General features: G+C 71.0%; 53 protein-coding genes. 51 read left to right on the top strand and 2 right to left on the bottom strand.

The features are described from left to right. The first annotated feature begins 147 nt into the window (after positions 1-147). On the top strand, positions 148-1,167 hold the full coding sequence (locus ACZ52R_RS39580) for a DNA-binding protein (protein WP_465755219.1): 1,020 nt from the start codon (positions 148-150) through the stop codon (positions 1,165-1,167). A gap of 54 nt (positions 1,168-1,221) precedes the next feature. Here ACZ52R_RS39580 and ACZ52R_RS39575 read toward each other — a convergent pair whose 3' ends face one another. Next, positions 1,222-2,265, bottom strand: coding sequence for an NAD-dependent epimerase/dehydratase family protein (locus ACZ52R_RS39575; RefSeq protein ID WP_465755218.1), 1,044 nt, complete (start codon positions 2,263-2,265; stop codon positions 1,222-1,224). Positions 2,266-2,546: 281 nt separating this feature from the next. Between ACZ52R_RS39575 and ACZ52R_RS39570 the strand changes: the two genes are divergently transcribed. The 45 genes from ACZ52R_RS39570 (at position 2,547) to ACZ52R_RS39350 (ending at position 39,581) form a co-directional block, all read left to right on the top strand. Then, positions 2,547-2,675 carry a hypothetical protein gene (locus tag ACZ52R_RS39570; RefSeq protein WP_465755217.1) on the top strand — a complete coding sequence of 43 codons (129 nt, stop codon included), beginning with the start codon at positions 2,547-2,549 and terminating at the stop codon, positions 2,673-2,675. A gap of 14 nt (positions 2,676-2,689) precedes the next feature. Further along, positions 2,690-3,880, top strand: coding sequence for a cupin domain-containing protein (locus ACZ52R_RS39565; protein ID WP_465755216.1), 1,191 nt, complete (start codon positions 2,690-2,692; stop codon positions 3,878-3,880). Continuing rightward, the gene (locus ACZ52R_RS39560; protein WP_465755215.1) at positions 3,877-4,722 is read left to right on the top strand and encodes an aldo/keto reductase; all 846 of its coding nucleotides are present in this window, start codon (positions 3,877-3,879) and stop codon (positions 4,720-4,722) included. Before ACZ52R_RS39565 ends, ACZ52R_RS39560 begins: the two co-directional genes overlap by 4 nt. Beyond that, complete coding sequence (locus ACZ52R_RS39555) at positions 4,703-5,551, top strand: hypothetical protein (RefSeq protein ID WP_465755214.1); 849 nt, start codon at positions 4,703-4,705, stop codon at positions 5,549-5,551. The genes ACZ52R_RS39560 and ACZ52R_RS39555 overlap by 20 nt, the downstream gene beginning before the upstream one ends. A gap of 3 nt (positions 5,552-5,554) precedes the next feature. Beyond that, the gene (locus ACZ52R_RS39550) at positions 5,555-6,382 is read left to right on the top strand and encodes a hypothetical protein (RefSeq protein ID WP_465755213.1); all 828 of its coding nucleotides are present in this window, start codon (positions 5,555-5,557) and stop codon (positions 6,380-6,382) included. A 563-nt stretch (positions 6,383-6,945) separates the two neighbouring features. After that, on the top strand, positions 6,946-7,710 hold the full coding sequence (locus ACZ52R_RS39545) for a class I SAM-dependent methyltransferase (protein ID WP_465755212.1): 765 nt from the start codon (positions 6,946-6,948) through the stop codon (positions 7,708-7,710). Between the two features lie 238 nt (positions 7,711-7,948). Then, positions 7,949-8,557, top strand: a complete 609-nt coding sequence (locus ACZ52R_RS39540; protein ID WP_465755211.1) for a hypothetical protein — start codon at positions 7,949-7,951, stop codon at positions 8,555-8,557. Then, positions 8,557-8,898 (top strand): hypothetical protein, encoded by a 342-nt coding sequence (locus ACZ52R_RS39535; RefSeq protein ID WP_465755210.1) that lies wholly within the window; start codon positions 8,557-8,559, stop codon positions 8,896-8,898. The genes ACZ52R_RS39540 and ACZ52R_RS39535 overlap by 1 nt, the downstream gene beginning before the upstream one ends. Continuing rightward, on the top strand, positions 8,898-9,368 hold the full coding sequence (locus ACZ52R_RS39530) for a hypothetical protein (protein WP_465755209.1): 471 nt from the start codon (positions 8,898-8,900) through the stop codon (positions 9,366-9,368). The genes ACZ52R_RS39535 and ACZ52R_RS39530 overlap by 1 nt, the downstream gene beginning before the upstream one ends. Positions 9,369-9,479: 111 nt before the next feature. Continuing rightward, positions 9,480-9,728 carry a DUF7210 family protein gene (locus ACZ52R_RS39525; RefSeq protein WP_465755208.1) on the top strand — a complete coding sequence of 83 codons (249 nt, stop codon included), beginning with the start codon at positions 9,480-9,482 and terminating at the stop codon, positions 9,726-9,728. Next, complete coding sequence (locus ACZ52R_RS39520; RefSeq protein WP_465755207.1) at positions 9,721-10,149, top strand: hypothetical protein; 429 nt, start codon at positions 9,721-9,723, stop codon at positions 10,147-10,149. Before ACZ52R_RS39525 ends, ACZ52R_RS39520 begins: the two co-directional genes overlap by 8 nt. Before the next feature lie 147 nt (positions 10,150-10,296). Then, positions 10,297-10,863, top strand: a complete 567-nt coding sequence (locus ACZ52R_RS39515; RefSeq protein WP_371500304.1) for a phage tail tube protein — start codon at positions 10,297-10,299, stop codon at positions 10,861-10,863. A gap of 220 nt (positions 10,864-11,083) precedes the next feature. Then, on the top strand, positions 11,084-11,458 hold the full coding sequence (locus ACZ52R_RS39510; RefSeq protein WP_465755206.1) for a hypothetical protein: 375 nt from the start codon (positions 11,084-11,086) through the stop codon (positions 11,456-11,458). A 175-nt stretch (positions 11,459-11,633) separates the two neighbouring features. Next, entirely contained in the window at positions 11,634-12,227 is a 594-nt protein-coding gene (locus ACZ52R_RS39505; protein WP_465755205.1) for a hypothetical protein, read from the top strand. Positions 12,228-12,232: 5 nt separating this feature from the next. Then, positions 12,233-12,502, top strand: a complete 270-nt coding sequence (locus tag ACZ52R_RS39500; protein ID WP_465755204.1) for a hypothetical protein — start codon at positions 12,233-12,235, stop codon at positions 12,500-12,502. Continuing rightward, positions 12,492-16,205, top strand: a complete 3,714-nt coding sequence (locus tag ACZ52R_RS39495) for a hypothetical protein (RefSeq protein WP_465755203.1) — start codon at positions 12,492-12,494, stop codon at positions 16,203-16,205. The genes ACZ52R_RS39500 and ACZ52R_RS39495 overlap by 11 nt, the downstream gene beginning before the upstream one ends. Then, the gene (locus tag ACZ52R_RS39490; RefSeq protein WP_465755202.1) at positions 16,205-17,038 is read left to right on the top strand and encodes a hypothetical protein; all 834 of its coding nucleotides are present in this window, start codon (positions 16,205-16,207) and stop codon (positions 17,036-17,038) included. The genes ACZ52R_RS39495 and ACZ52R_RS39490 overlap by 1 nt, the downstream gene beginning before the upstream one ends. A 16-nt stretch (positions 17,039-17,054) precedes the next feature. Next, positions 17,055-20,492, top strand: coding sequence for a phage tail protein (locus ACZ52R_RS39485; RefSeq protein WP_465755201.1), 3,438 nt, complete (start codon positions 17,055-17,057; stop codon positions 20,490-20,492). Positions 20,493-20,506: 14 nt separating this feature from the next. Next, positions 20,507-21,217, top strand: coding sequence for a hypothetical protein (locus ACZ52R_RS39480; protein ID WP_465755200.1), 711 nt, complete (start codon positions 20,507-20,509; stop codon positions 21,215-21,217). Continuing rightward, complete coding sequence (locus tag ACZ52R_RS39475; protein ID WP_465755199.1) at positions 21,214-21,483, top strand: hypothetical protein; 270 nt, start codon at positions 21,214-21,216, stop codon at positions 21,481-21,483. The genes ACZ52R_RS39480 and ACZ52R_RS39475 overlap by 4 nt, the downstream gene beginning before the upstream one ends. A gap of 14 nt (positions 21,484-21,497) precedes the next feature. After that, on the top strand, positions 21,498-21,716 hold the full coding sequence (locus ACZ52R_RS39470; protein ID WP_465755198.1) for a hypothetical protein: 219 nt from the start codon (positions 21,498-21,500) through the stop codon (positions 21,714-21,716). A gap of 28 nt (positions 21,717-21,744) precedes the next feature. Beyond that, positions 21,745-21,987: a hypothetical protein gene (locus ACZ52R_RS39465; protein ID WP_465755197.1), complete on the top strand. Its 243-nt coding sequence runs from the start codon at positions 21,745-21,747 to the stop codon at positions 21,985-21,987. 138 nt (positions 21,988-22,125) lie between these two features. Next, positions 22,126-22,434 (top strand): hypothetical protein, encoded by a 309-nt coding sequence (locus ACZ52R_RS39460; protein ID WP_465755196.1) that lies wholly within the window; start codon positions 22,126-22,128, stop codon positions 22,432-22,434. Between the two features lie 303 nt (positions 22,435-22,737). Further along, positions 22,738-24,003: a recombinase RecT gene (locus tag ACZ52R_RS39455; RefSeq protein WP_465755195.1), complete on the top strand. Its 1,266-nt coding sequence runs from the start codon at positions 22,738-22,740 to the stop codon at positions 24,001-24,003. 83 nt (positions 24,004-24,086) lie between these two features. Beyond that, positions 24,087-25,343, top strand: coding sequence for a hypothetical protein (locus ACZ52R_RS39450; protein ID WP_465755194.1), 1,257 nt, complete (start codon positions 24,087-24,089; stop codon positions 25,341-25,343). A 474-nt stretch (positions 25,344-25,817) separates the two neighbouring features. Next, positions 25,818-26,663 (top strand): ParB N-terminal domain-containing protein, encoded by an 846-nt coding sequence (locus tag ACZ52R_RS39445; RefSeq protein ID WP_465755193.1) that lies wholly within the window; start codon positions 25,818-25,820, stop codon positions 26,661-26,663. Then, positions 26,660-27,562 (top strand): hypothetical protein, encoded by a 903-nt coding sequence (locus ACZ52R_RS39440; RefSeq protein WP_465755192.1) that lies wholly within the window; start codon positions 26,660-26,662, stop codon positions 27,560-27,562. Before ACZ52R_RS39445 ends, ACZ52R_RS39440 begins: the two co-directional genes overlap by 4 nt. Further along, entirely contained in the window at positions 27,559-28,494 is a 936-nt protein-coding gene (locus ACZ52R_RS39435) for a hypothetical protein (RefSeq protein ID WP_465755191.1), read from the top strand. The genes ACZ52R_RS39440 and ACZ52R_RS39435 overlap by 4 nt, the downstream gene beginning before the upstream one ends. Beyond that, a complete protein-coding gene (locus tag ACZ52R_RS39430; protein WP_465755190.1) occupies positions 28,491-28,862 on the top strand; it encodes a hypothetical protein in 372 nt (123 codons plus the stop codon). Before ACZ52R_RS39435 ends, ACZ52R_RS39430 begins: the two co-directional genes overlap by 4 nt. Further along, entirely contained in the window at positions 28,859-29,359 is a 501-nt protein-coding gene (locus ACZ52R_RS39425) for a 6-pyruvoyl trahydropterin synthase family protein (protein ID WP_465755189.1), read from the top strand. Before ACZ52R_RS39430 ends, ACZ52R_RS39425 begins: the two co-directional genes overlap by 4 nt. Then, positions 29,356-30,087: a 7-carboxy-7-deazaguanine synthase QueE gene (locus tag ACZ52R_RS39420; RefSeq protein WP_465755188.1), complete on the top strand. Its 732-nt coding sequence runs from the start codon at positions 29,356-29,358 to the stop codon at positions 30,085-30,087. The genes ACZ52R_RS39425 and ACZ52R_RS39420 overlap by 4 nt, the downstream gene beginning before the upstream one ends. Beyond that, complete coding sequence (gene folE, locus ACZ52R_RS39415) at positions 30,084-30,686, top strand: GTP cyclohydrolase I (protein WP_401001275.1); 603 nt, start codon at positions 30,084-30,086, stop codon at positions 30,684-30,686. The genes ACZ52R_RS39420 and folE overlap by 4 nt, the downstream gene beginning before the upstream one ends. Before the next feature lie 105 nt (positions 30,687-30,791). Next, the gene (locus tag ACZ52R_RS39410; protein ID WP_465755187.1) at positions 30,792-31,265 is read left to right on the top strand and encodes a hypothetical protein; all 474 of its coding nucleotides are present in this window, start codon (positions 30,792-30,794) and stop codon (positions 31,263-31,265) included. Between the two features lie 424 nt (positions 31,266-31,689). Then, positions 31,690-32,274, top strand: a complete 585-nt coding sequence (locus tag ACZ52R_RS39405; RefSeq protein ID WP_465755186.1) for a hypothetical protein — start codon at positions 31,690-31,692, stop codon at positions 32,272-32,274. 102 nt (positions 32,275-32,376) lie between these two features. Continuing rightward, positions 32,377-33,453 carry an AcrVA2 family anti-CRISPR protein gene (locus tag ACZ52R_RS39400; protein WP_401001272.1) on the top strand — a complete coding sequence of 359 codons (1,077 nt, stop codon included), beginning with the start codon at positions 32,377-32,379 and terminating at the stop codon, positions 33,451-33,453. 206 nt (positions 33,454-33,659) lie between these two features. Next, entirely contained in the window at positions 33,660-34,202 is a 543-nt protein-coding gene (locus tag ACZ52R_RS39395) for a hypothetical protein (RefSeq protein ID WP_465755185.1), read from the top strand. 125 nt (positions 34,203-34,327) lie between these two features. After that, positions 34,328-35,290: a LysM peptidoglycan-binding domain-containing protein gene (locus ACZ52R_RS39390; RefSeq protein ID WP_465755184.1), complete on the top strand. Its 963-nt coding sequence runs from the start codon at positions 34,328-34,330 to the stop codon at positions 35,288-35,290. A 160-nt stretch (positions 35,291-35,450) separates the two neighbouring features. After that, complete coding sequence (locus ACZ52R_RS39385) at positions 35,451-36,056, top strand: hypothetical protein (protein WP_465755183.1); 606 nt, start codon at positions 35,451-35,453, stop codon at positions 36,054-36,056. Between the two features lie 66 nt (positions 36,057-36,122). After that, a complete protein-coding gene (locus ACZ52R_RS39380; protein ID WP_465755182.1) occupies positions 36,123-36,359 on the top strand; it encodes a hypothetical protein in 237 nt (78 codons plus the stop codon). A 96-nt stretch (positions 36,360-36,455) separates the two neighbouring features. Further along, complete coding sequence (locus ACZ52R_RS39375) at positions 36,456-36,824, top strand: HU family DNA-binding protein (protein ID WP_465755181.1); 369 nt, start codon at positions 36,456-36,458, stop codon at positions 36,822-36,824. After that, a complete protein-coding gene (locus tag ACZ52R_RS39370; RefSeq protein ID WP_401001263.1) occupies positions 36,821-37,270 on the top strand; it encodes a hypothetical protein in 450 nt (149 codons plus the stop codon). The genes ACZ52R_RS39375 and ACZ52R_RS39370 overlap by 4 nt, the downstream gene beginning before the upstream one ends. 94 nt (positions 37,271-37,364) lie before the next feature. Continuing rightward, a complete protein-coding gene (locus ACZ52R_RS39365) occupies positions 37,365-38,096 on the top strand; it encodes a PP2C family protein-serine/threonine phosphatase (RefSeq protein ID WP_465755180.1) in 732 nt (243 codons plus the stop codon). Between the two features lie 137 nt (positions 38,097-38,233). Beyond that, on the top strand, positions 38,234-38,791 hold the full coding sequence (locus ACZ52R_RS39360; protein ID WP_465755179.1) for a 3'-5' exonuclease family protein: 558 nt from the start codon (positions 38,234-38,236) through the stop codon (positions 38,789-38,791). Then, positions 38,788-39,168: a single-stranded DNA-binding protein gene (locus ACZ52R_RS39355; protein WP_401001257.1), complete on the top strand. Its 381-nt coding sequence runs from the start codon at positions 38,788-38,790 to the stop codon at positions 39,166-39,168. The genes ACZ52R_RS39360 and ACZ52R_RS39355 overlap by 4 nt, the downstream gene beginning before the upstream one ends. 104 nt (positions 39,169-39,272) lie before the next feature. Further along, on the top strand, positions 39,273-39,581 hold the full coding sequence (locus ACZ52R_RS39350) for a hypothetical protein (protein WP_401001255.1): 309 nt from the start codon (positions 39,273-39,275) through the stop codon (positions 39,579-39,581). Positions 39,582-39,609: 28 nt separating this feature from the next. Here the strand turns inward: ACZ52R_RS39350 and ACZ52R_RS39345 are convergent, their stop codons facing one another. Further along, positions 39,610-39,903, bottom strand: coding sequence for a DUF6087 family protein (locus tag ACZ52R_RS39345; RefSeq protein WP_465755178.1), 294 nt, complete (start codon positions 39,901-39,903; stop codon positions 39,610-39,612). Positions 39,904-40,244: 341 nt separating this feature from the next. Here ACZ52R_RS39345 and ACZ52R_RS39340 point away from each other — a divergent pair, with 341 nt between their 5' ends. The 5 genes from ACZ52R_RS39340 (at position 40,245) to ACZ52R_RS39320 (ending at position 44,424) form a co-directional block, all read left to right on the top strand. Next, positions 40,245-41,282, top strand: coding sequence for a DUF932 domain-containing protein (locus ACZ52R_RS39340; protein ID WP_465755177.1), 1,038 nt, complete (start codon positions 40,245-40,247; stop codon positions 41,280-41,282). A 104-nt stretch (positions 41,283-41,386) separates the two neighbouring features. Next, positions 41,387-41,965: a DUF4192 family protein gene (locus tag ACZ52R_RS39335; RefSeq protein WP_465755176.1), complete on the top strand. Its 579-nt coding sequence runs from the start codon at positions 41,387-41,389 to the stop codon at positions 41,963-41,965. 204 nt (positions 41,966-42,169) lie between these two features. Next, the gene (locus tag ACZ52R_RS39330) at positions 42,170-43,270 is read left to right on the top strand and encodes a DUF4192 domain-containing protein (protein ID WP_465755175.1); all 1,101 of its coding nucleotides are present in this window, start codon (positions 42,170-42,172) and stop codon (positions 43,268-43,270) included. Between the two features lie 80 nt (positions 43,271-43,350). Beyond that, complete coding sequence (locus ACZ52R_RS39325; protein WP_465755174.1) at positions 43,351-43,728, top strand: hypothetical protein; 378 nt, start codon at positions 43,351-43,353, stop codon at positions 43,726-43,728. Positions 43,729-44,007: 279 nt separating this feature from the next. Next, the gene (locus tag ACZ52R_RS39320) at positions 44,008-44,424 is read left to right on the top strand and encodes an NUDIX domain-containing protein (protein WP_465755173.1); all 417 of its coding nucleotides are present in this window, start codon (positions 44,008-44,010) and stop codon (positions 44,422-44,424) included. The last annotated feature ends 225 nt before the right edge of the window (positions 44,425-44,649 follow it).

Below are 44,649 nucleotides of genomic sequence, written 5' to 3'. Positions count from 1 at the left end.
GGTGATCATGAAGCGTAGAGAACTCCATGATCGGGCGAACCGTGCCTGCCCTGCTACTACCGATTAGCTCGGCACCTACTGGCGGACGCCCTTAGTGAGGGTGAGGCCCCCGCACCTACCCAGCACGACCTCGAAAGAGAGCTCGCGATGACCGCACGCGACGCATCCGACCACGCTGCCTCCGTGGCATCCGCCTTCGTATCTGACCTGTCGTTGGACCAGATCCGCGAGGATCTCGTCCAGCTCGCCCGGACGTACAACAACAGGCCGCCCTACGACGTCTTCGGCGACACCAAGGTCATCCGAGCCAACGCCCAATCCCTGCTCGACCGAACCCACATACCGGAGCAGAAGCAGGAGCTGCTGATCATCCTTGGCCAGGCCACGGCTTTGCTGAGCATGACCGCGTTCGACCTCGGATCCCTGGGTTCGGCGACCCGACTCGCCCGGTCGGCCGCCATGTATGGGGAGGTCACCCGGTTCGACCCGCTCCGGGTCTTCGCCGGCGGCACTCTGGCCATGCTCGCCTACTGGGACGGGCGGCCCACCGAAGCGCTCCAGTTCATCAAGCAGGCCCAGATGTTCACCGGGGTCGGCACCGCTGGCCGGGCCCGCATCGCCGCGATCGAGGGCCGCGCGTACGGTCACCTCGGAGACGCGGTCCGTGCCACGCGGGCCGTCCAGCGCTACGCCGACACGGACTCCGATGACCGAGACGACCTCCACGATGGGATCGGCGGGGAGTTCCAGCACAGCGCCGCCCGGATCGCGCGCTCGCATGGCACGACGTTCCTCCTCCTCCGGGACGGCGCCGCCGCGCAGGCGCACGCTCGCCGCGTCCTGGAGCTGCAGGCCGAGCTTTCCCAGAGGGAGCAGATCCTCCGTTTCGAGGCCGAAGCTCGAGCTGACCTCGCTGCGGCGTTGATCATCGGCGGCGACCTGGACGCGGCCGTGGAGGCACTGGCACCGATCGCCAACCTGGCTCCCGATCGTCGGGCGGCAGGCCTCGTCGAGCGGGTCCTCAACGTGCGCAAGCTCCTCACCCACGGACCGGTCCGGACGGCGGCTGCAGCCGTGGTGCTCAGCGAGGCTCTGGAGGCATACGTGAGGGACTCGGCTCCCAAGCAGGTCGGTCCCGGCGCGGCGCGGCTCGCCCTTGGAGGATGAGAAGGCGGTGATCAACGACGCGCGCTAGGCAACGCCGGGCGCGCGTCGTTGTGTTCAGCCCGCAGAACCGGTGGCGGCCGACAGGATCGCCGCCTCCCGGTCAGCGGCGATGCCGTGCGCGGCAGCCCGGGGGTGCGGCACCGGCTCGTTGCCTGACGTTAGCCACTGCCAGGTGTCGCGGACGGTGTCCTCCAGCGGGCGGCATACGAGGCCGGCCGCGTAGGCAGTCGAGGAGTCGATCTGCCACACGCCTTCGTGCGTGCGCCACAAGGGAAGCTCGGTCCACTGCCGCACACCCTGCTCCAACAGCACCCCGTCCGGCACCCAGCGGAGCCGGCCGGAACTGTCGGTGGCACGGAGGCAAGCCTTCAGGAAACTGCCCATGGTGTCGCGACCCGTCGGCGCGGTGACGTTGTGGATCCCGCCGCCCGGACGCCCGGCGACATCAACGGCGAAGTCCGCCACGTCCCGTACATCGACCGGCTGGATGCTCTTGCCCGGGGCTCCCGGCGCGAGGATCTCGCCTCCGCGCGCGGCCCGCCGCAGCCACCACGGCAGCCTGCCGACGTACTCCCCGGGGCCCAGGATGACGCCAGGCCGCAGAATCCACGAGCGTTCCGTGCCGAACGTCTCAAGGACGGCCCGCTCGGCGCCGGCCTTCTGGCGGCCGTAGTAGAGATCGGGGCCCAGCCAGCCGGGCGGATTGCGGCCGTAGTCCTCGTCCGCGTCCGCCGGGCCGTCCATCAGCTCATCGCCCACGCGAAGAGGGTGATCCGGCCAGCCGGCGTACACGGACACTGTGGAGATGTAGACGTACCGCTCCGCGACCGCTTCGAGTGCACGGACCCCGGCTAGCACCACCCGAGGAGGCTGCTCGCTCGCCGACGTGTCGATCACCGCGTCCCAAGGGCCCGCAGCGGCCAGGCGGCCCAGGTCCTCGGCAGAAGTGCGGTCGCCGAAGACTGTCTCGGCGCCGGGGACTGCCGCGCCGGATCTCCCGCGGTTGAACGTCGTGACCGCCCATCCGCGCGCCAGCGCCTCCTCGACGACTGCCCTGCCCAAGAACCACGTGCCACCGATGACCAGAACTCTCCTCATGCCGGGCATCCTGCCCAACACCACTGACCTGCCGCCACCCTTGTCGGGGAGCACTGACGAGAACCGCAGGTGAGAGCCGCACCTGTGGCCGAGATGACAGTGCGGTGAGAGGTCGGTGATCGGGGCTCCTCAAGGCGATCGGCTGGTGATATGGCGGCGGCATCACGGGGTTGCCAGGGTTGAGCGATCGGCCGGAACCACGGGTCGAGCCACAAGATCGGTGCCTGCCCGATCAGGCACCGGTGGGAGATGTCCGAGAGGAGAATCCGATGGAGAGCACCATGCCCGCTGTCTCAGAGGAGGACGGGGGCGGCCTCCTGGTCGCCGTCCGCAACATCCGCGCCGCTCGTTCCCGCGCCGAGATGCCGTCCGACAACACGGGCGGCAAGTCGGACCAGAACGACACCTGAGCCGGACGCCCGCGATGCATGATTCCGCTTCGTGGGCGGTGCGCCTGGGTGGGAACCTGTTCCTCACCCAGGCGTTCCACCGCTCCTATGCCGTCTTCCCGGCGGACGGGACCAACAGGGTTCCCCTCCTGTCCTGGGACGACCTGAACACCATCCTCGCCACGCACCGCATCGAGCCGCCCAGGCTGCGGTTGTCGCAGGACGGAGTGACCGTCCCCCTTGACCGGTACTCGGCGCCGATCACCAACCGCCGCGGGGTGACGTGGAATCGCATCCACCCCGCTGAGCTGCACGCCCGGCTCGCCGAAGGCGCCTCCCTCGTCGTGGATGCGATCGACGCGATTCATCCGCCGATCGGTGCCGCCGCCGAAGCACTGGAAGGCTTCTTCGGTACGCCGGTGCAGACGAATGCCTATGCATCCTGGACGGAGCGGGAAGGCTTCGGCAGGCACCGGGACGACCACGACGTGGTCGTGGTCCAGCAGCACGGCGCGAAGCGCTGGCGACTGTGGGAGCCGACCCGGACAGCGCCCACTTTCCGCGACGTGGAATCCCCGGAGGAGCCCGATAGCGAACCGGTCGCGGACATCGTCCTCAACCCGGGTGATGTCCTCTACCTACCGCGCGGATGGTGGCACACCGTCACCGCTGACCAGGGCACCGAATCCCTTCACCTCACGTTCGGTCTCGTCACCCACACCGGAGCCAGCCTCATCAACTGGCTGGCCGACCAGATGCACACCGACACCATCATGCGACTGGACATCCCCCGCCACGCGGAGCCGGCGGAAAGGTCCGTGTATTTGGACGCCCTGCGGGCCGCGATGACCACCGCCCTGTCCGACCCCGAGTTGATCGACCGGTGGGCGGACTCCGTCGACACCACCCACCACGGACGCCCGGCCCCTTCCCTGCCGTACGTGGGAACGCTTCCCCATCGACCGGAGATCACTGTGAGGATTACGGCGGCCCGTGCCAAGCTCGCCACCAACCCCGACGCAGGAACCGTCACCCTGGCGGCGGCCGGCACCGAGTGGGAGTTCGCGGACCAGGCGGCCCCCGCGCTTCGGGCCCTTCTGACCGGAGAATCCGCCACCATCGGAGACCTCGCCGACGCCGCAGGCCTGGAGGTCAAGGACGTTGCCGGTCTCCTGTCCATCCTCATCAGGGGTCAGGCCGCCGCCGTCGTCAAGGCAACGCCGTGAACGCCGTCCTCGGCTTGGGGACCTACCGGGTGCGTGCCGTCAACGAGGCGGCGCGCACCGCCCTTTCGGCCGGAGCAACCTGGATCGACACCGCACCCAACTACGCGCACGGCCACGCACACCGCGACCTCGCCACCGTCCTTGCCGAGTACCCGACCGCCAAGGTGACGACGAAGACCGGCTTCGACCCGCAGGGACACCACAGTCTCGCCCCTGCGTTCGTACGCTCCCAGACCGAACAGTCCCTCGCCGTTCTCGGTCGGGCCGATCTGGTGTTCGTCCACAATCCCGAGCGGTCCGGCCACCACCGCGAGCAGCTGCACCGGAACCTTCTGGCCGCGTTCGCCGTGTTGGAGGAGTTCGCGCGCGCCGGGCGCATCGGCGGGTACGGCGTCGCCACCTGGTCCGGCTTCACGTCCCAGGCGTTCACCGTCGCCGAGCTGATCGACCTGGCCCGAGACGCCGCCGGATCGCAGAACCACCACCTCACCGGAGTGCAGATGCCGGTGAGCCTGGTGATGGCTGAGCCCATCACCCAGGCTCTCGACGGAGGCGGGCCACTTGTCCACGCGCGCGAAGCCGGGATCACCACCTTTGCCTCCGCGCCCCTGCACGGTGGTGAGCTCCCCGCGCTGATGACCCCCGAACTGGTGAATCTCATCCATCCGGGATCGAACCCGCACACCGCCGCGTTCCACATCGTCGGGTCATGCCCGGCTCTCGACATCGTCCTCACCTCGACCAGCAGCCGCGAACACTGGGACGATGCCACGACGGCCCTCGCCCGCCCGATCCCGGAAGACCGACTCAGGAAGGTGCTGGATGTCCTTTCAGCCGGATGACGCGGCCCGCCATCGCATGGAGAGCGCGCACGCCAAGACTGCCGCTTTCCTCGGTCTCATCTGCTCCGGGCCGTCCGTCTTCGGCACCTCCGGTTCGACCGTCGGCCGCCGCGCTGGGCAGCTCTGGCTCCGCGTCTCCAGCAGTCGGCGCCAGCACGCTCCCCGGCCCACCGGCCAAGGACCCCTCGGAGCAGAGCAGCGCATCCCGGAGTCCGTCCCACGCCCACGGCTGCACGACACCATGGACTGGACCAAGGACGAATGGTTCTATCAGGCAGACATCTTCGACTTCACCGGCCCTGCGGTGTCCTCGACACCGGACCTGCGCGAGGACCCTGGGCTGGACGACAACTGGTGGAGCGGCCTGAAGACAGCCCTGCCCGGCATCGCTACGGCACCCGGCGCGAAGATCACACTGCGGCCGGCCTGGATTGATGAGGTGTTCCCGAAGTACCTCGGCATCCCGGCCCCCACGGAGGTTGAACGGGTCACCGGCCACGGAGACCTACAGTGGGCCAATCTGACCGCCCAACCGCTCATGATCTTGGATTGGGAGCGCTGGGGACTCGTCCCGGTCGGCTACGACCCCGCCGTACTGTGGGTCAGCAGCCTCCTCGTGCCTGTCGTCGCGGACCGAATCCGAGAGGAGTTCTCGGACATCCTTGACACCTCGGCGGGACGCATCGGTCAACTGATCGCCCTTGCGGAGATGCTCCAGGCCGTTGATCGCGGGTACTACCCGGAACTGGGGCCCCTCCTCGCCGATCGGGCACGTGAACTGACTGGGATCACCCCGCCGCAGGACGCCAACCCCGGACTCGTCCGGTAGACCATGGACCTCCGGCAGGACCCCATCGATCGCGTGCTGCACCAGGTGGAGCAGCGCCTCGGCACCAGGCTGGACCGGACCAGCCTGGTGCGCAAGCGCCGGACAGTCGGAGCTCGAACCGACCGCGGTAGTTGGGTCCGGACGGAACGACGCCCGTGGGCACGGGCCCGGGAACAGGGCTGGGGCGGAGTCGAAGCCGCAGCGGTGCTGACCAGCGTGGCGATGCCACGCTGGTCCGGGTCGGCAACATGGCAGGACCCGGACGACTGGGCAATCTGGCAGGCGGACGAGACCTCGCTGCTGCCCGGTCGTCCGGTCGGTACGGCGGTAGTGGCAGCCGACCCGGAGATGCCAGATCCGTGGTGGCGCTCGCTGAACGCCTCGCTGGACGCTCTGGCCGCTCAGCGGGCGCCGCGGGTGGCGACCCCGGACACCGAACAGATCACCCAGAAGCTGGTCGACGACACGATCCGGGCGGCCTTCCGGGAGGCGGTGGACACCAGGGTAGAGCGATGGTGCTCGGCACACGCGGACCTGAACTGGGCGAACGTCACAGGCCCAGAGTTCTGCATGTTCGACTGGGAGGACTGGGGGATGGCGCCGAGCGGACTCGACTCCGCCTTGCTGTATGCCGCATCCCTCGCCGTGCCGCTGCTCGCGGACCGGGTACGGCGGGAGCGCCGGGCAGACCTAGAGAGCCGGGACGGAATGGTGATGCGGCTGTTCGTGCTTGCGAAGATCGTCGGACCGCACGTCTACCCGGACGATCCCCGAACAGGGCTGGCTCGTCGGGAGGCCGAGCAGCTGATCCCTGCGCTTCAATCGGGCTGAGGTCGGCCTGGCCGCGAGGAAGCCATCGTTAGCTGCCGAGCAGGCCACTGTCGCTGTCGGAAGCGCTAGGACCGAGCGGCGCCTCAGCGCTCACCCCGATTACCTGACGGATCCGTTGGGATCGTGCGGCCGGCAAGTCCGCCCGGTGGGGACACCTCCGATTGAACTCAGTGGAGTTGACCTCGCCTGCCGTCCTACGCTCGACCGGGCGAACAACCCCTGGAAGGCGCTGTGATCGCCAACGATCCCTCCCCGCGAACCTCCACACGGCCGTCGTGGGAGGAGCTTCCGGCTGCCGCGCGGGAGTCGGCGGCGGCAGCGCTGGGCGCGCCGGGCATGGCCTGCACCACCGGGCTGGCGGATTCCCGGCCTCGCGCTCCGCGCCATCCTCGCCGACGGCCGGGCCGTCTTCCTCAAGGGCATCGTCATCGCACAATCTGGCTACCCGCTGGACGCCAACGAGGCAGCCATCAACCGCAGCCTCCCCACCCAGGCGCCTGTCCCGAGGATGCTCGACTCGTGACAGGCCAGAGGGTGACTGCTCGAGTAGAGACGGAGCACACATGGATTCCACCGCACGGTCTGATGGCGCCCACGGCGCGGAGGGCATCGCGAGCGCGAAGGAGCGAGGGTGGCGCGACCTGGCCCCCATCGACGCCGCATACCAGGCAGGGGAGATCACCGCCGTCGAGTGGCACACCGCCGTCCTGAACGTCATCGAACGGGCCTATCTCAACGGCGACAACCCGCGGGCCCAGTCGGGCCACAGCGGCGATGAGACACGGTGGCGAGAGGCCCGCAGCCTGCTCGTCGATCTCCTCCCGCCCCACGGCGGCACGTTCCTCGATATCGGATGCGCCAACGGATATCTGATGGAGAGTCTGACCGACTGGGCCGCCGAGTCAGGGATCATCATTGAACCCTATGGGGTGGAAATCTCCACCGCTCTCGCCGACCTCGCCCGAACTCGCTACCCGCAGTGGACCGACCGGATCTGGGCCGCGAACGCGCTGGGCTGGAAGCCGCCGCGCCGCTTCGATGTCGTCCGTACCGGCCTGGACTATGTACCGCCGGACCAGCGCGGCACGTACGTGGCTCATCTGCTTGACTACGTCGTCGCCCCCGGGGGACGGCTGATCGTTGGCGTCTACAACGAGGAGCGAGACCAGTCGACGACGCAGGACCTGCTGCGGTCCCGCGGTTACACACCAGCCGGGACCGCCAGCGCAGCCCATCGGCACCCCGAGATCCAGTACAAGGCCCTGTGGGTGGCCAACACCCGAAGCGCCCACCTGGACGATGCCGTAGCGGACGGCATCGAACGCTGACCAGGTCATCACCTGGGCGATCCAGCTGCCCGCCCAGCCTTGGGGTAAGGGGGAGGAAGGACAAAGGAAGGACAAGGAAGGAAGGGGTTCCCTCGGGAAACCCGCTGGGTTCCCCGAGGGGAACCTGATGGGTTTCCCTGGGGGAACCCGCTGCCCTCCCGGCGGGACGCAAGCCCGCCCGCCTCCTACCGTCGCCTCTCGTCGGTCCCATGCCAGGGGCCCTGAGGGAGGACACCCCATGGCGGAGCTGATCGTCACGGAGGAAGACGTTGCCCGGCGTCTCGGCTACCCGGTGCCCGTCACCGACGAGGTACGCCAGCGCATCGGGATCGCGATCGTGGACGCTCAGGACGCCCTCGTGGCTCATCTCGGGAGGCCGCTGCTCCCGGCTGAGTACACCGAGAACGGCGTTCACGCCGGCCCGGACGGCTGGGTCCTGCACCACACCCCCGTGATCACGGTCCTATCTGCGACCTCGGAGCCCAACTCTCCGCCCGGCCCCTTCGGCTTCAGCGCGCCGACATACACCGTGCGGTACATCGCCGGTATCGACGCCCGCTCCGACCCGGAGGCCGCCCCGCTGCGCCTGTGGCTGCGGGCTACCGCCTGCCACCACCCCCTGCTGGCCGACTCGCCCGCCCGACAGCGCCGCATCTCCTCCGCTTCCGTCGAGGGCCAGTCCGTCACCTACGACACCGCAGCCGAGCCGCCCGCCCTGCTCGCGCCCCCAGACCTGGCCACGACGGACCGTTGGCGCCTGCGAGGCCGCCGGGTCTACCAGGCCCCAGTACGACCCACCCCATCCGGACTCACGATCCGCGGCATCCCCGGCACGGGCGGCCTGTGATGGCCGTCCTGTTCGCTGACCGGCAGCTCGGCGTGCGCACCCGCGGCATTCCCGTTCTCGACGCCTATGGGGACGAGACGACCGGGCCGCCCGGTGCCCTGCGCGGGCCATGGCCCGGTCGCGCTCAACCCCACACCGACGGCACCTGGCTCCTGGCCGTGGACCCGCAGGCGGGCCGCCTGCTCGTCGGAGACATCGTGGCGGAGCCGGCCACCGGCGCCGAGTGGACCGTGCTGACGGCCGACGAGGTGCGCAACGCGGTGGACCCCGCGCTCACCTACGTGCGTGTGACAGCCCGGCCGCGAGCCGCAGGCGGCACCCGACCGGAAGGACACTCCTGATGGCACGGCTCGAACTGCCCCCTGACATCGCTGCCCGGCTGGCGCCCCTCGCGGCCCGGCACGCCGAGCGCCTGGCGGAAGAGGTGGCCGTCGAAGCCCGGCGGCTGGCGCCTGCCGCGAAGACCTGGCACACCCGCGAAGACGGGCAGGCGCGCCCCAGTCACCGGGATGCCGACGGCCAGACCCGGCCCGCCCCGGTGCCATTCCGGGTCGGTGGTGCCCTGCTCGCTGGCCCTCGTGACCCGAGCGGGCCGATCGAGGAGACCGCCGGGTGCCGGTGCACACTCACGGACGACCCCGAAGCCGTCGCCGCGTCGATCGCTGCGGGCAAGGCCGCCATTCGCGGCTCGCGTGCCGAGGTTCAGGTCGTTTGCGACTTCCCGGGCGCCGCTGACGCCGAGTTCGCGCAGGGCGAGGGATCGCACTTCATGAGCAGGGCCGCCGCGCAGGTCGCCACCCGCCACCGCTGACAGCCCCCGCTACGGCTCGCGCGCCATGCCGCATCCGACACGGCGGGACGGTAGCTGCCCCGGCTTGCTTTCCTTCGCCCGGTCATCCCATCCCGTCTTGAAGGAGCCGTCATGGCCGACACCACCGTCCGGATCGTCCTCGCCCACCACCTGACCCGGGACGGCGAGGAGCTTGCCCCCGGCGATGAGATCGCCGTGCCGCACCACGAGGCCAGGCAGCTCATCGCCTCGGGGTACGTGGCCGGCGTGGACCCGTCTGACCCGGAGGCCGTCACGAAGGCCCTCGCGCCGGAGACGTCCCGCAAGCAGCTCGCCGCGAAGCCCCCGGCGGACAAGGCTGAGGGCAAGCCGGGTGCGTGATCTCGCCTCCCTCGACGCCGAACTCCTCGTGGTGGACTGGCTGTCCAGCCACGAGGAGCTGACGGGCGTTCTGGGCGGCAAGGGTCGAGTCGGGGCGCGCAACATGCCGCCCTACCCCCGCATCCGCATCACCCAGGTCCCCGGCGGAGGTGCCCCCAGTTGGCGCTGGCTCGGCACCTTCCACATCCAGGTGGAGGCCCTGGGCGATCTCGACCGCTCCACGCCCCGGCCCGCGCTACGCCTGGCATTCACCACGGCGGTGAAGGCACTGCACGAGCTGACCGGTCGGCCCGCACTGCCGGAACAGCCCGTGGTGACCGCCGTACAGGCCCTGTCCACCGGCGGGTGGCTGCCCGAGCAGACCGGGCAGGGCCGGTACCTCGGGGTGGTTGCGCTGACGGTGCATCCCGCCGCCGGCTGAACCGGCGGGATTTCGCGAGTTCCGCGACAGCCCTACGCGCGCGGGCGAGGGCCCGCCCGGCCGCTCCCGGGGCCGGCGCGACGCTACGGCCGGCGGGCGCCTACGGTCCGCGCAGTCCTACCGGTCCGCCCCGAGGAGAGATCGTTCGTGCCTACGGAGAGCATGTTCGTCGCCCAGATGGCGCGGCTGTACCTGGCGGTGCCGGGTACCGTCGCGCCCGCCGATCCGATCGTGGCCATGCCGGCCGCCTGGAAGGACGTGGGCCTGTTCAAGCCCGGGTCGCTGGAGTGGAACACCGACCCGAAGTTTGAGGAGATCAAGTCCCACCAGCTGCGGTATGCGGCCCGCACCATCCAGACCGAGGACGCGGCCACCGCCAAGGTCGAGCTGCAGGAGTGGAACGCCACCAACATCGTCGCGGTGTACGGCGGTGGTGCGGTCACTAGCGTCACCGCGGGCGGGAAGACGTTCTACCGGTACACGCCGCCCGCCGTGGGCGGCCGTAACCAGTTCGCTGCGGTGATTGAGCTGATCGACGGGGCCAAGCACTACCGGCGGATCGTGCCGCTCTGCGAGCAGGTGGCCTCGGTCAACCAGAAGTTCCCCAACGACGCAGAGTCCACGCTGCCGCTGGAGCTCAAGGTCATCGGCGGCGCCGTCGGTGACCCGTGGTATGACCTCACCGACGATCCGGGCTTCGCTCCGGCAGCCTGATCGCGTTCCTGGCAAAGAAGTTGGCGTTCTTGTCGCTGTGCCCATTAGCGGCCCATGCACCTACTGTGGTGCGTGCCGGCCAGGCCGTCCCTACCCCCCGGGGACGGCCCGGCCGCCTCCAGCGAAGCCCCGGTCCACCCCCCGGCCGGGGCTTCGCTGTGCCCAGCGCCGGTCACCGGCGCAGAGGCTGGCCGGACCACAATAGGCATGGGGAGGAACCATGGAACTGCCTTACCCGGAAGGGACGTTCGTTCGCCTGGACGAGGAGGCTGGGTACACCCGATTCGGCACGCTCGTGCAGCTTGCGCCCGGCTGGCACGGCATCCAGCAGCGCCCGGGCGGCCGAGTCGAGGCGATCGTGCCCGGGAGCGCGCTGATCCGGCCCTGGTCCCGCAGGCGGGTGAGGGTCTTCTACACCGAGTCGTGCATGTGCGAGTGGGGCCCGTGCGGCCCCGGCTGGCGGTGGTCCTCGGAGACCGACGGGTGGGCAGGGAGGGACGAGTGGCGGGAACGGCTGTACACCACGCAGCCCGAAGCCCTGGCGGACGCGCTGAACTGGCTGCGCACCGAGTACGCGGCCTTGAAGCCCGCGTAGGCCACCGTCAGCGGCCGATCTGCACCTAGGAGGGGGTCACGCCCGACGTGACCCTCTCCGCCGCGTTCACGGGCCGCCTCGTCCCGCGCCCGGCCAGCGCCTCGGGGCGACGCTAACCCCGGCCCGCTCCTAGCGTCTGCGGCGATCACTCGCCCGACAGACCGAGGAGCCCTGAATGCCCGGGATCGATCTGGACGCCGCACGCAAGCGCCGTCTGGCCGCCGCCGCCGACAAGGCGCGCGCCGCGAAGGCCGAGTACACCGTCGGGGAGGAGCCGATCATCCTCGGCGGCGCCCAGGTGGCGGTCCTGCCAGCCGAACTGCCGCTGGAAGTGTGGCAGCCGCTGATCGGTATCCCATACCTGCCGCTGCTGTTGCGCAAGCTGGTGGAGGCCGCCCAGTCGAACGGTGAGCAGCAGGCAGAGGCCGCCGGCCTGATCGTGGACGTCCTCGGCTCCGAGCCCGGCCTACCGTCTGACCTGATCGCCGCCGCCGGGGAGATGGGCCGCCGCCTTCTCGGTGAGGACGGCTACACCCGGCTGATGGCCGAGCGGCCCAGCCACTCCGACGTACTGGAGCTGGTGCGCTACGCCTGGTCGAAGTACATGGCTGGGGGTGCGGGCCTGGGGGAACTCATCGGGCCGTCCGAGACGCCTTCGAACGCTGGGACGACCTCGAAGCCGACCTCCAGCGCTTCTACCACCTCGACGCCCGAGGCGTCTGGCGACGGCCCGGTGACCCTGGATTCCTCGGCACCCGCCGCCTCCTGACCCTGATGCGAGGACTGCCGGCGGAGGCGCTGCTGCGCCGCGACGCTGGCGAAGTCGGCTCCGACCGCTGGGGCCTGACACAGGAACTCCTCGCGCAGGCCGTCGAAATGATCTCGGTGATGGCGGCGGAGCGCCGTCTACGGCAGCCGGTCGAGCTGCCTCGCCCGGCCTATCTGCGGGTCGGCCACACGCAGGGACCCGACGCGGACGGGGTAGCCCGTGCGGTCGCCGTCCTGCGCGGCACTACCAGGAAGGCGCCCCGCGGTGGCGGATGAGATCGACTCCGGTCGCCTGGTCGTCCAGGTCGCCGCCGACTCCTCCGGGTTCGCGCAGGACGCGCGGGCCCGCGTCGATGCGGCGACCCGCAACCTCAAGGCCAAGGTTCGTGTCGACTTGGACACCACCGGCCTGCGGCAGCGAGTCCAGGCCGCCGCGCAGGCGGCCAAGGCCCGGGTCCAGGTCGGCGTCGACCTGGACACCGACGGCTTGAACGCGAAGATCCGGGAGGCGACGCGTGGCGTCGCGTACCTGCGGGTCGTCGCTGCCCTCGATAACGGCGGGCTCAAGGAGCGTGTGCGGGCCGTCGCAGAAGCCGCATCGACGCGGGTCCGTCTCGGCGTGGATGTGGACGCGGCGAGCCTGCGGTCCCAGGTGCGTGCCGCCCTCGCCGGCATGTCCGTCAAGGTCAAGGTCGAGGTCGACACCGCGGCCGCGTCCGCCCGCATGGCGGCGTTCCGGACGATGGCGGAGCGTCCCGTCAACGTGCCACTCAGCCCCGGCTCCGGGGGCGCAGGGGCTGCCGGAGGTGGTCTGGCCGCGGCCGCCGAGGGCCTGGGATCCACCGTCGCCGGGCTGATGCGCCTGCCCGCGATGGCCTCGGGCGCGCTCGCGCTCGGCCAGGCCCTCACCCAGGCCGCCGCTGGCCTGTTCGCCATGGGCTCGGCCGCCGCCCCCGCGGTCGGGCTGCTCGGCGCTCTGCCCGGCGCGATGAGTGCCGCCGCCCAGGGCGCCGGCACCATTCTGGCCGCGTTCAGCGGCATCGGCGCCGCCGTGAAGGCCCTCGGACAGGCGGACAGCCAGTCCGCCGGGGCCTCCAGCGCCGCCGCGCAGGCCCGGCAGGCCGCCGCCGATCGTGTTGCCGACGCCCAGCGCCGCCTTGGCACGGCACAGCGCGACGCCGACGAACAGGCCCTGAGTGGAGCCGAGCAGGTCGCCCAGGCCCGCCGCCGCCTCGCGGATGTCCAGGAGCAGGCTGCCGCTGCCGTGGCCGCCGCCGACCGGCAGCTGGCGGCGGCTGAGCTCACGGTCACCCGCGCTCACCAGGCGGCCACCCGCGCGCAGGAGGCGCTGAACGACGCACGCCGCGATGCTCAGCGTTCGCTGGAGGACCTGAACCGGGATGCTGCCCGCGGTCCTCTGGAGGAGCAGAAGGCGCTCCTGTCCCTCGAACAGGCGCGCTCGCGTCTCAACGAGGTCAACACCTCGCCGTTCGCGTCGGAGACGGATCGGCGCGAGGCTCAGATCGCTTTCCAGGAGGCCACCAACCAGCTCGAGGACGTCCGGGTCCGCAATCAGCGGCTCGCCGAGGACGTCAAGAAGGCGAACCAGGAAGGCGTCGAAGGCAGCGACCAGGTCACCGCCGCCAAGCAGGAGCTGACCCGGGCCCAGGAGGCGGAGCAGGACGCCGTCCGGGGGGTCCAGGACGCGGAGCAGCAGGCAGCCCGAGCCCGCGTCGAGGCCGTCCGGGAAGTCCAGGACGCCCACACCGAGCTTGACCGCACCGTTCGTGATGCGGAGCGCCAGCAGAAACGTTCCGCCGAGCAGATAGCGGACGCTCAGCGGGACGTCGCGCGGGCTCTGCGGGACCAGAGCCAGGCGTTGGCCGCCGGAGGCACGGCGGCCAACGCGGCCGCTGCCGCGCTCGACAAGCTGTCCCCGGCCGGGCAGCGGTTCGCCCGATTCCTCCAGGGCACCGTCCAGCCGGCCCTGCGCGGGCTTCGGGACACTGCGCAGGAAGCTCTCCTGCCGCCGCTGGAGACGGCCATCACCCGCGGCATGCAGCTGCTGCCGATCTTCAACAGCGCGCTCGCCCAGACCGGGCAGGTGCTCGGCCAGGTCGCGGTCCGTGGCGCGGAGATGGTCACCTCCGGGCCATGGCGAGCGGACCTGGCTCAGATCACCGCGACCAACACGCGGGTCATCGGGTCGCTCGCCACCGCCGGCCTGAGCGCGGCCGACGTCCTGCGCAACATCACGGTCGCGGCCGGGCCGCTGGTGGAGCGCCTGGCGGGCGCCGCCGAACGCGGCACGGCCGCCGCCGCCGCCTTCGTACAGGCCGGCCGGGACGGCGGCCAGCTCGGCGCGTTCTTCCAACGTGCCGGGGACACCGGCGCGCAGCTGTGGGGCATCCTGCGGGACATCGCGGTCGGCGTCTTCCACATAGGCCAGGCCGCCGCCCCCGCCGGCCAAGCCCTGCTCACCTCCCTGGCCAGCGCTGCCAGCAGCTTCCGCACGCTGACCGGCGAGGGCGAGACGCAGGCCAAGCTCGCCGGGTACTTCGCCAACACCGTCCCGGTCGTCCAGGAGCTCGGCCGCCTGGTCGCGGCCGTCGGCCTCGCCTGGTTCAACTTCACGAACAACCCCAGCCTGGCGCCGCTGATCGCCCGGCTGCGCACCGAGTTCCTGCCTGCGGTCATGCAGCTCGCTGGGGCGCTCGGCAACGGGCAGCTGTGGGGCCAACTGCTCAGCCTGATCACGTCGGTGGCGAACATCGCCGCCGAACTGGGTGGTCTGGGCAACACCCTGTCCGGGTTCCTGCTCGTCATGCAAGGCGTCGCGGCCGTTGTCCAGGTGCTGCTGTCGATCCCTGGCATGGGCGCGTTCGTGTCCGCGCTGCTGACGATGGCCGGCGTCGCAGCCGGGATCATGGCCGTCTCGAACGCCATTGGCGCTGTCCGTGTCGCCATGCTGGCCCTGTCGGCGAACCCGGTGATGCTGATCGTCGCGGCCGTCGCCGCCCTGGTGCTCGCCTTTGTGACGGCCTACCAGAAGTCGGAGTGGTTCCGCAGCGTCGTCCAAGGCGCCATCGGCGGACTCGCCGATGGCATCCGGTTCGTGATCGACGGCCTGGTCGGCTTCGTCAAGTGGATCTGGCCGACACTGATGACGATCTTCGCCACGCCGATCCGCTTCTGGGTGAACGTCGTCTACGACGGCGGCATCCGCAAGCTGTGGAACTGGATCGCCGACTCCTTCGGACTCGGCAAACTGCCCAGCTTCACCGTCGGGTTCGCCCGAGGCGGCGTCGTACCCGGCTACGCACCGGGCCGCGACACCGTACCGGCGATGCTCTCGCCCGGCGAAGGCGTTCTGATCCCGCAGGCCGTGCGGCAGCTCGGCGGAGAGGGCGGCATCACCGCCCTCAACGACGCCGCCCGGGCCGGACGCCTGGCCGACGCCGGCGCTCCCGTTGAGGGCTACTTCCTCGGCGGAATGGTCGATGGCGCCCTCGACCGGCTACGCGGTTGGGCCGCCGGCGCTCTCGCCAAGGCACTCAACCCGGTGCGGTCCTGGTTCAACTGGATGCCGGACAACCGGTGGGGCGACCTGCTGCGCGGCATGGTCAACCGCGCCGTGGACGGCGTGCTGTCCTTCGTGCGGGGCTACGCCACCGGCGGCGTCGTTCCCGGCTACGCCCCGGGCCAGGACTCCGCTCTCGCCCGCCTGTCCCCGGGCGAGGGCGTGCTCACCCCGCAGGCCGTACGGGGCCTCGGCGGCAGCTCGGCCGTCGGCGCGATCAACGCCGCCCGCGGGCAGCTCGCCGATGGCGGCCAAGGCGACCGGATCGGCACCGTCATCTCGCCGGGAGCGATCGTGCAGTACATCACCAACCCGGCACCCGAGAGCCCGGGCGAGACCGTCAACAACCGGCTGCGGGCCCTCGCCTCGTTCGGCCTGTTCGACAAGGAGAGCGCCTGATGGCCCGCGAACGCTGGCTGGTGGACGGCTACGAGCTCACCGACGGTCTGGTGCGGGACGTGGAGTACCGCACCGGCCTGTCCACGACCCCCGCCGTCGTTGGTGCGAACGCCGCCGTGCCCAACCGTATCGGGGAACTGTGGCGGCCCAAGCACCACGGCCCCGGAAAGTTCACCCTCGCCCTGTGGCTCGCGCCAGCCTCCGGTAGCTGGGCCGATGTCGAGCACGCCTGGGAGGACCTGCTTCGCGCCCTGGTACGCCCGCACCGTCTGCTCACCTTCGAGCGCCACACCGCCGCCGGGCGGATCCGCCGCTGCCAGGGCGAGGTGCTGTCCTCGCTTGCACCCACCCCGCTCGGCCAAGGGGGCATGCGGCTCGGTGTGGAGGTGAATGTGCCCGCCGGCTACTGGGAGTCCGCCGACATCGCGTTCGAGGCCACAGGCCCTGGCTCTCCGTTGCCGCAGGACCTCGACCTGGATCCGTTCGCCGATGCCACCGCCCCTATGGAGCAGCTCGCCTACCGCATCACCGGGCCGATCACCGCGCCCACGGTCACCGACACCACCGACGGGCCCGGCCGCTACGGCGACTCCTTCACCTACACCGGGCAGATCGCCGCCGGCCAGTCCCTCACCGTGGACTCCGCCACCTGGCAGCTGACCGGCACCGGCGGCCTCGTCCCCGACCCGGCCCGGCTGACCAACACCGGCCCGGCGTTCCTGCGCCTCGCCCCCGGGCGGCCCGGCAGCCCGCCGAGCGTGCGCCTGTCCGGAACCAACGCCGGCGCCGGCACCCAGCTGACCGTCACCGGCCGCCGCGCCTACCTCACCTGACACCGGAGCAACCACCGTGGCCGTCCACCTGCGCGTCTACAGCCCGAGCGGGCCCCTGCTCGGGCTGCTGCCCTTCCCAAGCGACCTCAAGGTCCAGGCCGAGCACAACGGGCCCGGGAGCCTCGCCTTCTCCTACGCCCGCAACGCCCCCGGCGCCGCACTGCTCGCAGGCGACGACCCGCGGATCGCGCTCGTCATCGACGGCACCGAACGGCCGGAGCGCTACCTCCTCGAGGACGACGGCGACGACCCGGCCGACGGCGGAGGCGAGGCCCGGCCCATCCAGGTCGGCTGCCGCGGCGCCCTCGCGCTGCTGGAACGCGCCCTGATCTACCCGGTCGGGCACACCCCGGGCGCGTCCGTCATCGGCCTCGACCCGCACTTCCCGTTCGTCAACGCCAGCCCCGGCGCGATCATCGCCACCCTCCTGCAGCGTGCCCAGGCGCGCGGCACGTTGCCCGAGGTGTCATGGGACTTCACCTCCGCGCTCGACAGCGCCGGGAGGCCCTGGCCCACCAACTACACCGCGCAGTACGACGCCGGCGGCGACCTGCTCAAGACCCTCTCGGCCATCACCGGCGCCGGCTGGGCCGACGTGAGGATGGAGGGCTACAAGCTGCGGGCCTACGTGCCCGACACCGCCTGCGCCACCGACCACCCCGGCATCGTGCTGTACCTGGGCCGGGACGTCCTCAAGGGCCCCCGCCAGCGCTCCCGACGCGCCGTCCGATCCCACCTGCTGGCCGCCGGCGACGGAGGCGCCCTCGCCGAGGTGGTCGACGCGACCGCCGCCGCCCGCTACGGCCGCCGAGAGGCGTTCGACGGGCGCGGAGGCATCACCGACGCCGCCACCCTCGCCGAACTCGCCCGCGTCACCCTCGGCGGCCTCACCACAGCCGCCGAGGGCTTCACCATCGAACTCGACCCGGCCGCCACCCAGCACCACCCCGGCATCGACTACCAGCCCGGCGACTACATCCGGTACGACCAGCGGCGCACCGACCCGGCCACGCTGGAGCCCCTGCGCGTGCGCACCATCGCCACCACCTACGACGAAGGCGGCCAGCCGACCAGCTCCCTGGAGCTGAACGACGTGTTCGTGGAGCAGCGCATCCGCATCCAGCGCCGCCTGGACGCCCTCACCAACGGCGCCGCGTCCGCCTCCCGTACCCCGCTGCCGCCGCTCGGCGACCGCAACGACACCGTGGCCCCCAAGCCGCCGGCCGCCGTCCTGGTGGGCTCCTGGGCCTACCTCGACGCGGAGGGCCAGCAGCAGGCTGCCCTAGCCGTCTCCTGGCCGAAGGTCACCGAGAACGCCGACGGCACCGTCTACGACGACGCCGGGAACTACTACGTCTCCTACCTGCTGCCCGGGCTGCCGATCGGCGGCCGGGTCGCCGAGTGGTCCCCGGAGCAGGCCGTCAACGGCACCGTCGCGCACTACGACCAGCTGCCCGCCGGCCAGCGTGTCCAGGCCCGGGTGCGCACCGTGGACGCCTCCGGTAACTCCTCCGCCTGGCAGCAGTCCGAGGAGATCATCCTCGCCACCGACACCACGCCGCCGCCCGTGCCGTCCAAGCCGGTCGTGGCGCGGCTGATCGGCGGGATCCGCGCGAGCTGGGACGGGCTTGGCGCCCAAGGCGAGCAGATGCCGGCCGACTTCGCAGCCCTCGAGGTCCACGCGTCCACCGCCGCTGGCTTCACCCCGACCGCGGCGACCGTGGTGGACCGGCTCACCGGTGCAGCCGCCGCCCCGATCACCGGCCTGGCGTACGGCACCACCTACTACCTCAAGTTCCGTGCCGTGGACCGCGCAGGCAACGCCTCCGCGCCGTCCGCCGAGGTCTCCGCGATCCCGGACATGGTGATCGGCTCAGATCTCGCCGACAAGATCCTCACCGCGGGCAAGTGGGCGGACGTCGAAAGGGCGTCGCTTCAGACGTCGTTCTTCACCGGCTTCGCCTCCGACGACCCCCGATGGGTGAAGGCCTCCGGTGACGCCGGCGCCACCTGGACCACCACCGCCCGGCCGGACGCCCCCACCGGTGCCCGCGCGCTGGTCGCCTCCAAGGTGCTGCGCCTGGAGTGGTCCGAGAACCTGCTCCTTGATCCGGCCGTGCTGTACCGCATGTCCGTGCGCGTCCGGCAGACCGCTGGCACCGCCTGCAAGATCACCGCCGGCCTCACCGGGATCGGCGCCGACGGCCTCACCCGGATCAACACCTCTGGCGCCAACACGGTCGACTTGCCGTTCGCTGTCGCCGCCAACGCCACCGCCCTCACCCCCGGAGGAGGCTGGGTGACCCTGACCGGCTTCCTCAAGGGTTACGGTCCCGCCGCGGGCCCGTTCTGGACCACCCAGCCGGACCCGCAGAAGCCCACCAGCCTCCACCCCAACGTCCGGTACGTCCGCCCGCACGTGCTGCTCAACGTCGACGGTGGCACCGCCTCGGTCACCGAGATCGACATGCTCACCCTGGAAGCTCTGGAGTTCCCGCCGAACATCATCGGCGCCGTCCAGATCGCCGACGCCACGATCGTTGGCGCGAAGATCGCGCTGGCGACAATCCAGGACGCGAACATCGGCACCGTCTCCGCGAGCAAGCTGACGGTCGGCCAGCTCAAGGCCGATCTGACGGTCTCGGCCCGCATCAAGACCGCCGAAAGCGGAGCGAGGGTCGAGCTGAACTCTGGCGGGATTGGCGCCTGGAATGCGGATGGCGTGCAGACCGTCGCCATCGCCTCAGGCGACGGGTCCGTGAAGATCGTCGGCGGCCTGTCGAGCGGTGTCAGTGGCCAGCGAATCGAGATCAACCCCGGCGGCGGCCTGCCAGAGATCCGCTTCTTCCCCACTACCGGCAACAACTACGCCTTCATCAACGCGGTCGGCGGCGGTAGCGGCGGCGCCTACATCGGCCTGAACAGCGGCACCTTCAAACTCCGCGACCAGGACTCAGCGTTCCGCCTCTACCTCACCGACTACGTGTCCACCCTGGAAACCATCCGCACTGACACTCAGGAGCCCTGGGGCGGCGCCGTGCGCATGGCCGCCGAAGGAGCGGCCCTCGTCTATCTCACACAGAACACCCTCCACGGCTATGTCTACGCCACCGAGCGAGGAGCCTGGCTGGGTCGGCGCAACGACGACGGCTCCAGCAGCGAGCTCTGGATCGACAACTCCGCCGTGCAGTACCGCGGGACCTGGCCGAACTACTGGTACGCCGAGCCCGACTACGGGCTGTTCACCGGCACTGTGCAGATGAACAACTGGAATGCCATGGCGCTCGGCTACGGGCCGACGATGAACTCCGACATGGTGCCCATCGTCACTTTTCGCGACTCTCACGCCCTGCGGAAGTGGCAGGTCGTCGCCAGTTCCCGAACCGGCTTCACCGTCAGCCTCGACTCCGCCAGCCCCGACGGAAGCGCAGGCTTCTGGTCCTTCCGCATCTGACGAGAGAACAGACCATGCCCGTTGAACGCTACGAGATCACCGATGTCACCCGGATTCGCGTTGGAACGACAGACTGCTGGCAGGTAAGGCAGCGCAGGCCGGACGGCGGCCACCACGTGACCGTCTTCCCGGCCTCGACCCTGGAATGGCGAGCCGCCGAGTACGACATCGACCACACCACACCGGAGGGCCTGGCGACCATCCTCGACATGGCGCTGCACGAGCCGTTCCTGCCGGACCCGATCGAGCACCGATCGCAGGACCCCGCGGCCGCCAAAGGCCTGACCGCCCCGTCCACCCAAGCGATCCACGGCCTGGACATCGGCGACGACGCCCCGATCACCCTCCACAACGCACCCGACCGGGCAACGGCACGCGCCGCCCACCTCGAACGGATCGAGCACGCCAAACGCACACGCGTCCACGTCCTCACCCCCACCCAGCGGCCGGGCAAGACCAGCAACGGCCAGCCCGTGGCGCGGCCGGCACCCGACCCGCTCGCGGTGATCCGCGCTGCCCACGGCATGACGGCTGAAGGCATCGCCGCGAAGACCGCCCTTGTCGAGCAAGCCCGCCAGCAACTGGCGGCCAATCTCACCGAGACCCCGCCCCCGGCTCGCGGCCCTGCCAGCTTCCCCGAGACCTTCACCACCACCATGTGGGACGCTGCCGTGCCCCGACGGGACCAAGCCCACCGAGCAAGCAGCGGAGAAGCCCCGGCATGAGCCAGCCGCCGACCACCGAGCAGCTGAACCACCTCCTCGGGCACGCCGAGAGCAGGCAACTGAGCCCCGTCGAGGCCGCCCTTCTACGGGCCGGCGTCCGACACCTGCACGAGCAGGCAACCCGGTCCGAAGCGTGGGCCAGGCACTGGCGCCACCAGGCCACACGCGCCAACGCGGACGCCGAACAGGCGCAGACCCTCGCCGAAGAGCAGCACTGCCGCTGCCACCCGGACTGCCCCACCAACACTGTGCGCCAAGGACCGTGAAGGAGAGCCCCCCGATGGACCACACCACCGAGCCGATCACCGTCGACGCCGAGCCGTACATCGCCCGCCTCGGCGCTCAGCTGACCGAGGCATGGGGCAAGGCTCAAGCTGACCTGGCCCTCGCCCGCGAGGAGAACACCGTTCGGGCCGCCCGCGAAGCCGCCAAGGACCAGCGGATCACGGAGCTCGAAGCCGCGCTCGCCGAGCTGCAGAACACCTCGACGCGACCCTAACCACCGCACCGTCCTACCGTCCCCGGCTGTGGAACAGCCCCCGGACGACCAGCAGCCCCCAGCTGGCCGACGACACCGACGGAGGACCAAATGGCGCCAGATCACCGGGCTGACGACACTGCGGGACGCGGTGCTGTTCCTGCTCGGCATGGCCGTGATCGTCCGGGAGGTGTGGACCCCTCCATCGGACCCCAGCGTGATCGTCACCGGCCTGACCCTGGCCGGCCTGCCCGCCGCGCTGTCAAGAGACGAACGGCCACCCCGGGAGTAGCCCCACCTGCCAGCCTCCTGGCCCGCTACCGGTTCACCAGCCGCTACCTGGCAGGCGCCGCCCTCGCTCTGATCGCCACCTGGCCCCTATGAGCGCCAAATCCGACCCGCACACCACCAGCACCCGGGAGACACGAACGTGAACCTCATCAACGACACCGAGGCGTGGGGCCTGCTGCTCGGCGCCATCACTCCGTGGGCCACCGCCCTCATCCAGCAGCCGCACTGGACCAAGCCGGTACGCGCCGTCGTCGGCGCCGTGACCTCCGGCATCGTCGGCATCATCACCGTCCTGGCCCGCGGGGACATCGCGCACGCCCAGACCGCACTGACCACCGTGGCACTGGCCGTCGTGGCGTCCAAGACGTTCTACGACGGCCTGTGGCAGCACGCCGGCGCCGGCGCGCTGGAGCGGGCGACCGCCCCGGACCGCCGCTCCGGTTGGTGATCGACCTTCGGCTGGCGCCGGCCGTACCCTAGAGTGAAGATGTGGCCGCCGAGCCAACCGACCTCGTGCTCTGGCAACCAACCCTTCGGGGCTGTCTCCTATCAGGGGAGCGCGAGGAACCGGGCGGGATTCGCACCCCGCAGGCTCGGCGGCCACACTTCCTAATCTCCAGTCTCCGCAGCTTGTTTGGCCACGTGGTGGGTGTTCCCACGGGCATCCCCGGAGCGGGAGGGTAGACGCAGGCAGCCACACCGGGGCCTGCGAACCCCGGTGCCGCCACGGAGACAAGGAAGGCACCTCACGGTGACAACTACCCAGCAGGACAAGCCTGTGGGCGCCCGGCAGGATGCGCCGGCGCCGCCCGAGCCGATTACGCCGCTCAACGACAACCGCGCCGAGATGGCGATCCAGACCGCCGACCAGGTCCTGGAGATCACTTCCGACCAGCGGTTCTGGACCAAGGCGCAGCGATCGGCCCTCGCCTCGATCGGACTCAAGGACGCGCCTACCCACGAGCAGGTCGCGTTCTTCCACATCTGCAAGAGCACGGGCCTGGACCCGTTCCGCCGCGAGATCTACTACATCGCGCGCAAGCGCAAGGTGTACAACAAGCCCGACGAGCTGTTCTACACCGCCCAGACCGGCATCGACGGGTTCCGGCACATCGGCCAGCGCACCAAGCGCTTCATCCGACGCCAGGGCCCGTTTTGGACCGGCCCCGAGGACGACCCGAAGTGGTGGACCGAGGGCGAGGATGGTATCAACCGCCGCCGGTGGGTTGATGTCTGGCTCGGCGACGGGCCTCCGGCCGCCGCCATGTGCCGCATCGAGCACTACAGCATCGCGGGCGACCGGACGGTCTCTCAGGCCGTCGCCCTGTTTAAGGAGTTCGCCGTCACCAAGGACGAATGGACCAGGGACCCGTTCTCCGGCGATGGCGCGAAGACCGGCAACAAGATCCTCTCCGGTCTCTGGCCGGTGATGGGCACCCACATGATCGGCAAGGTGGCCGAGGCCCAGGCGTGGCGTGTCGCGTTCCCCCGTGAGCTGACCGGTATCTACGAACACGACGAGATGGGCCGCGCGGACGCCGAGCAACGGGAGCTTGCCCGTGACGAAGGCGCAGCGCGCCGACGCGCTGCCCGCTCGGAGGCGCCCCAGCCAGGCCCGATGGTCATCCGAGGCACCGTCGTGGAGAGCTCAACAGCGGACAGCGACCCAGGAGCCGCCGAGCCGGACGGCGATCAGCAGCCGAGTCCGTCGCAAGACGACACCGCCGGGCCGCCGACACTCGAAGAGCTTCGCGCGGAAGTGCGCGCCTACGCGGCGGCCCTGGGCAGGAACGTTACCCAGATCACCCGGCGCTGGCGCGAATCCAACGGCAAGAACACCACCGAAGCCACACCCGAAGAACTGAGCCAGCTCCTCGACGGGCTTCGAGACCACGCCGTCGCCGCACTTCGCGAACACAACGAGGACGCCGCCCAGTACCTCGCCAACGGCGGCATGCTCGTTCGCCAGAACCCCGACCACCGCGCCTGGGGTCGCCGCGCCGCCGATCAGGCCTGAGCGCCACCGCCTACCCGCAGGCCGACCAGTCGCCCTCGCGCGGCTGGCCGGCCTGCCCACCTTCGGGAATCACCTTGGACCCCTTGCTCATCCAGCGTGCCCGCGAACTCGCGGCCGCTGCCCCCACCATCGGCCCCCGCATGCTGCCCTGCCGCTGCGGCGCGCCTCGCCACGTTCACCGGGGGCCGAAGCGCTCGGGCGGCCACGCCCCGACCGCATGCGGAAGGTACCGCCGCGATCCGCCGGACCTCCTGCGGGAACGTGCCCAGGCGGGCACCGGGCGCAGCCTCGGAGAAGATCTCGCCGAGTACGACCGCACACGTCGGCGTAGCCGCCGTGCGCCCCGGCCGAAGGGGCACTGGTCGATTGGGGCCTCCGACACCACGTCCTGCCGCAGGGCCATCTGGTACCGGGAGAACCCGCCCCCCGGCTACACCCCGGCGCCCACGGACCGGCGCGCGGCGACCGCCGGGATCCTCATCCACGACTCGGTTGCCGCACGGCGCCGCGCGCTCTACCCGTGGCGGCTGTACGAGCAGCGCGTCACCCTTCCGGGACTCGACCGGCCGAGCCGCTATGACGAGTACGACCCGATCACCGGCATCCTGTACGACTTCAAGACCGCCGGAGACTGGCAGTGGTCCCAGGTCGGCGAGAAAGGCCCGGCCGAGGAGGTCTGGGACCAGGCGCAGCTGTACGCCCTCGCCCTGGCCTTGGCCGGCGAATTGGTCCGGGAGGTTCGGATCATCTACTTCGAGCGCAAGAGCGGCGCCGATGAGGAGTTCGCGCGGCCCTACGACGAGAACGCGGCCAGGCGCGCGCTGTCCAGGCTGACCGCCATCGCCACAGCCCTTGACCTCGGCACTGAGCTGCCCCGCGACCGATCCGGCCCGAGCAACGACCCGATCTGCCGCCGGTACTGCCCAGCCCGCATCGACTGCTGGAACATGGCCGAGGCGAAGAAGGCAGGCCGGTCCCCGGAGTCGTACACGCTCATCGCAGACAAAGCCGACATCGAGTGGGCGTTGGCGGAGTACGACCGGCACCGGGCCGCGAAGTCCGACGCCGACAAACAGCAGGCCAACGCCAAGACCCTGCTGGAGGGCGTGCCCTACGGCACCTACGGCGAGTACGAGTGGGTCCGGACGGGTGGGCGTCTCAAGGACCCGGAGCCGGACCTGACGGCCCGGGTGCGGCAGCTGGAGGCGTTCTGGGACAACCCGCCCGGTGAGCGTCCGCTCCTCACCGAGCTGGACTACCCGACAAAGCAGGGCCGGACCCCCGGTCGCGATGAGGTCCGGCGGGTGCGGGCCGCGAAGCGCGGCACGAAGGCCACGTAAGAACGCCAAACGCGGCGCGCGCGGTTGGGCCTCTGCGGCCCGCCCCGCACGCCATGCGCCGGCGCTCGCCCTCCCGATCCGCCGCGACCAAGCTGATCGCCCTTCTTAACGTCCGTATCCAACAGTTGAGTTGAAAGGAACGTTGCCCCATGACTAGTCCCGTGCCTGCGGCTGACGAACAGTCATCCCAGTGGTTCGCGTCGCGGCCTGCCCTGTCGCCCGTACCGCCCGGCGCTGCGGTCGTCGTCCCCGTGCCCACGCCCATCGCGACGGCCGACGGCTCGCGTGACGCCGGCACGCCGATCTACGACGGACTCGTAGCGGCTTTCGGAGACCCGTTCAGTCGTCTGGGCCCCACCCGGGCGCGCTTGGCCCACCCGGGACCGGGCGGCGCAGAGCGCTGAACCCTCACAGGGAGTCAGGAAGTTAGCTCGACGCGACCTAACACATCGGGGCCGCCTAGGTTCCCCGCTCATGGCTGCCCCTCGCTACATCGACTACATGCTGCTGGAAGACATCCGGCCCGCCGAACGTAACCCCAAGGGGCACGACTCCGGCGGGCTGGATGCGTCCGTCGATCAATTCGACTTCACCGAGCCGGGCCTTCTGGACGAACGCACTGGCCGCCTCGTCGCTGGCCACGGGCGGTACGACACGCTCGCCCGCCGCCGAGAGGCGGGAAAGCCCGCGCCGGACGGTGTCGTGGTCAGCAGCGACGGGTCGTGGACCGTCCCGGTGGTGCGCGGCTGGGCGTCCCGCGACGACGCACACGCCGAGGCGTACCTGATCGCCTCCAACCACCTGACTACCAAGGGCGGCTGGGACGACGCGGACCTGGCGGACATGCTGAGTGGCCTGGAGAGCGTCGACGCCGACCTGTTCGCCGCCACCGGCTTCGACCGCGGGCAGCTCGACGCGCTCCTCGCGGATCTAGCCACCGGCGAGGAGGAGGACGAGACCGGCGCGCAGAACGAGCCGGACGACGCCGCAGGCGAGCCTGCCCGCGGTGACCTGCTCGCCCTGGCCGGCGTGACCGTTGGCGAACCCGAGCACCAGGTCGAGAAGGGCCAGGTGTGGGAGTTGGGCGAACACCGCCTCGTGGTCGCCGAGGTCTTCGACGGCTGGCCGGCCTGGTCGCCTCTGCTCATCGAGGACAGCCTGTTCCTGCCCTACCCGACCCCGCTGGCACCCTTCGCCGACCGCGCGGCGGGGCGGCGGCTGGTGATGGTGCAGCCCGAGCGGTACCTGGCCGGTCACCTCCTAGACAAGTGGGCGCGGATCAGCGGGCAGGAACCCGTCCTCGTGGACGACCTGTCGTGACAGCGGTCCTGCCGACCGCAGGGGGCACCTTCGACCCCGCCGAGCGGCCGATCTACTTCACGGCCGGCGGAGGAGAGTACAACGCCGGTCCGTACGTGCTGACCGCCGTGAACGAGCTGATGGGCACCGGCGAGGAGCAGCGGTTGCGCGGCCTCCTGGATGCCGGGAACCGCGTTCTCCTGGACTCGGGGATCTTCTGGCTGACCAACCGGCACCGACGCGCGCACGGGGTGTCGATGGACGAGGCCCTGGCGTTGCCGCCCGAGCAGATCGACGGCTTCGAGGAGCTGCGGGAGCGCTACGTCTACCTGGCCCGCACCTACGGGGACTGGCTGTGGGGCTACATCGAGCTGGACCAGGGCGGCCTGGTCCACAAGCGTGCGCAGCGTGCCAGCCTCCAGGAGCTTGGCCTGTCGCCGATCCCGGTCTATCACCCGCTGGTGGATGGCTGGGACTACTTCGATGAGCTCGCGTCACAGTACGACCGGATCTGCGTTGGCAACATCGTCCAGGCACCGGCCCCGGTCAGGCTGCGGATCCTGCACACACTGTGGGAGCGCCGCCGCGCCTATCCACACCTGTGGATACACGCGCTCGGCCTGACCGCCAACGAATGGTGCCTCCCGCTGGCCCCGGACTCCTGCGACTCCTCGTCCTGGCTGGCGCCGCTGCGCTGGAACCACCAGCGCATCGAGACCGCCATGCTGCGCCGTGTCGGCAACCTGCCTGCCGGGTTCCGCTACGCCCCTGGCGACACCACCTCCTACGAGGCCGCAGCCCGCATCTGCGCGGACGCCGCCACCGCTCTCGGCCGGTGCTGGCATCACGCCGCGCACCGCGTGGAGGACCTGACTGGCCCAACCCCCGCCCGCACCGACCAGGAAGGGGCGCTTCGATGAGCCCCGCCCGGACCAAGAGGCCCGCGCTGAAGAAGACCGGCGGCGGCGCCTTCGACCCGCAGAACCGGCACATCTACTTCGCCGCCGGGGACTCCGAGCACTACCCGTCGTACGTCCTGCTCGCCACCAACGACCTGCTGACCGCCGGCCATGAACGCCGGCTGGTCGAACTGCTGGACGCCGGCCACAAGGTGCTGCTGGACAGCGGCATCTTCTGGCTGACCAACCAGTACAAGCGGGCAAACCCCGGCGTCTCCATGGACGAGGCGCTACGCCTGGCCCCTGAGCAGATCGACGGCTTCGAAAACCTGTACGCCCGGTACATCGAGCTGGTGCAGCGCCACGGCGACCGGCTGTGGGGCTACATCGAGCTGGACCAGGGCGGCCGGGACAACAAGATCCGCACCCGCGCCCGGCTGGAGGGCGAAGGACTCGCGCCGATCCCGGTCTACCACCCGCTGGTGGACGGCTGGGACTACTTCGACGAGCTGGCGCAGCAGTACGACCGGATCTGCTTCGGCAACGTCGTTCAGGCCCCCGCCCCGGTGCGGCTGAGGCTCCTGCACACCTTGTGGGAGCGGCACCGCCGGTACCCCGACCTGTGGGTGCACGTCCTCGGCCTCACGGTCAACGAGTGGTGCCTGGCCGTGCCGCCGGACTCCTGCGACTCCTCCACCTGGCTCGGCCCTCTGCGCTGGCCCGACGTGCGAATCGACTCCGCGCTGCTGCGCAAGGTCGGCGTCATCGACCGCGGGTTCAGCTACGACCTCGACCAGCCGGCCCACCCGACACGAGGACGTACGCCCTGCTGCCTCATGTGCGCACAGACCGTCGAGGCCACCACCACCGTGTGGAGCCTCGCGCGGACCACCAGGGAGCAGCTAATCGGCCAACAGTCCTACCCGCCCATCACCGACAAGGAGACACCATGATCACGAGCCCCGGCGCGCCGACCGCGACCGTGTGGGCGGAGGTCCGGCTGCCCGGCTTCCACCACTGGCCGGCCGCTCCCGAGCACCGCGCCTACCTGCGCGCCCGGCACCGCCACCTGTTCCACATCCGTGCCACCGTCCACGTCGGCCACGACGACCGCGACACCGAGTTCCACGACCTCGCCGACCACGTCCGCGCCTGGTGGGGCCCGGGCGACCGCGAGTGCGGATCCGCCTCGTGTGAGGCCCTGGCCCGCGCCCTTGCCGAGCACCTGGCCGGGATGGGACTGCGCCTGGACGAGGTGGCCGTCTCCGAGGACGGAGAGGCCGGCGCCGTCGTCCGTCTGCCGAAGGAGGACAAGGCGTGAGTGACAACAGCGCCCTCACCGTGCGGCACGCCGTCACCGTGCGGCACAACTTCGAGACCGCCCACAGGCTTCCGCACCTCGCCGGGAAGTGCGAGAACCTGCACGGTCACAGCTGGTGGGCCGAGATCACCGTCACCTCGCCCAATCTCGCGGCCGGCACCGTCGTGGAGTTCGGAGGGTTCAAGCGGGCCCTGCGCGAGTGGATCGACACGTTCCTCGACCACGGCGCCATGCTCGGCAGCACCGACCCGCTCGTGCCCATCCTTGCCGGACACGGCAGCAAGCTGTTCCGGTTCGGCGCGGACGACCCGACCGAGCAGGAGCAGCACGCCTCCGACCTGGGCTGGCCGAGCGTCGAAGCCGTCGCCGAGCTCCTGAGCCGGGTCGCCACCGACGCCCTGCATACCCTGCCCAGGGCCGCAGGCGCCGTCGTCTCCCACGTGCGCGTGTCCGAGACCGCGGTCAACGCTGCGTCGTGGACGGCGGCGCAGCAGTGAGCGCCCTCGTTCTGCCGGCCAGCCTGCCCGTTGTGGAGAAGTTCGGCCCGACGGTGCAGGGGGAAGGGCCGTCCGCAGGCCGGCTGGCCCTCTTCCTGCGCCTGGGCGGCTGCAACCTGACATGCAGCTGGTGCGACACCCCGTACTCCTGGGACGGCAAGCGGTTCGACCTGCGCAAGGAGATCACCCGCGTGCCGGTGGTCGACCTTGCGGAGTGGGCCGCCGAGCACCCGCACGCCATCATCGTGATGACCGGCGGCGAGACCCTGCTGCACCAGGGCACCGATGCCTGGCGCTCCTGGATGGCTGTGCTGCGCCACACCACCCGCCGGGTCGAGATCGAGACCAACGGCACGATCGCGCCGAAGCCCGTCAGCCTCGGCGTACCGCGGCTGACGTTCAACGTGAGCCCCAAGCTCGCGAACTCCGGCGTTGCTGAGGACCGGCGGATCGTCCCCGACGCTCTGGAGGCGTTCGCGGACCTCAGCCACCGGGACCGGGCCCGCTTCAAGTTCGTGGCTACCGGTCCGGACGACCTCGAGGAGGTCGCCGTACTGGTTGATCGCTTCCGCATTCCGCCGCACGCCGTGTGGGTGATGCCCGAAGGAACGACCGCCGAGCGCACCATCGACGTGGCGCGCTCCCTGGCCGAGCACGTGATCGGCCGCAACTGGAACCTGTCGATGCGGCAGCACGTGCTGCTGTGGCCTGGAGAGCGCAACCGATGACCACCACTACCCCTGTTCCCGAAGGCGTGGACCTGGCCGACGCCACTGCTCACGCCGCCGGCCTGCTCGCAGCCCTCGGCATCCCGTGCGACAGCGAGTCCACGGCCGACACGCCTCGCCGGATGGCCCGGGCGCTCGCCGAGCTGACCGCGGGCGTCCACCTCGATCCCGCTCGTCACCTGAAGGTCACCTTCCCGCCCGAGGACGAACGGCCGGGCATCATCGCCGCCGTCGACGTGCCGTTCGTCGCGCTGTGCGAACACCACGTCCTGCCGTTCCCCGGCCGGGCCACGGTCGCCTACCTGCCCGCGCCAGGGGCCCGCATCGTGGGTCTGTCCAAGCTCGCCCGTCTCGCCCAGGAGTACGCGGCGCGGCCGCAGGTACAGGAACGGCTCGGCCGGCAGGTGGTCGACGCCCTGGTCGGCAGCCTGGATGTCCAAGGCGCGGCGTGCCTGATCCGCTCCCAGCACGCCTGCATGACGCTGCGAGGCGCCCGCGCACACGACGCGGCGATGGTCACCACGCACCTGTCCGGCGTGATGGACACCGAGCCCGCCCGTCGCGCCGAAGTCCTCGCCCTGATGCCCTCACCGTCCTGAGTCAGTAGGGGAGTTGTGCCCAAGGTCCGTGTCCGCAGTGGAGGATGGCAGAGCCAGGTCGGGACCGCGAATCCCGGCCGCCTACAGGTCAAGGAGACCACCACCATGATGTTGCTGACCGTTCCCCTCGAGGTCCCCGCGACCGCCATCCGAGTCGGCGATCTGCGCGCCCAGCTTGAGCAGATGCCGGGCGACTACCTTGTCGTCGCCGACCACCACGACCCCGAGGGTGAGAGCCGCACCCTCCTGGGCTGGCCGGTGAAGGCCCCGGTGCGCGACGAGTCCGGCCGACGCGTCCCCGTTGTCGCGCTTCCGCAGCTCCACGCCTCAGACACCGCCGCGATGCGCGTCTCGTTCCTGCACGGCCGCTTGGCGGACCTGCCCGCCGATGCCCTGCTGGTGGTCCTCTGGGAGACCGCTGACGGGCCCCGGCAGTCCACCATCGGCTGGCCGGTGGAGACGGACTACGTGGACGAGGTGTCGGGTGTCAGCGTGCACGCGGTGGCGCTGCCCCAGGTCGTCAGCGGCGCTACTGGCTACGCGTACGACGAGCTCGTCTACAACCTCGGCTGGGAGTAGAAGCCCCGCAGCTGCGCCCGGCACCACGTGGTGCCGGGCGCAGCCGTGTCCGGACTGTCGAGCCACACCAGACGAGGAACTCGTGAACGACGAACTCTCTCCCGCTAATGCTGTTGAGCCCGGCGGCTGCGCGTACTGCGGACTCCCGGAGCGCGGGCATGCCCGCCAGTGGACGGAGCGTGGCCGCTGGCACGCCTGGACCCGCCCAAGCCAGGAACAGGTCGCTGCCCGTCTGTGCCAGCGTCGGGCTGGCCGCTTCGGCCGGACGGGCTGACCACCGAGAGCCCATCCTGACGGCTCTCCTGGGGCCCGTGCTGGGCGCGGCCGTCAGAGCGCCCTTGACCGGCCCTTCGACGTACGGTGCCCCACTGTGGATACCTCTCGCTCCGGCCGCCCCGGCCGCCGCCCAGCCCTCGAACCGGAGGTGGAGAAGAGGCTGCTCGACGCCGTCCGGGCCGGCGTGCCGGTGAGTGACGCGGCGCCGATGGCCGGCGTGCACGCCAGCACCGTGTACCGGTGGCTGGAGCGGGGGGAGCAGGAGCAGCAGCGTATCGAGGGCGGGCAGCGGGCGAGGGCGGGGGAGCGGCAGTTTCGCGAGTTTCGCGACAGGTTCATGCGCGCGCGTAGCGAGGGCAAGGCGCAGCTGGTGCTGCTGGTGCGGAAGGCCGCGCAGGGCGGCCACGTGCTTCGGGAGCGGACCCGGATGGTGCGCGACCCGGAGACCGGCCAGCAGGTGGTTCAGACGGAGCGGGACTTCGCGCAGCCGGACTGGCGCGCGGCGCAGTTCCTGCTCGCCTGCCTCGCGCCGGAGACGTTCGGCCGCGCGGCGCAGGCTCGCATCGAGCTGGCGCCGGCGGGCGGAGGCGAGCTGCCAGTTGCGAGCGGGGCTGGCGAGGACATCGACCGCCTGTCGGCCCGGCTCGCGCAGATCCGCGAGGAGTTCGCCGCAGAGCTGGAGGAGGACGCGCAGGTCGTCGACGCCGAGCTCATTGAAGGCCCCGAGTCCTGAATCGCCAAGTCTCCTGCCATATAGGGCTGTTGTCCTGATTCGGCCCCGTTGGTGAGTGTGGGAGACGTCGGGCCGCCGGGCCCGGGGGGTGGAGGGGTCGAGATGGCCAGCAAGGACGTGATCGTCGGCCGCATGGTGGCCGAGGCGGCGGAGCGGGTGGAGTGGGAGATGCAGACCGCAGACCGCATCCTGCGCCGCATGGGACTCGGGCTGCTGCCCCAGCAGGCGATCGAGGGCGGCGCCATGATCGCTGCTGGGTCTCCTGGTGACTTGGGCGTGCACGAGATCAGGAACATGACGACCCTGTCGGCGATGTGGAGGCTGTGGGGCCGGGAGAAGTGCGTGTATGCCGTGCACCCCGACATGGGATCCGAACTCCAGAGCTACGCGGTCGGCATGATGGCCGGAGGTGTGTTCCGCCGGCTGCGGCGACCGAACAACCCCATGCTCGTCCTCGCCGAGCCATGGCCGTGCGTGGCGCTGGACGGCGGGCCTGGCCTGCTGTTGGCCGTGATGCTGTGCGGACGGGTGCAGGACAGCACCCTGCTGTGCCACACCACCGACCCGCGCATGGGCGAGCTGACTGCCGTGGCGGTGGTCGAGTACCGGAGCGAGGAGCGGCGCACGGTCGGGCTGGACTACCTGTACTGCTCCATCCCGACAGACTCCGAGGCGCGATTCACCGTGCGAGACCTGGCGCTGCGCAACGCGCGCAGGGCGGGCCGCGAGGAGCCGACGGAGTGTGAGGTGAGCTTCATCGGGCACGTTCTGCGGCTCGCCATGTACCTGTGCTCGTCCAAGGCGGACATTCAGGAGGCCTCCCCGGCCACGTCGAAGGGCGCGGGCAAGGGCAAGAGCGCCAAACGTGACCAGCAGCGCTCCTGGAAGAAGCCCGACCGGTTCCTGCGATTGGGGTGGCGGTTGGGCCCTGCCCTCAAGGCGGCCCGTGTCCGGGCCCAGCAGGACCGAAAGGGCCCCAGGCCAGCGCCTACAGGGAGCAGCGGGCGGGGCGGCTGGCGACTGCCCCCTCATCAGCGCAGCGGGCACCTGAAGACCGTATGGTGCGGCCCGGGCCGTACCGTCGCGGACTCCGCGCTGGTCGAGCCCTACTGGGTGTCGGAAGACCTGCTCGACGCTGAGGGGATGGCCCCGGAAGGTGTGGTCCGCTCCCTGCGCTGAGCCCTGTTGTCCGCCCCGGCAGCGGTGGGGACTGTAGTGGGGCCCGTCCGTGCGGGCCCCACTGCGCGCTCTCCCGGACTCACCAGCGACCGGTCCGGGCGCGCGCTGCTGATGCCGTCAGGCCCGGTACCGGAGCAGAAGCCGGCACGGGCGCGGTCATCCCGTAGTTGCCAGCCCCCTTTGCGACGGGGGCGCTTGGAGGAGACATGTCGAAGACCACCCTGTACGAGCTGCCGCCAGCCCTGGCCGCCCGGCCGGTTGACCCCCGGCGCGGACTGCCGATCCCCGCAGTGAACGAGCGGCCGGACGGCACTGCCGACTACGTGTCCATCGATGGCCCGACCGCACTGTTCCTGGCCATAAAGGGGCGGTGCGGGCTGTGCGCCGAACCGATAGTCGACGTCGTCGCATTCCTCGGCGGCCCCGGCGCAGCGGAGGCCGGCGCCTACAGCGACCCGCCGATGCACGAGGGCTGCGCGGAGGCCGCACTGAAGCTGTGCCCGCACATGGCCCGCCAACACGCCCGCCGCGCCACCGGCTCGCGCGTCCCCGAGGGCTCCGCTGTGCCGGAAGGCTTCTCGGAGGCCAAGCCCGAGGAATGGGTGATGGTGCTGGCCGCCGGCTACGGCACTGGACTGATGCCGGCCGAGGGCGGCGGCACGGTGCCGATCTTCCTACCCGGCAGCTATGAGGGAGTGCGCCGATTCGTCTACGAGGACGGCGTGTTGATCGAGAAGACCGACAGCTGACGGCGCGACCTTAACCCCGGGCCCGGCATAGCTTCCCGGCACACCAACCACCCCACACGGGAGGACATCGTGCCGACCCACCAGAAGAGCAACCGCCGGGCCGCCTGCGGGCGGGAGGCGGGCCGATGAAGCTCGTCTCCCGTGCCGAATGGGGCGCAGCGGCGCCCACCGGCTCCTACGCCGGGATCAGCTCCACCCGGGGCGTGAAGATCCACTACGAGGGCTCCCCGGTGCCCGACACCCTGCTGGGTGACCACGGCCGCTGCGCCGGCCACGTCCGCGCGATCCAGGCCTCGCACATGGCGAACGCGTCCGAGGGCTGGATCGACATCGCGTACTCGTTCGTCGTGTGCCCGCACGGGTCCGTGTTCGAAGGGCGGGGCCTGGGTCGGAAGAACGGCGCCAACGGCAACTCGGCGCTGAACACCGGCCACTACGCGGTCTGCGCGATGGTCGGAACCTCCGGCATCACCTCGCCGACGGACGCGATGCTGGACGGCCTGGTCGACGCCATCGAGTACTGCCAGGCGTCCGGCGGTGCCGGAGGTGAGGTGCGCGGCCACCGTGACGGGTACGCCACGGACTGCCCGGGCGACGACCTGTACGGCTGGATCCAGCGCGGCGCACCCAGGCCCGCTGATGGCGGAGGCGGCGGGGCAGCGCCGCAGCCCTCGGGCGACGGCGCCGGCATCTACACGGTGCAGCCGGGTGACACGCTCAGCGCGCTCGCCGGGCGGTTCGAGACGAGCGTGACGCAGCTCGTCACCCTCAATGGCATCTCCGACCCCGACCTGATCCAGGTCGGCCAGCAGCTCCAGATTCCGGCCCCGCCGTTCCCGGGCCGCGAGCACTTCGTCCTCGGCGCGCACAGCCCGTACGCCAAGCAGCTGCAGGCCTGGCTTCAGGCCGCCGGCTGGGGTCCCCCGTACCGGGTCGGGCCGAGTGAGGACATGGAGGGCCTGGACCTCCAGAAGGTCCAGGCCCTCCAGGAGTACTACGTCGGCGACCTGGGGCCGGCGGGCGGGCTGACGGGGCCGGTGACCTGGCTGTACGCCTACCAGACCGCTCACGGCCTGCGCAGCCGGTAGGTCGTGGTCAACTCGGCTTTGGGGTGGGCGCTTTGAGTGCCCACCCCGAACCCAAAGTTACCTAGGTCTAGTTATTTGACTCAGGTCAATTCTGTGCGAGGCTGGTCCTGCCAGCCGGGGAACGCGAAGCCCCGGCCAAACACCCAGGGAGTACAGCCCCATGACCGACACCCCCGCCACCGAGGCCAACACCCAGAGCGAGACCGGCACCCGCCCGGCCGCCAAGCGCCTCGACAAGCGGACCGTGGTCGCCCTCGGCCTCGCCGCCGCCGGGTTCGTCGCCGGTTCCGTCGTGATGGGCCGCCCGGCCGCCGCCCCGGCCCCGAGCGCCCAGCCCGTCCCGACCAACCTCGTGCCGACCCTGACGGCGGCCCCGGCCCAGCTCAACACCGAGGCTCCAACCCTCCCGGCCCTGCCGACGCAGGCCCCGGCCGCCCCCGGCCTGGTTCCGGCCGCCCCGGCCCTGCCGGTGGCGCCCGCCGTCCCGGCCCCGGGCCTCACCCCCGCCCCGGCCGTCGTCACCCAGACGGCCGAGCAGCCCGCCCCCGTCCCGACCGTCACCGTGACCGTCACCCACGTGCAGACCGCCCCCTCCCCGGTGGCGCCCGCCCCGACCGGCGCGCCCACGATCTGCGCGCCCGCCCCGTCGCCCACCGCGACCGCGAGCCCGGCCCCCGTGCTGAGCCCGTCGGCAAGCTCCAGCCCCTCGCCCGCCCCGACCAGCCTGCCGCCCCTGGTGCCTGGCCGCCCGACCCCCAGCCACTGACCGGAACCTGACCGGCCTCGCCCCCGGGCGGGGCCGGTCAGGCCCCACCTCAGGAAGGAACCCGCCATGCGCAGCCCCGCTCTGTTCGTCGGCTCTCTCCTCGCCGGACTGGTGCTCGGCACCATCAGCGGCGCCGCCGTGGCGCGCACCGCCGACGCACCCCACCAGCCGCCCGCCATCCCGGCATCCCAGCCCGCCCAGCCCGGCTGCGCCACGCCGCCCGGCCCGGCCAAGCCGGTCGTCACCCCACCTCTTCCCGCTCCCAGCCCGGCCCCGGCACCCGTGCCGCACCTGGCCGTGTAGGGACCGCCCCACGCCCCGGGCCGGGCGCCGTGACGACTGAACCGGCGCCCGGCCCGGCACCACACCACACCCGCCCAACCCAGGACAGGAACGCAAATGAAGGTCAACAAGAACACCCTCATCGAGCGCCTCGCTCCCCAGCTCGGAGGCCGGCGCGCCGCCACCGCCGCCGTTGAGGCAGTGCTGGACACCATCGTTCGCGCCGTCGTCGCCGGTGACACAGTCTCTGTCACCGGCTTCGGTGCCTTCGAGCCGGTCGAGCACGCCAGCCGCCTCGCCCGCAATCCCCAGACCGGTGAGAAGGTGAAGGTCCCGGCGCGCCGGGTACCCCGCTTCCGCCCGCACGAGCGCTTCAAGGACCTCGCGGACAGCCGCCGCGCGCTCCCGATGGCCGGCAGCTCCATCCGCAAGGACCCGAAGGGCACCCACACCGGAGCGCTGGCGTCGGCCCGGGACGCGGCATGAGCCGAAACCTCGCGGACCGCCTGTCCGCCCTCGTCCAGCAGTTCCATCCCGCTCCGCCCACGCCCTACGTGCTGCGCCGCGACATTGACGTGTCCGGGGTTTCTGGTACCGGGACGGTAGCTGAGGGCTGCTACTTCTCGATGGCTGCCGGCTCCGGCGCGGTCACCCGATGGCGAGGCGAGCGGGGCTCGACCGTCGCCTGGGACCGCGGGCAGGACATCGAGGCAATCCACGGGCACGGCGGGGCGACGCGCGTTGTCATCCTGCCGGTCCCGGCGATGCTCGCGGCCCTGTCGTCGGTGGCCTCCCTCGGTGAACAGCGGGGTGAGGACCGGTGGTCGGAAGGCTGGAACGAGGCACTGCGGACGGCTCGCGGACTGATCGAGGCGGCCCTCGGGCCGTACCTGCAAGGCGGCGAGCCGACAGTCAGCCCGCTAGATAATTAACCAGCGTCCAAATAGTTGACCTAAGTCAATTGCGCTGCGAGGCTGGTCCTGCCAGCCGGGGAATGCGAAGCCCCGGCCCACGAGAGGGGGCCCCATGCCCATCCGCAACTACGCCACGGCCCAGGACGTCGGCCTGCGCGCCAACCAGTGCGACGCCACCGCTGTCTCCACCACCCCCGCCGGCGTGCGGGCCTACGTCCTGCTGGACGGCATCGGCGAGAGCGAGGCCGTCCGAAGCTGGGTGCGTGACGCCGCCCGCCGTCTCGCCCGCGCCGCCGCACGCCGAGGCGACGCGGAAGCGGGCCTGCGCGCCGTCTACACCGCCTACGCCACCGAGCGCGCCGACGGCAGTCCCTACGCGCGCCCGCCGAAGGCCGCCGCAGTCGTGGCCGTCGCCGCCCCAGGCAAGCCGCTGACCGTGGCCTGGTGCGGGGATTCACGCGCCTACGTCCTGACTCCGCGCGGGACCGTCGAGTGCCTGACCAACGACCACAACGTGCGCCGTGTGTTCGGCGGCAGCCGCAACGTCATCACCTCCTGCCTCGGCTCATCGCTCGGCGATGATGAGGTCAAGGAGCGGTACGGGCACCCGGCGATCGAGTCGATCACCCGTGGCATGGAGCCGTGCCGCCTGCTCCTGGCCTCCGATGGGGCGTATGAGCCGCACGAGGACGCCGGGCAGCTCCTGGCCGACCACCTCGTCGGCGCCCCCGGCCAGGTTGCCCGCGTCCTGACCGCCACTGCCGTCCAACGCTCCCTCGCCGCGACCGGGAGCCAGCCGTACGCGGACAACGCCACCGCCTTGGTCGCCGACTTGCTGCCCTGACGTAGCGCCGGGGCAGGGCGCACTACCGCCCTCCCCCGGCCCCGCAGCAGTACGGCCAACGGCCAGTACGTGGAGAACCGCACCTGGCCAGCCCGACCACCGCGACCGATATCCACACTGCTATCCCTGGAGGGACCGTGCGGGTCTTCTACAGCGCTCAGTACCTCGACTACAGCGACCGGCTCGCCCTGGTCAGCATCGGCCTGGTCCGCGAGGACGGCGGGACCTACTACGCGGTCAACCGGGGGCTGTCTGCCAGCCATGTCCTCGCGGACCCGTCGCTGCGCATGGCCGCATGGCCCCACCTGCCGACACGCGGTGACCGCCACCTCGACCGCAGTCACCCCGACGTCAAGGTGCGCAGCCGCATCGCCGCAGAGGTCACCGACTTCCTCGCGGCCGTGCCCGACCTCGAACTCTGGTCGTGGCGCGGAGCCCACGCCCATGTCCTGCTCTGCCAGCTGTACGGCACGGAACTGGATCTGCCGGACGCGGTCCCGGACTGGACCAACGACCTGCGGCAGGAGGCGCACCGCCTCGGCGTGGATCCGGACGAACTGCCCGACCAGCAGACGCGTCGGCACCACGCCCTGGACGACGCCCGGCACCTGCTGATCCTCGCCCGCTGCTTGGACGCGGCCGCCGTCACAGACGCTGCCGAGCTGGCCGGCCACGCGCCCGGACGGGGCTGGTGACCGTGACCACCCAGACGTTGATTGGCCGCATCACCAAAGGCCCGGAGCTCCACCGGATCCCCGGCAGCCCCGTCCAGAACGTCACGTTCACCCTCGAACAGCGCCCCGCACTCGCCGAGCGCGGCAAGCGACGCGCGGCCGCCGGGCCGCTGCTCCTGCGGTGCATCGCCTGGCGAGGCATGGCCCAGCTGATCGCCGAGACCTTCCGCGCGGGCGACCGAGTGATCGTGATCGGTGCCCTGCAGCAGCGCTCCGGGCGCGCTGCCGGCTCCGCCCCCCACTCGTCCATGGAACTCGAGGTGACCGACATCGGGGCGCTGCTCCACGACGGGATGCCGCTCCGACGCACGGTGCCCACGGCGGGCGAGCCGGACTAACCCGTGGAGGGCGGTGTGGGCGTTGCTCGCACTGCCCTCGGGCGGACTGATAGACATGACGTCGTACCCCGTCCGGGCAGCCGGGCCATCACGCGAGGAGCATCATGAGCGGCAGGAAGCCGGGCACGGCGCTGGCCGGCGCCGCCAAGGCCCTAAAGGAGGCGGTCAAGGCCCTCGAGGAGGCCGGCCTCACCCATGTCGAGATCATGGCGGCCCTGCGCGAGCCGTTGGCCGAGGTCGATTCGACGCTGACCGAGATGCGCAGGCTGCGCCGCGAGGCCGTCGTGGCCGCCTACCCGGACCGAACCCGCACCGTCTATGAGCTGTCCGAGGCGTCGGGGCTGGAGTCCGCCCTGATCACCCGCTACGCGAAGGAAGCCGGCCTGGAGCTGCGCAACCGCAAGCGCGGCTAGTACCGCCCCCGGGGCGGGCCAGCGCTCGTCACCGCGGCTTCCTGTGGCGGCCGGTGCCCCGCCCGAGGTTCGGGGACGGCACCGGCCGGACGGTGCCGTCCCCGTCGATCCCGTGCAGCAGGCGCTGCGCCGCCGCGTAGTCGCCAACGACCGACTCCGGCAGCCACTGCACGCCGTCCCACCGCAACACCAGCCGCGGTTCCTCCGGCCGGACGTGCGCGGCGCCCTCGCTGCCGTCCAGCCGCACCACCTTCAAGGCACCTACCTGGCGGCGGGACGCCTCCCGCCGGGCCATCCACGACTCCAGTGGCTCGTCATCCACCAGTCGGGCTCCCTTCCTGCAACGCACCAGCGTGAAGCGCGCGGAGTGCCGGCTCACTGGCCGGGCACCGCGCCGGCGGAGCTCCGCGAGGACCCCGCCGAGTGTGTCAGTCGACAAGCCGTCAGGCCAAGCTGATCAAGGACCGTCACTCTCCAGTTCCCCCGGCCCTCTCTTCCTCGAGTACGACCACGCCGCCTCCAGCATGCCTGCTGCGAGCCGAAGTTGGGTGTGCCCAAGGGCGCGCCCCAGCATTTAGACTTGAGTCAAGAAAGCGGACGAAAGTCCGAAAGGTTGCCAGTCCGGGCCGCGAACCCGGACCACACCACACAGGAGACCCACCCATGCGACAGAGCGACGTCATCACCGGCCGCGCCGACCTCGGGGCCATCGACAACACCACCGGCGAGGCCGCCTTCTACTCCCACCGCCAGCCCGCCTGGCACGGCCTCGGCACCGTCACCGAGGAGGCCATGACCAGCGAGGAGGTCCTGCACCTCGCCAAGCTGAACTGGCTGGTCGAGAAGCGCCCGCTGCTCTCCATGCACAAGGGCAAGCTCGGCAAGAAGATCCCCAACCGCTTCGGCACCTTCCGCGACGACACGGGTGACTGGCTCGGCGGCCTGGTCGGCAACACCTGGAACCCCATCCAGAACCGCGACGCCTTCGCCTTCCTGGACGAGCTTGTCGGCGGCGGCCACGTCACCTATGAGACTGCCGGGGCCCTCGACGGCGGCCGAGTCGTCTTCATGTCCACCAAGTCGCCGAGCATCACCCTCGACCCCGAGGGCGCGGCCGACCGCATCGACCTCTACACCCTGTTCGCCAACAGTCACGACGGCCGCGCCGCTGCCGTCGCCGTCGAAACCCCGGTCCGGGCCGTCTGCACCAACACCCTCGACCTCGCGGTTGAGGAGGCGGACCGCGTCTGGAAGATCCGCCACACCAAGGACGCGCTGACCGATCTGGAGGAGGCTCGCAAGACCCTCGGCTTCACGGAGCGGTACGCGGCCGCCTTCGAGGCGGAGGCAACCCAGCTCTTCCAGACCGCGATGACCAACCAGGAGTTCGACAAGCTGATTGCCCAGCTGTGGACGCCCCCGGCTGAGGGTGCCCGCAAGAACCTGGTCACGGCACATGAGGAGCGGCGCGACCGCCTGCACCACCTGTTCCGGGAGGCCGACACCCAGGACAACATCCGGGGCACTCGCTGGGCCGCTCTGCAGGCCGTCATCGAGTTCGACGACTACTTCCGCAACGTCAAGGTGCCCGAGGCGCTGAGCGAGCAGGAGCACCGCAACAACCTGGCGATGACCACCCTGCTGGCCGATCAGAAGAACGACCTCAAGGACCTCGCCAAGTCCATGCTGCTCGCGGCCTGATCGTCCCGGCGGCCGGGGGCGGTGCCCCCGGCCGCCACGGCGCCCACTTCACGTCACCCCAGCCGCGCCGACGACCGGCGCGGCCCTCCGCAGCGAGGAAAGTCATGTCCAGCCACACCCCCAACGTCCCCCATCCTGCCGACGATGGCGCACGCGCCAGCGCCCTCGTTCACGACGTCTTCCACGACTTCGCCGACGAACTGGCCGCCGGCCACGAAGCCATGAAGCGGCGCATGCTGCTCCTCCTCGACTCCGCCATGGCCAGCGATCACGCCGCTGGCGCTGTCGCGGACCGGGACGTCGCCCGACTGCTCCTCGCCGTCCAGAACGGGCCTGTCTTCGATGCAGCGACCGAGTACTGCGAGGCATCGGAGACGGCCCGAGCGGCTGGTCTGTGGAATCGCGCGATCCGCCTGTGTGTCGGGCGGCACGAGACTCTGGCCGGCGCCCCGTATGCCCTGCTCGGGCTGGCTTTGCTGCTGGACGGCGACAACGCGGGTGCCGCCGCCGCTCTCACCCGCGCGGCTGCCCTGCGCCCGGACCATCCCAGCGCGGAGGCACTCGTGGCGATCCTCGAAATTCACATGACGGGGCAGAGGGCTGGTGTTGACCTCGGCACGGTCGGCCTGATGCGACGGCACCTGCGCTCGGAGAGGGCCCGTCGGCTGCGTGACCGGAGCTGACGGCCGATAAGCCAGGCCGGGCAGGCGCCCATGTGCCTGCCCGGCCCGGCGCGGGCCCGCCCGCGCGCGAGCTGCCCCCGATTCGTCCGGCCTGGGGTGTGCCCAACAACCCTGCCCCCAAATAGACTTGAGTCAAGAAAAGAGACGCAAGCCTCTTTGATGCCGGTCCGGGCCGCGAACCCGGACCCACCCGATAGGAACCCCATGAACATCAACACGGTGCCTGTCTTCGACATCAGGAACGCCGCGCAAGCCGTCGAAGCACTGCCCTACCTGCTGAGCTACCAGCCCGACGGCCCCGACGGCACGCTGTTCGTCCTCGCCCACGACACCATGCGCGACGGTCCGTTGTTCAGCCAGAAGTTCGAGCTGCCCGATGACACGGACGACCCGCACGAGGCCGGCCACCAGATCATGCACAACACCCTGCATCGCCTGGAGGAGTTCGCCACCGGACCGGCCGACATCCTGCTGTACCTGTGCGCGAACCAGGAGGACGCCAGCGACGGCTACAACGCGATGTGCCGACACCGGGTGCTCGCGGACGCGCTTCTACTCTCGGCCGAGGCCCACGGCATCGACACTCTCGGCGTCATATTCGTGACCCCGACTCACTGGTGGGTCTACCACCACGACAACCCCCACTACCGGGTCGAGGGAATGCCTGTGGACGGCCCGGACAACCCGGGCGTGGTCACCATGAACGCCCGCGCCGTCGGCATCCCGACGCCGCCCAGCGAAGCAAAGATCCTCGCCGCATTCGATCCCGTCACCGGGAAAGACGCGGAAGCTCAACGGGCTGCGATCGTGGAGGCGGTCGGCCTGCGAGCCGAGCGCGTGCGGTCCACCAGCTTCGACGCCGAAACCGAACGGCTCGCGGCGATCTTCGACCGACTGCTGCTGGGTGGCGGAGACGACACCCCACTGACGGACCTCACCCCCGAGCAGACGGCAGAGCTGATCGTCGGCCTGCGGCACAAGCCCCTGCGGGACGTCGCACTCGGCTACAGCGAACCGAGCGAACTCCCGCGCGCCCGCGAGCTGTGGGCACTGCTCGTCCGCCGCTGCGCCAGCGACAGCACGACCTTCGCCGCCGCACCCCTGACCCTCGCCGGGTACGCCGCCGCCGTCGCCGGGGAGATCCCGGCCGCGCTCATCTCCCTCGACCGGGCAAGGACGGTCGACCCGCGCTACCTTCTCGCCAAACTCCTGATGGAGCAGCTCGCGATGACGGGCTCCGTGGACGAGATCACCGACGGGATCCGGCAGGAGCGCGAAGACCGCCTTCGCCGCCGAGACCGCTGATCGTCCGGCCGGGGCGGGCGCTTGGCGCCCGCCCCGGCCGTGGCCCGCCCAGCCCTACCGACCACAACCAGGGGGACACCGTGAAGTACAGCGAAGCCCAAACCGACCCGGACGACGACCCGGCGCCGGCCGTCGCGGACCCCGCCACAGGGGAGGTCCGGGTCCTCGCCGACCTGTGCGACACATGCATCTACCGGCCGGGGAACCTGATGCACCTCGCGCCCGGACGGCTGCGCCAGCTCGCCCAGGAAGCACTGGCCCGCCGAGGGCACATCGTCTGCCACTCGACGCTGCCCGCCCTGGCCCCGCCCGGGACGAAGGGGGCGATCTGCCGCGGCTTCGCCAACGCCCACGGGCCCGCCGTCTATGCGCTGCGCATGGCCCCCGTGATCGGCCGACTGGTCGAAGTACCGCCCCCGCCTGCCCACGACTCGACACTCGAAGAACGGCAACCATGACCGACCTCTATATCCCCGACCCGTGTGAGGACTGCGGCGCCGCCGCCGGCGTCCTGTGCTTCGCCGACTGTCCGACCGGGCCCACATGGGAGGACGTCCACGGGTCAGGGGTGCAGGAAGCCAGCCCGGGCGAGGATTCACACCCGCCCCAGTAGGGGTACGCGATATAACGGCCACGGCCCCCGCTTCGGGGCCGTGGCCGTTTCAGTGCCCCAGGACTGTCGCCCGCGTCCGGGGCCCAGCCCTGGAACAATCGCGCAGGACCGAGAGGAAGTGGCGATGCCAGCGGACCGCATTGATGTGGCCTACGCGCTGATCAGCGACAGCGACCGCCAGCGGGTGCTGCTCGTACGCAACGAGGACAGCTGGAGCCTGCCCGGAGGCCGACGCGAGGCGGGCGAGAGCCTGGCGGAGGCCGCCGTGCGCGAAGCCAAGGAGGAAGCCGGCGTCGTGGTCGAGGCTCGGCGGATCGTTGACGTGAGCGAACGCATCACGGAGGACCTGCACGACGTGTTCACTGTGTTCAGCGCCGAACTGCTCTCAGACGAGCCGGCCGTCAGCGAGCACGACGACGACGTGACCGAGGTCGCCTGGGTGCCCGTGGATCAGGCCAGCCAGCGGATGCCCTGGTACCGGGATGGTGTGGAAGCCCTCCTGCACGCGGGCGGCGCCAGCCACAGTGCCGCCCGCGGGTAGCTGGTGCAGCTACGCCCGGAGCGGTCGCCGGTTGAGCCACCGTTCCTCTTCCGTTCGGTCCCGGAGCGGAGAGGCTAGCCAGGGCACGAGGCGCGGGGCCGGCACAGCGTCCAGCTGCTCGATCGGGTGGACTAGCCTGCGTGTTTCATCCGGGGTCGCGTCCGGAGCATGATCGGAAAAGCGAAAGTGCCTTCTGAGCTGCAACGATGAGGCTTGTCTAAGGTC

The sequence above is a fragment of the Kitasatospora sp. NPDC034023 genome, from assembly GCF_055575795.1.
The sequence above is the reverse complement of the archived record's forward strand: the minus strand, read 5'-3'. Positions and strand labels throughout refer to the sequence as shown.

Bases quoted from the DNA above. Each gene is read 5' to 3' on its own strand.
- ACZ52R_RS39350 (WP_401001255.1), top strand. From the start codon at position 39,273: ATGAGCGGCAGGAAGCCGGGCACGGCGCTGGCCGGCGCCGCCAAGGCC.
- ACZ52R_RS39330 (WP_465755175.1), top strand. From the start codon at position 42,170: ATGAACATCAACACGGTGCCTGTCTTCGACATCAGGAACGCCGCGCAA.
- ACZ52R_RS39335 (WP_465755176.1), top strand. From the start codon at position 41,387: ATGTCCAGCCACACCCCCAACGTCCCCCATCCTGCCGACGATGGCGCA.
- ACZ52R_RS39555 (WP_465755214.1), top strand. From the start codon at position 4,703: ATGTCCTTTCAGCCGGATGACGCGGCCCGCCATCGCATGGAGAGCGCG.
- ACZ52R_RS39565 (WP_465755216.1), top strand. From the start codon at position 2,690: ATGCATGATTCCGCTTCGTGGGCGGTGCGCCTGGGTGGGAACCTGTTC.
- ACZ52R_RS39320 (WP_465755173.1), top strand. From the start codon at position 44,008: ATGCCAGCGGACCGCATTGATGTGGCCTACGCGCTGATCAGCGACAGC.
- ACZ52R_RS39545 (WP_465755212.1), top strand. From the start codon at position 6,946: ATGGATTCCACCGCACGGTCTGATGGCGCCCACGGCGCGGAGGGCATC.
- folE (WP_401001275.1), top strand. From the start codon at position 30,084: ATGACCACCACTACCCCTGTTCCCGAAGGCGTGGACCTGGCCGACGCC.
- ACZ52R_RS39380 (WP_465755182.1), top strand. From the start codon at position 36,123: ATGCGCAGCCCCGCTCTGTTCGTCGGCTCTCTCCTCGCCGGACTGGTG.
- ACZ52R_RS39575 (WP_465755218.1), bottom strand. From the start codon at position 2,265: ATGAGGAGAGTTCTGGTCATCGGTGGCACGTGGTTCTTGGGCAGGGCA.
- ACZ52R_RS39470 (WP_465755198.1), top strand. From the start codon at position 21,498: ATGGACCACACCACCGAGCCGATCACCGTCGACGCCGAGCCGTACATC.
- ACZ52R_RS39510 (WP_465755206.1), top strand. From the start codon at position 11,084: ATGGAACTGCCTTACCCGGAAGGGACGTTCGTTCGCCTGGACGAGGAG.
- ACZ52R_RS39365 (WP_465755180.1), top strand. From the start codon at position 37,365: ATGCCCATCCGCAACTACGCCACGGCCCAGGACGTCGGCCTGCGCGCC.
- ACZ52R_RS39480 (WP_465755200.1), top strand. From the start codon at position 20,507: ATGCCCGTTGAACGCTACGAGATCACCGATGTCACCCGGATTCGCGTT.
- ACZ52R_RS39400 (WP_401001272.1), top strand. From the start codon at position 32,377: ATGGCCAGCAAGGACGTGATCGTCGGCCGCATGGTGGCCGAGGCGGCG.
- ACZ52R_RS39570 (WP_465755217.1), top strand. From the start codon at position 2,547: ATGCCCGCTGTCTCAGAGGAGGACGGGGGCGGCCTCCTGGTCGCCGTC.
- ACZ52R_RS39490 (WP_465755202.1), top strand. From the start codon at position 16,205: ATGGCCCGCGAACGCTGGCTGGTGGACGGCTACGAGCTCACCGACGGT.
- ACZ52R_RS39445 (WP_465755193.1), top strand. From the start codon at position 25,818: ATGGCTGCCCCTCGCTACATCGACTACATGCTGCTGGAAGACATCCGG.
- ACZ52R_RS39430 (WP_465755190.1), top strand. From the start codon at position 28,491: ATGATCACGAGCCCCGGCGCGCCGACCGCGACCGTGTGGGCGGAGGTC.
- ACZ52R_RS39395 (WP_465755185.1), top strand. From the start codon at position 33,660: ATGTCGAAGACCACCCTGTACGAGCTGCCGCCAGCCCTGGCCGCCCGG.
- ACZ52R_RS39580 (WP_465755219.1), top strand. From the start codon at position 148: ATGACCGCACGCGACGCATCCGACCACGCTGCCTCCGTGGCATCCGCC.
- ACZ52R_RS39535 (WP_465755210.1), top strand. From the start codon at position 8,557: ATGGCCGTCCTGTTCGCTGACCGGCAGCTCGGCGTGCGCACCCGCGGC.
- ACZ52R_RS39500 (WP_465755204.1), top strand. From the start codon at position 12,233: ATGCGAGGACTGCCGGCGGAGGCGCTGCTGCGCCGCGACGCTGGCGAA.
- ACZ52R_RS39525 (WP_465755208.1), top strand. From the start codon at position 9,480: ATGGCCGACACCACCGTCCGGATCGTCCTCGCCCACCACCTGACCCGG.
- ACZ52R_RS39435 (WP_465755191.1), top strand. From the start codon at position 27,559: ATGAGCCCCGCCCGGACCAAGAGGCCCGCGCTGAAGAAGACCGGCGGC.
- ACZ52R_RS39540 (WP_465755211.1), top strand. From the start codon at position 7,949: ATGGCGGAGCTGATCGTCACGGAGGAAGACGTTGCCCGGCGTCTCGGC.
- ACZ52R_RS39505 (WP_465755205.1), top strand. From the start codon at position 11,634: ATGCCCGGGATCGATCTGGACGCCGCACGCAAGCGCCGTCTGGCCGCC.
- ACZ52R_RS39410 (WP_465755187.1), top strand. From the start codon at position 30,792: ATGATGTTGCTGACCGTTCCCCTCGAGGTCCCCGCGACCGCCATCCGA.
- ACZ52R_RS39385 (WP_465755183.1), top strand. From the start codon at position 35,451: ATGACCGACACCCCCGCCACCGAGGCCAACACCCAGAGCGAGACCGGC.
- ACZ52R_RS39550 (WP_465755213.1), top strand. From the start codon at position 5,555: ATGGACCTCCGGCAGGACCCCATCGATCGCGTGCTGCACCAGGTGGAG.
- ACZ52R_RS39530 (WP_465755209.1), top strand. From the start codon at position 8,898: ATGGCACGGCTCGAACTGCCCCCTGACATCGCTGCCCGGCTGGCGCCC.
- ACZ52R_RS39375 (WP_465755181.1), top strand. From the start codon at position 36,456: ATGAAGGTCAACAAGAACACCCTCATCGAGCGCCTCGCTCCCCAGCTC.
- ACZ52R_RS39390 (WP_465755184.1), top strand. From the start codon at position 34,328: ATGAAGCTCGTCTCCCGTGCCGAATGGGGCGCAGCGGCGCCCACCGGC.
- ACZ52R_RS39340 (WP_465755177.1), top strand. From the start codon at position 40,245: ATGCGACAGAGCGACGTCATCACCGGCCGCGCCGACCTCGGGGCCATC.
- ACZ52R_RS39370 (WP_401001263.1), top strand. From the start codon at position 36,821: ATGAGCCGAAACCTCGCGGACCGCCTGTCCGCCCTCGTCCAGCAGTTC.
- ACZ52R_RS39475 (WP_465755199.1), top strand. From the start codon at position 21,214: ATGAGCCAGCCGCCGACCACCGAGCAGCTGAACCACCTCCTCGGGCAC.